Source organism: Candidatus Accumulibacter cognatus (assembly GCF_000584975.1).
In the GTDB taxonomy this organism is placed as follows: Bacteria; Pseudomonadota; Gammaproteobacteria; order Burkholderiales; family Rhodocyclaceae; genus Accumulibacter; species Accumulibacter cognatus.
Map to the genome: position 1 here is coordinate 57672 of NZ_JDST02000056.1, position 42258 is coordinate 99929.

A 42258-nucleotide genomic window follows, 5' to 3' on the forward strand; every position below is an offset into this window, starting at 1 on the left:
GCTCAACTTCGACGACCCGGCGCTCCTCGATGCGCTGGCCACCCGCGTCGACGCGGCCAGCGCGCTGCTGCACGAGATCGCCAACGACTTCTCGCCGGCTGCTTTCGCCAGCAGTCTCGGCGCCGAAGACATGGTACTGACCGATCTGATCGTCCGCGAAGTCCCCGAAATCGAGATCTTCTCGCTCGATACCGGTCGCCTGCCGGTCGAAACCTACGATCTGATCGCACAGGTCAGAAAGCATTACGGCCTGGCGCTTCACCTCTACTATCCGCGTCATGATCTCGTCGAGGCCTACACTTACGCGAACGGGATCAACGCCTTTTATGAGTCGGTCGAACTGCGCAAGGGTTGCTGTATGGTACGCAAGGTCGAGCCTCTGCAGCGCGCGCTGACTGACCGGAAAGCCTGGATCACCGGACTGCGCGCGCAGCAGGCTCCAACCCGTGAGGGCTTGTCGATCCGCAGCGTCGACACCGCCAACGGTGGCCTGACCAAGTTCAACCCACTCGTCGACTGGAGCGAACGCGAGGTATGGGCTTACCTCAAGCTCAACGAGGTCCCCTATAATGCCCTGCACGACCGTTTCTACCCGAGCATTGGCTGCGCGCCTTGTACACGACCGATCACGCCTGGAGAGGATATCCGCGCCGGCCGCTGGTGGTGGGAAAACCCGGAATCCAGGGAATGCGGCCTACACGTCAAGCGCACCCAGCTTCCCGAAAGGCAATCATGAGCACAGCAACGCTCTCGCAACTCACTCAGGTCAAGCTATCCCATCTCGACTGGCTGGAATCCGAGGCCATTCACATCATGCGCGAGGTTGCCGGCCAGTGCAGCAATCCGGTGCTGCTCTTCTCCGGCGGCAAGGACTCGATCTGCATGCTGCGTATCGCTGAAAAGGCTTTCCGCCCAGGCCGCTTTCCATTTCCGCTGCTACACATCGACACTGGACACAACTACCGGGAGGTCACCGACTTCCGCGACTGGCGCGCGCGCGAACTCGGCGAGCGGCTGATCGTCCGCTCGGTCGAGGACTCGATGGCACGTGGCACAGTGCTCCTCAAGTCGCCCGATGAACCGCGCAACAAGCATCAGTCGGTGACGCTGCTTGAAGCGATCGAGGAATTCGGCTTCGACGCCTGTATCGGTGGCGCGCGTCGCGACGAGGAAAAAGCCCGTGCCAAGGAGCGCATCTTTTCGTTCCGGGACGAATTTGGTCAGTGGGATCCCAAGAACCAACGACCCGAACTCTGGGATCTGTACAACGCTCGTAGCTTCAAGGGTGAGAACATGCGCGTCTTCCCGATCTCGAACTGGACCGAGATCGACGTCTGGCAGTACATCGAACGTGAGCAGCTCGCGCTGCCGTCGATCTACTTCGCGCATTGCCGCCCGCTGGTGCGCCGCGGCAGTGGCCTGCTGCCGGTCACCGAAGTGACGCCAGCGAGACCCGGCGAAACGATCGAAAACCTGATGGTGCGCTTTCGAACCGTCGGCGACATCACCTGCACCTCGCCGGTGGAATCCGACGCCGACAGCGTCGCCAGGATCATTGCCGAAACGGCCATCACGACGATCACCGAGCGCGGCGCGACCCGCCTCGACGACCAGACTTCGGACGCATCCATGGAACAACGCAAGAGGGAAGGATATTTCTGATGTCTGCGATGGAGAGACTGCCCACTGCCGCCGTTCCCGACAACGGCCTGCTGCGCTTTCTGACCTGCGGCAGCGTTGACGATGGCAAGAGTACACTGATCGGCCGCCTGCTGTTCGACAGCAAGACCATTCTCGCCGACACCCTGCATGCCATCCAGCGGACATCGGCAAAACGCGGGCTCGATGTCGTCGACCTGTCGCTGCTGACTGACGGCCTGCAGGCTGAACGCGAACAGGGAATCACCATCGACGTGGCCTATCGCTACTTCACCACAGGTACGCGCAAGTACATCATCGCCGATGCCCCCGGCCACGAGCAATACACGCGCAACATGGTCACCGCCGCATCGACTGCCGACCTGGCCATCATTCTCATCGACGCCCGCAAGGGAGTGTTGACGCAAACCCGCCGCCACTCCTATCTGGCGCATCTGCTCGGCATTCCACATATCGTCGTGGCGGTCAACAAAATGGATCTCGTCGACTACTCACCCGCAACCTTCGCGCAGATCCGAAGCGACTATCAAGGATTTGCTGCGGGGCTGGGTCTGACCGACGTACGCTTCATCCCGATGTCGGCACTGCAGGGCGACATGATCGTCGAGCGCGGCAAGCGTCTCGACTGGTACGACGGCCCAACGCTGCTCGAGATTCTCGAGAGTGCGCCGGCCATCCACAGCGCCCACGCCGAGAAATTCCGCTTCCCGGTGCAATACGTCTGCCGCCCACAGGATTCCACCAACCCGGAACTGCACGATTATCGTGGCTTCATGGGCCGTGTCGAATCAGGCGAACTGGTCGTTGGTGATGCGGTTACGGTGCTGCCTTCAGGGCGGGAAACGCGTGTCAAGGACATCCAGGTGCTCGGCGCATCGCTTGACAGGGCCGTGACCGAACAGTCGGTAACGATTCTGCTCGAAGACGAGATCGACATCTCGCGTGGCGACATGATCGTCAAAAGCGGTGAATTGCCAAAGGTCACCAAGCAGATCGACGCGATGCTCTGCTGGCTGTCGGAGTCGCCGCTCGACCCGCGCCGCAAGTACCTGCTCCGCCACACCACCCGCGACAGCAAGGCCATCCTCGCCGGCATCGTCTTCCGCGTGGACATCAACAGCATGCAGCACGAGACGGCCGAGCGACTGGTGATGAACGACATCGCGCGCGTCAGCTTCAAGCTGGCGCAACCGATTTTCGCCGACCCCTACGCTGAAAGCCGGGGAACCGGTGCTTTCATCGTCATCGACGAGTCATCGAACAACACCATCGGCGCCGGCATGATCGTCTGACCGCGCGTATCGACCATGGATATTCACGGCAAACCGATCGCGGAACGCATCGACTGGCTGTTCGGCCTCGCCGACCGCCACAGCACGATTTTTCGCAGCCCGGAAGCCTGGCTGGCTCGCGAACGCTATCTGGCCGAGCACCCAACCGCGATCGCCGTTCTCAAGTGCATGGACGGCCGCATCAACATTCCGGTAGCCACCAACACCCCGGTCGGAATCCTGATGCCCTTCCGCAACCTCGGAGGCATTTTCGACCTTGGTTGGCCACATCTCGGGGAGGTCCTTGCACACCACGTGCAACGCGTCGTCAGTGCCGGCCGGCATGTCGTGGTCCTGGTCACCTACCACTACTCGCAAGGCGACCCCAAGCGCGGCTGTGCCGGTTTCCAGTACGACACGGCAGCGGCGATCGCACACACCTATGAGATTCGCCGCCAGGTCGAACACATTTTCGGGAGCGACCACGGCACTGTCTATCCGCTGGTTTGTGGTTTCGAAACCGACGAGGATGCGCTGGTCATTCACGGCACCGCCGGCGACAAACTCGACCTGGCAACCTTGACTTCGAGTGACCGTGCAACCCTCGAACTGCGCCTGGCCGCCCTGCTGCCGGATATGCCTGCGCGCATGCGCGCCGACCTGCTGCCGCTGCTGTACGGCAACCTGGCACATATCGAAGACGTACGCGCACAAATTCGCCGTAACGAGCGTCTGCTCGACATCGAGCACCGCGAGTGGATGATCTGTCTCGGCCGAGGCTTCGACTTCCTGCACACGCCCAACATCGCCCTGATCATCGGCCCCTATAGCCCGAATCTGGATGTCCCGATCCGCCGCGCGGCCGGCATCATTGAAGCCAATATGCGGGCCGGTCGCATCCCGGACGACGGTTTTCTGCTGCTGGCCTCGGTGCCTTACGATGAAATCGGTGTGGACCGCGCACGCGCCGAACTCAAGTCGAGATTCCTCTCGACTTTTGCCGCCGATGTCATTCGTGCCGAGTTTCCCCACCTCAGCGAGCAGATGACCATCCGCACCGCCGTCCTCGATTGGCGCTCACGAACTCTGGAGACGATCGCATAAGGGAGATTCAAGGCCCCAGAATACCTCATCGTATTCCGCCGACTCCCTTCTGCCTGAACCCTTGCCATGTCCCTCCACACCCATCTGATTTTCGGCTTTCATTCGGTTCTTGCCAAACTGCGCCACGATCCAGGTGCGGTGCGCGAGATCTATGTCGATGCGGGTCGCCGCGACGCACGTCTTCGCGATCTGCTTGGCCACGCCGAGTTCGCCAAGGTACGGATACTACCGGTGGAATCTGCCCGCCTTGCGGCGATTGCGCCCGGCGCCAGGCACCAGGGGGTCATCGCCAGCGTCGATGCGATTCAGCGCCAGGTAGCGCTGGACGATGTGCTCGATACCCTCGAAGAGCCGGCTTTCCTGCTGGTCCTCGACAGCATTCAGGATCCGCACAATCTCGGGGCCTGCCTGCGCGTCGCTGATGCCGTCGGTGCGCACGCAGTGATCGCGCCCAAGGACCGTGCTGTCGGCCTGACCCAAACAGCCGTCAAAGTGGCCAGCGGGGCTGCCGAAACCGTACCGTACATCACGGTTACCAATCTGGCTCGCACCCTGCGTGAACTCAAGGAACGCGAAATCTGGGTGATCGGTACCGATGACGAGGCGAAAGAAGATCTCTATGGCGCGCAGTGGCCAACCGCCTGCGCCTGGGTACTGGGTGCCGAAGGCGACGGCCTGCGCCGCCTGACCCGGGAAACCTGCGACCAGCGGGTACGCATCCCGATGTTCGGATCAGTGGCCAGTCTCAATGTCTCGGTGGCCACCAGCGTCTGCCTTTACGAGGCGCGGCGGCGAGCCAACCAGCAAACAGGCAGGAAGTAGCCCGCTGCCGCTCCTGTATTTCAGGTCTTGTACGAGTAACGGTAGACATAGCCCTTGTAGCCATAACGGTAATTCTGGCGGCTGACATTGAGGTCATTGAAAACGAAACCCTTGACCTGTACACCCGCCTGATTGAGCCGTTTGACCGCTTGTTCGAGTTCGCGAATCGGGTGTTTTCCTGCTCGGGCGATCATCAGCGTCGCTCCGACATGACGTCCGATGATCGCTGCGTCGGAGACGGCTAGCACCGGCGGCGCATCGACGATCACCGTGTCGAAGTTCGCCGCGAGTTCTGCCAGCAGTACCTCAAAACGCGGATGCATCAGCAACTCGGAGGGATTGGGCGGAATCTGCCCGGTCGCGACCACCCGCAGCGTTGGCAACACCGTGGGCTTGAGGATTTCTTCAAGCGAGGCCTGTCCGGCAACATACTCGGACAATCCAGGCGAACGCTCGATATCGAATTCCTTGTGGAGGTGCCCCCGGCGCAGGTCGGCGTCGACGATCACGACGCGTTTATCAAGCTGCGCAAGGACGGCGCCCAGGTTCTTGGAAACGAAGCTCTTGCCCAGACCTGGACTCGATCCAGTAATCAGCAAGGAGTTGCGCTGCGCGTCGAGGAGCGCGAAATGAAGCGTCGTGCGCAGTCCGCGCAGGCTCTCCACCGCGTCTTCCTCCGGATCGACGACCGCCAGCAGTCCGCCCGTGCCACCACGCCCGTGGCGATGCAATTCGACCTCGGCCTTACTGTGCGGCACTGTCGCGTACACCGGCAGACCCAGTTGTGATTCGATGATCTCAGGATCTTCGACGACCACGCGCAGCGAGCGCAACACCCAGATTACCAGCATACTGATCAGTAGGCCGAGCAGCAGTGCAATGCTCAGAATGGCGACCGGACCTGCGCCTACCGGTTTGCGGGCGACCGCCGCAACGTCGATGACACGCACGTCGCCAACGGTGCCGGCTTTGGAAACCCGTAACTGCTGAGCGGTGTTGAGCAACTCGGTATACAACCGATTGGAAACCTCGACATCACGAGCAAGACGCAGAACCGTCTGCTGGGTATCGGGCAAGCGCGCAACCTCGGCGTCGAACTGCTTGCGGCGTTCATCGAGCCGCTGCAGCTTGTTGTCCATCGCTTCGATCCGCGGGTGCTCCGGTTTGAAGTGCTGCCGCAGTTCGTCCCGCTCCTGTTTCAGCAGCACCGCAGCATTTTCGACGTCCACCAGCGACTTCAGGATCGCCTGGGTTTCGAGGTTCAGATCGAGAGAGCCGCGGCTCTGACGGTAATTGTTGTAAGCCGCTTCGGCGCTATCCAGTTGCGTTTTCAGCGCAGGAAGCTGGGTTTCGAGGAACTTCAGGGTTTTCTCGGCTTCTGCTGATCGTCGTTCGACATTCTGGCGAACATAGGTGTTCTGGATGTCGTCGAGGACCAGTCCGATCTCGGCCGGGTCTTGCCCGAGCAGGCTCAGTTCGAGGACTCCCGACTTCTTGCCGCGTTCCTTAACCGAGTAGTTGCGACGCAGATCGTCGATCGCCGATTCCGCCGAAAGCTTTCTGAGCCAAAACTGCGTACCCGGCCGTGCCTTCAGGTCCGCGACAAAAATCGCGTAGCCCTGATTACTGGCGCGTGTCCCGGCCTTGCCTTTGAGGACCAGTTGATCATCGTCGTCGAAGACTTCGAATGCCCCGCCCTCGCCGGCGATCAGGGTATGTAGCTGGTCAAGTTGCACCTGCGGGACGTCGAGCGAATCGACTTGAATACGCTCCCCCCCCCAGGCGAAGCTGGAGAGGCCCAGCCATGGTGAATTGGGCTCGTCGCCCTCGTAACGCTTAGCAACCGCGCTGCCAAGCAGAGGTAACGTCCTCGGCTTGGCAATGATGTCGAGCTTGAGTTTGGTCACTACCCGTCCGAGGACCATCCGCGAACCAAGGATTTCGATCTCGGCAGAAACCGTCGTATCATCACCCAGCAGTGGTTGCAGTGCTTTCAGCGAGCCGACCCCGGAGCTTTTTTCCTCGACCTGCAACAAACCGTCTGCCCGGTACACCGGCTTGACCACCAGCAACCAGGCCAGACCAATCGCCAGAGCCAGCAGACTGATTGCCGCAATCAGCCAGCGGTAGTCGATCAGTACGGCAATGATCTCGCCAAGCGCCAGACCTTCATCCGCATCTTCGGAAGAAAGCGTTGGCAGCGCCTGCGTTGCGGCTGCATTCATGCCGGGAACAGTCTTCGCACTGGCAGCGGGTCTTGACCGGTCTTTATACATTTGTCATCCATAGTTGCAGCCGTCCGACAACGGTTCTGGTGGTTTAATGTGAAAGTCGCATCAGCGACTCACGAATCTCCCCCACTCGCTGGAAAGGGAACGGGGAGAAACGGTCATGACTTTCATGATCAAAGTTGCCTGAAAGAGTCATGACCGTTAAGCATGGTGAACCGGCAGGCCATCGCAATCGACGCGCCTGGCCAGACTGGGACCCGAAAATCGGCCCGCATCAGATTCAGCGCGACGGTTGTCGGCCACCGAAAAGTGGAAAATAGGTCTGGCTGGTCAGATTGAGCATCTGTGCCGTCGGCAGCATGTTGGCGATCACGCGCTGCCAGCGGACAATCGGTGCCGTGTCGACGTAAATGATGTCGCGAGGCCGCAGCGGGAAGCGGTCGGCGAGCAGCATCGCGTCAGGCAGGCTGGCATTGAGATGGAACAACTCCGGCGTATCGCTGTTGCCGCGCATGACATAGACCCAGCGTGGATCGGCGGTTGTCTGATTGATGTAGCCCGAATCGCTGAGCGCTTCAGCAAGCGTCGAACGTTTCTTGTTCATCACGAGCGAGCCTGGTCTGGCTACTTCGCCAAGCACAAACACCTTGTTATAGCTGCGGTCAGCGACGTTCACGATGTCGCCCTGCTCAAGCAGCGCATTCTGCTCGCTCATACCGTAGTCATACATTGCCTGAATATCTACCAGGTAAGTCGTCCCCCGCCGTGTCAGCAGCACACGACTGAAATCCGCATCGGGCGTGAAGCCCCCGGCTCGATTGACCGCATCGAGGACGGTCATCGGAATGTCGGTCACCTGTTGAATACCCGGTTTGACAACTTCGCCGACGACGTACACCTGCTGGCTGCGGAATGCCACCATGCGCACGTCAAGTTGGACCTTCTCGATGTACTTGGCCAGTTTGGTCGACAGAATCGACCTGACCTCGCTGGTCGTCTTGCCCTGAACCTTGATGACACCCACGTAGGGAAAGAAAATCGTCCCGTCTTCGGCGACTACGGTGCCCGCTTGCTCGGCGGTACGAAAGCTGCCGGCGGGAATGGTCAGTTCCGGATGGTCCCAGACGATGATCGAGATGATGTCACCGGGGCCGAGTCGGTATTCGGGCACGGGAGCAGGCTTATCGCTTGACAAGCGAGGATTGTTCTTCTCTGCGGCCTTGGCAGAGCTGGTTCCATCGCCGACTGGCGGCCGAGCCGCCTTGAACAGGTCGATGATCAGTTCAGCAGTGATTGGCTTGATCTTGACGTTGGCGGGAGCCAACGTATCCCCCTGCTGTATCGGTAGCCGTACATCCGACTCATCGCGGTGACTGTACGCATGGTTACCAGGAATGATCGTACAGCCCGCCAGTGTACCCACGGCGAGACACACCAGGATCTGGCGGCTCCTGGCAAGTGAAACCGGAGACACATTCATGCTGAAGCCCATAGCTTAATATCTTACACTTCCGCGAACGCACGGCCGATCAAACCGTTCAAACGAGCTTTCTGACCCAGGGCTCGAGTGCTTCCTCGATCAGTTGCAGCGCCTCGGCGTGTGCCTCCTCCCCCCGCCGATACGGGTCGGGAATCTCCGTTTTCGTCCAGTGCCCGAGCAGGAAAGTCTTGCCACGCGCCGTCGGGTCCATCGCTAGCACTGCGTCCCGGTGGTGTGTTTCCATCACCAGCACCAGTTCGGCCCAGCGGAGTCGCTCGCGAGTGAGCTGACTGGCGCGGTGAGCACTGAGATCAACGCCACGAGCGTTCATCATTGCGCAGGTCGCTTCTGCCGCTGGATGATTGACCAGTGCACCGATGCCTGCCGAACGTGCTTCAATCCGCTTGCCGGCCTTCTCGATGTGTTGACGCAGAAGGAACTCTGCCGCCGGACTGCGGCAGATGTTGCCGGTACAGACAGTGAGAATCCTGTTGAACATTTCAAGTCACCCACCCCCGGGCGGGACGCTGAATTCGAAGCCCGCGCCCTCGCTCCGGATCATGCGTTGGCCGTACTCTTTCGAGTATATCAAAGTGCTCTGCGCGCAGCGGCGATCGGCACGCCGGCTGCCTCTTCCGGTCATGGCAATGGAGACGGAACGAACGTCGTTCTCGGTATTACGAGAGATGAACAGCCTCACATCGATACCCCGCTGTTTGGCGAGACGTCTTTTGATGCGTAGAGCATCGCGCTGGATTCTGCCAATCAACTGATCATTTCCTTCGGTGGGAATGTGCACCACACAGTAGACTCGGCGTTCTTCGCTGCTCGATGCGGCCATCTGGTGAACAGTCACCTGGTAATCATAGTCGCTGCCAAGTTTTTCTGAAATCACTCCGAGAACCTCCCGACATTTCTCCTTGCGCAGATAGCCAATGAAGATGCCGCGCACCTTCACCGACGGCAGGCCGAGCCAGCCGTTGAGCGACCGTAGCCAGGGCACGATCCGACTTGGCCGCAGAATTCCCAGGAAATACGCACCGCATACGCCGATGAACAACCAGAACATCAGATACTCCGGTACGCCAAACAATAGACCAGCGATACCGATCAGTCCAAAGAGCAGCTGGATGGTAACAGCCAACGCAACGATGTCGCAAACGCGATAATCAGCGCACACAAAGAGGTGATGCAGATGATGGCGGTCAGGGCGAAACGGTGACTTACCCTGCCAGATACGGCGAATCATCACACCTACGGTATCCATCAGCGGCAATGCGAACAGCCACAAGGCAGTCACCGGGGTCATCACGGCCTCTTGGTCCTCTTCTCCCTGCGACAGCACAATGAACAACCAAGCAAACAGGAAGCCCAGCAGCATGCTCCCGTTGTCTCCGAGAAAGACTCGCGCCCGGTGGTTACCGGGGTAGCGCAAATTGTAATAGAGGAAACCGCCGATACCCCCCATCAGGGCAACGATGAAGAAGACATATCCAACACTGTCGGCACTATGGGCAAGCATGGCGACAAGCGCCAGACTGACCAAGCTCACCGAGCCCGACAAACCATCAATGCCATCGATCATGTTGAGGGCGTTGATCAAGCCGATGGTCGAGAAAATTGCCATGGGGATGGCCAGCCAACCCAGATCGACATGCCCTCCTGGCAAGATCTCTCCCAGTGACCTCAGTTCGACTCCGCCGATCAGAACCATCGATAGAGCAACCAGGGCTTGAATAATCAAACGTGGCTTGAAGCCGAGGCCCCAGATGTCGTCGGCAAGACCGGTCAGAAAGATGGCCACGGCACCGACAAGGAGCCCAGGCAGTCCGGGCAAGGGAGACCAGATGAAATCCACGAAAAGCCAGTTGCCTAGCAGTGGTACGCTGATGAGAACGGCCAGCACGCCAAAGCCACCAACGAACGGCGTGCTGGTTTCGTGCTGCTTATGCCCGCCGGGTCGATCCATGATCCCCAGACGACTGGCGAGCACAGCGCTCAGCCGGATTGCCACACCGGATATCAACAGACAGACGCCAAATAGAACGGCCCATTTCATGGCCACCTCCACAGTTTACGGCCAAGCTCCCACCGCCACCGCGGTGAATTACACGCTCATCATTTCACCAGTCTCTACACAAGCAGAACCCTTGCTGGTTCTGCTTGCGCATCGCTGGTGGCGCTGTCGCGCCAGGAAGCCTGGAATAAATCAGGTAAGGCGACGGCCGCCGAAGAGCAGACCAATGAGACCGATGCCCAAAAGTGCCAAGGAGGCAGGTTCGGGAATGGCATTGAGCTGGAGGTGCATTCTGAAGCTGACGTCGGCAGGAAGCCTCGATTGGCCTAATAAGGGTGCCAGCCAGTTCAAGTCCTGCTCGGACCACGCAGCGAAGGTTTCGTCCGCAGTATTCAACTTCCAGTGGATGGAGAACTCGTCCCCCGGTACGGATGGGTTCGGGTCGAACAAATAAGACCCAGGGTTACTCCCCATGACCGCGGCCAGAATCGACAGCCCCAGGCGCATGACCGGATCACTTGACAACGCGGTGTAGTTTGGCCACGACCCGGTCACATCGAAAATCATGGTGTCGGGGAGTAGCGCCGGATCGGCACCCGCTTCAAGTCTGGCAAATGCCTGGTAGCTATAGGGCTTCAACGAAAGAGGCCCCAGCCCAGCCGGCAAACCGCCTAACGGGGCGAGCAGGGTATCGACGAACTTGTACTTGCCAGTGGCGTACTCCTTGAAAGCTGTGTCTGGATTGGAACATCCTGGCGCACCGGCGGCTCCGTAAGAGAAGCACCCCTCGGTCAGATCCAGAATCATCTGTCCCTTTATGCCAGCCGTCGCCGGCGCAGCAACCAAGAGCCCGGCGGTGAGACCGGCAATAGAAAGCGCCGGGCCAATAATCGATTTCAGATTCATCATGGTAGCTCCTAGAAAAACTCGTGACGCGACTATTGCCTGACACTCTGCCAGACAACCGTAATGTGAAACATTTCCTTTTTATATCATTGATAACTTGCCATAATAGCAAAGCAACATTGATGCCATGTATGGTCATTAAATCAAATACTTCTTATAAACAGCCCGTTAGCGACCACTTGTCATTTTTATTGCCCTGTTTTCGCTCACCGCAAGCGGCCATGTGTAAAAAATGTCGACACCTCTCGGCACCCAGCGGCGCATTCCCGGGGAACAAGATTCGCTGTGGTAGCTTGCGGTTGCAGCACTCACCGCGCTATAGTGGCAGCGCGAATGGGAGAGTGCGGAATACCGCCGCCGAAGGCGCAATCCACCCGGAAACGCTCAGGCACAAGGACCGTTCGTGAATTGAACTCTGGAGAGCGGCGCTCGCATCTGGCAAAGCGCCCACCGATGGGGCAGGTTGCTACTCACCGATGCACGGTGGCAGCCGGACAATCTCTCAGGTACATGGACAGGGGGGTGAACTCGAGACGAGTTCGCCCCTTTTTTGTTGTCGCCATGCCCTTCGATCAATCTTTGCGATCACTGAATACGATGAAGAAAACGGTTCTCAACGAAAATCACCGCCGTAGCGGTGCAAGAATGGTCGATTTTGGCGGTTGGGAGATGCCCCTCCACTACGGTTCACAAATCGAGGAACACCACGCCGTCCGCCGTGATGCCGGCATGTTTGACGTCTCGCACATGTGCGCCGTCGATGTCGAGGGCCCTGATGCCGGCCTATTCCTGCGACGTCTGATCGCCAACAACGTCGACCGCCTGAAGACCCCCGGCAAGGCCCTGTACAGCGCCATGCTCAACGAAACCGGCGGGGTCATCGACGACCTGATCGTCTACTTCCTCGACGTCGGCCGTTTCCGTGTCGTGATCAACGCCGGCACAGCCGAAAAGGATCTCGCATGGATGCATGCTCGCCTCGACGACTGGCAGTTGGCAGTCACCCTCACGCCGCGTCGTGAGGGCAGCCACGCGCTGGCGATGGTTGCCGTCCAGGGACCGAATGCCCGCCAGAGAGTCTGGCAGGTGCTACCGGAATGCCGCGCAGCCTGTGCAGCCCTGAAACCGTTCTTTGCCACCAGCATCGGCGACTATTTCATCGCCAGCACCGGCTATACCGGAGAAGACGGCTACGAGATCACCCTCCCCGCCGAGCAGGCCGAGAGTCTCTGGAACCTGCTTGCCGAGGCCGGTGTACGGCCGTGTGGTCTGGGTGCCCGCGATACCCTGCGCCTCGAAGCCGGCATGAACCTCTACGGTCAGGACATGGACGAAACCGTGTCTCCTCTCGACGCCGGCCTGGCCTGGACAGTCGACCTCGTCTCTGCACGCGACTTCGTCGGCAAGGCTGCCCTCCTCGCAAGGCCGCAGCAATATCAGTTTCTTGGCCTCGTGCTGCTTGATCGCGGTGTCCTGCGAGCCCACCAGAAGGTCCATACGGCGCACGGTGATGGTGAAATCACCAGCGGCAGTTTCTCCCCGACGATGCAGCAATCAATCGCCCTGGCCCGGATGCCGCTCGCCGTGGCGATCGCTGACACGGTTCAGGTCGCGGTTCGCGATAAACAGCTCAGCGCCCGGATAGTCAAACCCTGTTTCGTCAGAAATGGCAATATTCTGATTTGATCGCTGATCGCCGACAGCAAGACTTCAACCCCTCAGGAGAACAGATGGACATCCCCGCCGACCTCAAGTACACCAGAAGCCATGAATGGATCCGCAGCGAAACCGACGGTACCATCAGCGTCGGCATTACCGAGCATGCACAGGAACTGCTCGGCGACCTGGTATTCATCGAATTGCCCTTGGTTGGTAGCGATCTCGCCGCCGGACAGGAAGCTGCGGTCGTTGAATCGGTGAAGGCAGCCGCCGACGTCTACGCGCCGCTGGCGGGAACCATCGTCGACGTCAACCAGGCGGTGGTAGACGCACCCGAAACGGTCAATCAGGACGCCTACGCGGTCTGGCTGTTCAGGATGCAACCGGCGGCGGACAGCAACGTCGAAACCCTGCTCGATGCCGCAGCCTACCAGCAGATCGTCGACGCCACTTAGGCCCAGGACCGCTACCCCATGGACACCTGTTCTCTTTCCCCGACGCTCGCAGCACTCGGACAGCACGACGACTTCATCAGCCGCCACATCGGCCCCAGCGCGAGCGACATCGCCGCCATGCTGGCCAGCATCGGTGCCAGCAGCATGGAACAGTTGGTCGAACAGACCATCCCGGCGACGATTCGACTGGCAGAGCCACTGGCGCTCGCCGAACCGCGCCCGGAAAGCGAAGCGCTGGCAGCCCTGCGCGCCATTGCCCGCGGTAATCGCGTGCAACATTCGCTGATCGGCATGGGGTACGCCGACACGCTGACTCCGGCGGTGGTGCTGCGCAACGTGCTTGAGAACCCGGGTTGGTACACCGCCTATACACCCTATCAGGCAGAAGTCGCGCAGGGACGCCTCGAAGCACTACTCAACTACCAGCAGGTGGTGATCGACCTCACCGGCCTCGAACTCGCCAACGCCTCCTTGCTCGACGAAGCGACCGCGGCTGCCGAAGCGATGAGCATGACTCGCCGGGCCAGCAAATCGAAATCGAACCTCTTCTTTGTTGACGCGGCCTGCTTCCCGCAGACCATCGATGTACTGCAGACACGCGCCCACTTCTTTGGCTTTGAACTGGTCTTTGGTCCGCCTGACGAGGCGGCGCAACAGGAGGTCTTCGGCGCGCTGTTTCAATACCCGAACGACCACGGTGAAGTCAGCGACCTGAGTGGCCCGATTGCTGCCGTCAAATCGCGTGGAGGCCTCGTTGCCGTCGCCTCCGACCTGATGGCCCTGGTCCTTCTTCGCTCACCGGGCGAAATGGGTGCCGACATCGCCCTCGGTTCGTCACAGCGATTCGGGATCCCGCCCGGATTCGGTGGTCCGCACGCGGCCTTCTTTGCGACCAGGGATGAATACAAGCGTGCAGTGGCCGGTCGGATCATCGGGGTGTCCGTTGACACCCGTGGCCGGCGGGCGCTGCGGATGGCGCTGCAGACCCGTGAACAGCACATCCGCCGGGAAAAGGCCAACTCGAACATCTGCACAGCCCAAGTTCTGCTCGCCAACATGGCCGGGATGTACGCGGTCTATCATGGTCCGGATCGCCTGCGGAGCATCGCCGCGCGCATCCATCGTCTCGCTACCATTCTCGCCGAAGGACTGCGGCGTGCCGGGATCACTGTCCTCACCAAGCACTTCTTCGATACCCTGCGCGTCGACCTGGGCAGCCGAGCGCTGCTCGTCTACAAGGTCGCCAGCGAACAAGGTTACAACCTTCGCCAGGTGTCCCCGGGCATCCTCGGCATCGCCATCAACGAAAAAACCTCGGCGACTGACATTGCCCGGCTGATCAAGCTGATGACCGGCGTCAACGCCGACCTCAAGCCTTTCGACGAGCAACTGCGACAAGCCGACCCGTCCTTGCCGGCAAGCCTGCTGCGCCGGGACGCGATCCTCACGCATCCGGTTTTCAATACCTATCATACCGAACACGCGATGCTGCGCTACCTCAAGAAGCTGCAGAACCGGGATCTGGCGCTCGATCACTCGATGATCCCACTCGGGTCCTGCACCATGAAGCTCAACGCCAGCAGCGAGATGATTCCAATCAGTTGGCCGGAATTCGCCGACATCCACCCCTTTGCCCCACTCGATCAGGCGCAGGGTTATCTACAGATGATCAGCGAGCTGGAATCCTGGCTCAAGGCGATCACCGGTTTCGACGCCATCTGCATGCAGCCGAACTCGGGGGCGCAGGGAGAATACGCCGGCCTGGTTGCCATCGCACGTTATCACGCCAGCCGTGGCGAAGCCCAGCGCAAAGTCTGCCTGATCCCGAAATCGGCGCACGGCACCAATCCCGCTACCGCGCAGATGTGTGGCATGCGCGTGCTGGCGGTCGATTGCGACGATGCCGGTAACATCGACGTCGCCGACCTCGCGGCCAAGGCAGCGCAGAACGCGGCCAACCTGGCCTGCCTGATGATCACCTACCCGTCGACGCATGGCGTCTTCGAGGAAGCGGTCAAGGACATCTGCGCCATCGTTCACGAACATGGCGGCCAGGTATACATGGATGGCGCCAACCTCAACGCACAGGTCGGCCTGACCTCGCCGGCACGGATCGGCGCCGATGTCAGCCACATGAATCTGCACAAGACTTTCTGCATCCCGCATGGCGGCGGCGGACCGGGAATGGGACCGATCGGGCTGAAAGCACATCTCGCGCCGTTCATGGCCAACCACCGCGTACAGCCGATCAGCGGCCCGCATGCGGGTCAGGGAGCGGTCGCCGCGGCCCCCTGGGGATCAGCCTCGATCCTGCCGATTGCGTGGATGTATATCGCCATGATGGGCGGCCACGGACTGACCCGCGCCACCGAGGTGGCCATCCTCAATGCCAACTACATCGCCAGCCGCCTGCAGGCACACTACCCGGTTCTGTACACCGGCAAAAATGGACGGGTGGCACACGAATGCATCCTCGACATCCGCCCGCTCAAGGCGATCACCGGGATCTCCGAGATCGACATCGCCAAACGGCTGATGGACTACGGCTTTCACGCTCCGACAGTCAGCTTCCCGGTCGCCGGGACGATGATGATCGAGCCGACCGAATCCGAAACCAAAGCCGAACTCGACCGCTTCATCGCCGCAATGGTCAGCATCCGCAACGAGATCCGCCAGGTCGAACGGGGTCACTGGCCGGCCGATGACAATCCGCTGAAGCATGCCCCCCATACCCAGGCCGACCTTGTCGACAGCCACTGGAACCGGCCATACAGCCGTCAGGAGGCCGTTTTCCCGCTGCCCGAGTTGGCTGAAAACAAATTCTGGCCGAGTGTCAATCGCGTCGACGACGTTTATGGTGACCGTCATCTGTTCTGTGCCTGTGTTCCGATCGACGAGATCGGCGAGCACACCAACCCACTCCCGGAGATATGAGCATGCGCCCCCCCATCCATGAATTCAGCGCCGAGCGCCTTGCCGGAGGCAGCCAGTCGATGGCCGACTATGCCGGCAAGATTCTGCTGATCGTCAATACCGCCAGCCATTGTGGCTTCACACCACAGTACGCAGATCTCGAAGCGCTGTACCAGCGCTATCGGGAACAAGGCCTGGTGGTTCTTGGTTTTCCCTGCAACCAGTTTGGATCGCAGGAGCCTGGAGACGCTGAAGAAATTGCCAGTTTCTGCCAAAAGAACTATGGCGTCAGCTTCCCGATGTTCGCCAAAATCGACGTCAACGGCAACGATGCCCACCCGCTCTACCAGTATCTGAAGAAAGCCGCGCCTGGCTTGCTGGGCAGTGAAGGAATCAAGTGGAATTTCACCAAGTTTCTAGTCGATCGCCAGGGAGCTGTGATCGGACGCTATGCGCCGGCGACCGCCCCGGAGTCCATCGCCGGTGACATCGAGAAACTGCTATGAAGCCTGGAGGCGTGCAGAATCTGGATGATCGGCGGCTGCAGCGAGCATTGCCAATGCATCGCCAGGCGTGGACCGATGCCCGCGCCTGACTTCAGCGCCATGCTGCGCTGGCCGAACGTGCCAGCCTGCTACGGCTGGCTGTCACTGGACCGGCGTGGCCACTGGCGGCTGCGCGGTGAGGTGCTTGGCCATGCCGGCCTCAATGAATTTCTGAACCGTCAGTACGCGCATGACGCGGACGGTTGCTACTTAGTGCAGAACGGCCCGCAACGGGTGTTTGTCGAACTCGAATACACGCCGTGGGTGCTCCGCCTGGGTGCAACAGGCTGCCTCGAAACGCATACCGGCGAGGATGTCAACGAAATTCGTGGCGCCACCCTCGACAATGAAGGCAATCTGCTGATCGAGATCCCCGAGGGAATCGCCCTGCTCTGCGACCGTGATCTGCCTGCCCTTCGCGACTGCCTGCGCTTGCCGGATGGCGAACCCGCTGATGATGCGAGCGTACTCGAAATCATTGCGCAGCCAGTTCCTGGCCTGACCGTACTGACCCTCGACTGGGCAGGCCAGCACGTGCCGGTGGCCTCGATACCCCGATCCGAGGTACCCGGACGCTATGGCTTCGTTCCCTCACCGCGACCGGCGACGGGGTGAGCCGCGACCGCCGAAGTCCCTGGCGGGATGGACTATTGATTCATGTTGGCGAATAATTACATGCTGTCAACCGACAGTGGGTCCGACGTTTCGGTGTCGGAACGTGTTTTAGCCGAGGTTTGTGATGCGCTACCAGGTTTTCGTGGAAGAAGAGGAAGGCTCCGACGCTGGAGGGGATCTGGGCAATTTCGATCAACTGGATGAGGTTTGGGCATTCATCCAAAGCCGTCTGCCCACCGGAGTATTCAGTGATCGCCGCCTGGTTTGGGTGAAGGATCGGGAAGCCAAAGGCGACGTTTCCTTTTCCATGACCAGCGCGCTATGGGCCGAGCATTGCGAAACACCGCTGGCCTTTGCTCGCTGCTTCAAGATGTTTCTTGCCTTCAAACACGAGTAGGCCTGCGCCGGACTCAATGAGTCCGCCAAGCCCGTCTTCCGATCTCGCGGCCCTGCAGACGACGCGGGTCGCTCGCGGATCACTATCGCCTGACCGGTGTCTGCCAGCGCTGCGGACTCTCGAATCAGTTTGTCGATCCCGGGGTACGCCTTGCTAGCCAGAGAAACCACGCCCAGCGCGATCGTGCGGTATCTCGATCAGTACGTCATTGGCCAGGATCAAGCCAAGAAGGTTCTGGCTGTAGCCGTCTACTCGCATTACCGGAAAATCGCCACCTTCGCCCACGACCAGGGATCGTTCGCCAAAAGCAATGTGTTGCTCGTCGGACCTTCAGGAACCGGCAAGACCCTGCTCTGCGACACTCTGTCGAGGATGCTGGATGTACCGTTCGTGACCGCCGACGCGACTTCGCTGGCGCAGACAAAGTATGTCAATGAAGAAATTGAGGCGGCCTTGCAACGACTGCTGGAAAAGGCCGACGGGAACGTCGAGAATGCCCAGCACGGGATCATCTTCATCGATGAAATCGACAAGCTGAAAACGGCACCCGCTGAATCACGGGCTACGTCAGGCGAGAGCGTACAGCACGCATTGTTGAAAATCATGGAAGGTTCGCCGGTCAAACTGAAGAACAATCAGTACATCGACACCAGCAATGTCCTCTTCATCTGCGGTGGAGCCTTCGTCGGTCTTGAAAAGATCATGTCCAAGACGCATGGTTTCGGGTTTATCGCCACCTCGGCTGACGACAACCAGAATATTCTCGATCGGCTGAACCAGCGGGTGAAACCGACCGACCTGTTCGAGTTCGGGCTGATTCCCGAATTCACCGGCCGCCTGCCGGTGATCGCCAACCTGCACCCGCTGACCAAGGCGATGCTGGTGAGCATCATGAGCGTCCCGAAGAATTCGATCTACCGGCAGTACATCGAGATCTTCCGGGGCGAAGGCGTCGAGTTGAGCATCGGCCAGCGGGTCTTCGAGCAGATTGCCGAAATCGCCATCGAATACAAAACCGGCGCGCGCAGCCTGCGCGGCATCTTCGAGGAACTGATCACCCCGATTCTCTATGTCGTACCGGACAAACCAGAAATCTGCAAGGTTGAAATCCGATCACTCTTCGAAGATGCCCGTTATTTCAGACGAAAGTAAGCACGGCAGCCGGCCGGCGCCGGCCGGCCGGCGCACAACGATTGTTCCCGGGTCGCGGCTGCGGCCCTGTTGCTGGCCGGTTCTGAAGCTCGCGGTGTTCGGCGTGCTCGCTTTCTATCTGATTGAACTCATGGGAATCAGCATGTTTCAGGATAATCTGCTCTACTACCCGGACCGGGCCAGGGTTGCGGAAATGGTTTCGAGCGGGCTCTCACCCTGGCCGACGGATCAGGATTTCCGCGGCCTGCTGGCTGAACCCCAAACGCCGGCGCGTGCCACGGCAATTGTTTTTCATGGCAACGCAGGCCATGCCGGGGATCGTCAGTTCTACGCCAGCGTGCTCGGCCGGCTCGGTCTGCGCGTCATCCTCGCCGAATACCCGGCTTATGGACCACGCAGCGGCGAACTCGGCGAGAAGAGTCTGGTCGCCGACGCCCAACAGACGATTGCTCTCGCGCATGTTCGTTACCGGGAGCCGCTGCTGATCATCGGGGAATCGCTGGGTGCCGGGGTCGCGGCGGCGGCCAGCGCAGACCAGCGCGAGAGGGTTGCCGGCCTGCTGCTGATCACGCCCTGGGACCGGCTTGAACATGTCGCCAGCCACCACTATCCCTTGCTCCCGGTGAAGTGGCTGTTGCGCGACCGCTACGACAGCGTGACCCATTTGGCGGCGTTCGGCCGGCCGGTACTGGTGGCCATTGCCGAGCACGACACGATCATTCCGGCACGCTTCGGCAAGGCGCTCTACGATTCGCTGGCCGAACCCAAGCGCCTTTCGGTCATCGCAGGGGCCGACCACAACGACTGGTTCTTCCGACTCGACGACGTCTGGTGGCGACAGGCGATCGACTTCCTGCTCCCAGGAACCCGCTGATCGAAGTACCTACCGTGTTTTCCTCGCAGCCATCCGCTCGTGCCTCTCGCCGTGGTCGATGGCGGCCATCCGATCCTCGCCTCGCGCCTAAAGGCCACTTTGGCTCCTACGGCACGAGTTGCAGGCCGTTTTCCTCACAGCATTCCCGCAGTGCCGCCTCGGTTGCCTTGGTCTCGTAGTCGTACCAGGCTTGCAGACAAGCTCTCCGTTCGAGGAAATCCTTGAAGCGCGCATACGCGCCGCGACGGTGGAAGAATGCGACGATGGTGTCCGACGATCCGGGGAGCACTTCGTCCGCGAAGCGCCGAACCAAGTCCTTCCCGAGGTCGAGGTCGTACTTGTGCGGGACGGCGACGTACAGTGAGGCGTCGTCGATGTCCTCGGGCAGTTCCTCTTCGAGGTCGTGGCTGGACGAAGCCCAGTGCAGGCGTCCTGTCTGGCGCGAGACGAACGCGGAGTGCTCGGATGGCGCGGCGGCGCTGACCCACTCGAAGGCGGAGAGGAGATCGTCGTAACGGATGCGGGTACGAGATTTCGGTTCGGCATGCGGTGACTGATTCATGATCGGTCAGCGCCTTTCTCTAACCGCCATCTGCTCGTGCAAGGTCCGCTTTGCCGGCTTGAGCGGCGTGCGGCTGACCGTCCAGCCGGACTGCAGCGGCGGCGTCAGCGCGCGGAAGCGCGTCGCCAGCCAGCCGAAAGCGCGATACAGCGCCGGGCGAGTATACAGCGCCGCCCAGCCTGACCAGACGGCGTCCGCCAGTCCGCTCTTTGCTGCGCCCTGGCCGAGCATCGGCGTGTGACCGGGGCGCGCGTCGTGCTGCGCCTCGCCGCGCAGGCGGATGAGCAGGTCGGGAATCGGGATTTTGACCGGGCAGACCTCACCACAAGCACCGCAGAGACTCGAAGCGGTCGGCAGGACGTGCGTCGCCGCCAGGCCCAGCAGGTGCGGCGAGATGATCTCGCCGATCGGACCGGGATAGGTGGTGCCGTAAGCGTGGCCGCCGATACGGGTGTAGACCGGGCAGTGATTCATGCACGCGCCGCAACGGATGCACTGCAGCGTCGAGCGTAACTGCTCGTCGCTGTACGCCTGGGTGCGGCCATTGTCGACCAGCACCAGGTGCATTTCGCGCGGCCCATCCTTTTCACCCGGCTTACGCGGACCGCTAATCAGGTTGAAATAGGTGGTGATCGCCTGGCCGGTCGCCGAGCGCGTCAACAACCCAAACAACGGTGGCACGTGTTCGAGTTTCTCGACCACCTTTTCGATGCCGGTAATCGCGATATGCACGTCGGGAACGGTGGTGCACATGCGGCCGTTGCCCTCGTTCTCGACCAGGCACAGGGTGCCGGTTTCGGCAACGGCAAAGTTCACTCCCGAGAGGCCGATCTCGGCAGTCATGAACTTCTCGCGCAAGACGGCACGGCCGATGCCGATCAGTTCATCGACCGAATCGGTGTAAGTGGCGCCGGGCACTTTCGCGGCGAACAGGCGGGCGATCTCTTCCTTCGTCTTGTGGATCGCCGGCATGATGATGTGCGAGGGTTTTTCGCCATCCAGCTGGACGATGTATTCGCCCATGTCGCTCTCGAGTGCTTCCATGCCGGCATCTGCCATCGCGTGATTGAGCTCGATCTCTTCACTGACCATCGACTTGCCCTTGACCATCAGCTTCGTCGAATGTCGCCGGGCGATGTCGATGATGATCGCGTTGGCCTGTTCTGCGTTCTCGGCCCAATGCACCTGCACACTGTTCTCGGTCAGCTTGCGCTCGAGTTGTTCGAGCAAGTCGGGTAGCCGCGCCAGGCTGTACTTGCGGATGTGTTCGGCAAGCGCGCGCTGGCGTTCGAACAGCGCAGCGTCGGGGAATTGCGCTGCGCGTTTGCCGATCAGAAAATCCATGGCACCGCGGAAGCTGCGGCGCAGATGCTGGTTGGCGACCGCCATCGCGGCGCGCTGCTTGAATTCGCTGGCGGGGACGAACTGTAGCGGCCTGGTATTCATTGCAGAACCTCCATTTTGCCCTCTTCGAGCAGCAACAGGACGATCAACTCTTTCGGGCCATGCGCACCATAAGCGAGCGTCACCTGGATGTCGGCGGTCTTCGACGGGCCCGAAACGAGCAGCGCATTGGTCGGCAGGTGCTCACTCCAGCCCTGATCGGTCATTGCCGTAAAAAAATTGTCGTAAAGCTGCCTCGCATCCAGCAGCGCAAAATGGATCGGTGGCACCAGCGACATCAAGCGCGGTTCGCTGGCGTCCGGCCAGATGATCAGCGTGCCGGTCTCGGCAATGCCGCCGCGCGTCGAGGTCAGGCTGGCGTCGGTATCCTGGAAGAGTTCCTTTTTCCACCCCTCGACCGGTCGATCATAAGGTTTCAGCCCGCCGATCCCGGCGGCCTGCAGCGCCGCTGCATGTGGCTCGGCGTGCAGCAACGAACGGACTCCTTTGGCCACACAGAGTTCGCGCAGCTTATGCGGCCAGTTGGCGTGCGTCGCCGGCACCACTTCGCCATGCCAGAAAGCCATCTTTTCGCAGAACAGTTCGATGCGCGCCGCGTGGCTGCTGGCCGGTTGCTCAGCGTCGCTGGCGGCGTGAAAGGCATGCACGTCGGGCAGTATTGGAGTGATGCCCGGTGCTGCCGCGCGCAGGCGTTGCAGGATACGGTCACGCGCGCTCATCGCTGCCCCCTTTCGCCACCGCTGCGTTGCCACAGGAAAGTGGCCAGATGCTGGCCCTGCAAGTCATCCCCACGTTTCTGCAGCGTGTGGTTGAGGTTGAGCATGCAGCCACAGTCTGCGGACACGAAGGTCTGTGCACCGGTTTCCTTGATCGCCTCGACCTTGTCACAGGCCATCGCCGACGAGATCGCCGGGTGTTTGAGCGAGAATGTCCCACCGAAACCACAACATTCGGATTCGTGTCCATGTAGGGCGACCTCGACTCCCGGCAATTGGCCCAGCAGTGCGCGCGCATGCAGGTGCGTACTCATCTCTCGACGGGCAGCGCAGGAAGTATGTAGCGCCACCCGCGCTGGTGTGCCCTGATCAATCAGCCGGATCTTGACGACATGCAGAAGAAACTCGGAGAGTTCGAAAATCCGCTCGGCAAACGCCTTGGCTTCGGACAAGAGGCGCGCATCGTCAGCGAAAATCTTGGGGTAATGGTGGCGCATCATGCCGGCGCACGAACCGGAAGGAACGATCACCGGCCACGGTTCGGGAAACAGGCGCAACTGCGACAGCGCCACCGCACGGGTCTGCTCGGGAAAGCCGCTGCTGTGTGCCGGTTGCCCACAGCATGTCTGATCGGCGGGAAAATGAACCTCGATTCCCTCGCGTTCGAGCAGGCGAACCGTATCGATGCCAGCCTCCGGACAGAACAAATCGATCAGACAAGTCCCAAAAAGATAGACTCTGGCCGGCTTTTCAGGGTATTGGCGGCTGCCTGTTTGTTCCATGTAGACTCCTCTCTTCGTGGCGAAAAAATGGTAAGACCAATAAGTGGTAAGACCAATTTTTCCCACTCTAAGACTGCCCGTGCATTTTGTCAATCTCCGCGCAGCTCTCGGCGCTGGAAAATCGCCCAACGAGACCGGCCAGGCCGATCGGCCGTCCTGGCCGAGGATAACTGGTCAGACCACTGGATTCCTGCCATAATTCCAAGCAGATCAACCCTATCGACCCACCCGCATGAATTACAGTAAGCTCAACCTGCCCCGCATCCCCGACATCATCGCCCACCAACTCGAGACGCGCATTCTGGAGGGCTCGCTGAAACCAGGCGACCGCCTGCCAGCCGAACGCGAACTGGCGGTGGAACTGGGAGTCTCCCGCCCGTCACTGCGGGAAGCGATCAAGCAACTGGTCTCGCGCGAGCTGCTGGTCAGTCGCCACGGCGGCGGTACCTACGTTACCGACCGGCTCAACACCAGTTTCATGGATCCCTGGCAACAATTGGTCGATCAACACCCGTCGCTGCAGCATGACATGCTCGAGTTCCGGCATTTGCTCGAGGCGTCGGCAGCCGAGCTGGCCGCACAGCGGGCCACCGACGCTGATCTGCAACGTCTCGATGCGGCTTACGCCCGCCTTGATGCCGCCTATCTGGGCACGGACCGGAGTGCCCAGGTCGCTGCCGATGTCGCTTTTCATCTGACGGTTGCCGAGTCGGCACACAATGCCTTGTACGGACACCTTCTGGCCAGCGTCTTGCGCCTGCTGCACGAACATGTCCGGCGCAGCCTCCGGGAGATGGCAGTCAATCCCGACACCGGGAGGCAACTGATGGAGCAGCATCAGGCCATCCACAATGCGATCGTCGAGCGCAGACCCGAGGCCGCGCGGCAAGCCGCGCAAACCCATATTCACTATGTCCGTCAACGCATCAGTGAGAGTTGATCAACCTTTCTCGCGCATCAGCCGGGCCTTCTCTCGCACCCAGTCGCGTTCTTTTTCGGCTTCCCGCTTGTCGTATTGCTTCTTGCCCTTGGCCAGACCGATCTCGACCTTGATGCGGCCACGCTGGAAATGCAGGTCGAGCGGCAGCAGGGTGTAGCCAGCGCGTTCGACCTGACCGATCAGCTTGCCAATTTGCCGGTTGTGCAGAAGCAATTTGCGGGTGCGCACCGGGTCCGGCCTGACATGCGACGACGCCGCCAGCAGTGGCGTGATATGCATACCGAAAAGAAACACTTCGCCGTTACGGATGACGACATACGATTCCTTGATGCTCGCCCGCCCACCCCTAATCGCCTTGACCTCCCAGCCCTCCAGGGCGATTCCGGCTTCCAGTTTCTCTTCGATGAAGTAGTCATGAAAAGCCTTCTTGTTGGCGACGATGCTCATGGTGCCGTTTCTCGGGTAGTCAGGGTTCGGGAGTGCTAGAATCCGGGATTCTACAGGATTCACGAGGTATGGCAGCAGATGGCCATGGTCAAGAAATCGGTGCTGATCGAGCATTCGTCGCAACAGATGTTCGACCTGGTCGACCGCGTCGAGGACTACCCTCAGTTTCTGCCCTGGTGCAGCCTGACACGCTGCATCTTCCGCGACGACACGAGAACGATCGCTACCCTGCATATCAACTACCGCAGCGTCAAATCCCACTTCACCACCGAGAACAACAAGGATTCACCATTCTCGATGAACATGAACCTGGTCGATGGCCCGTTTCGCCGGCTGGACGGGGTGTGGCATTTCAAACCACTCGCCGCGGATGCTTGCAAGATCGAGTTCCAGCTTTCCTACGAGTTCTCCAGCAAGATGTTCGAAAAGGTCATCGGGCCGGTCTTCAGCCAGATTGCCAACACTTTCGTCGACGCCTTCGTGAAGCGTGCGTACGATGTCCATGGTGTGCCGAATGCCTGAGATGCTGATGATCGAAGTGGTCTATGCCTTGCCGACCAAGCAGCATCTGGCCAGCCTTCAGCTACCCGCGGGCAGCACCGTGCGGCAGGCGATCGAGGCTTCGGGACTGCTTCAGAAGTATCCGGAAATTGATCTGACGAAAAACAAGGTGGGTATTTTCGCGAAGCTCAGCAAGCTCGACGCCACGCTGCGTGATTACGACCGCGTCGAGATCTACCGACCGTTGCTCGCTGATCCGAAGGAAGTGCGCAAGCAACGGGCTGCTGAAGGCAAGGTCATGAAAAAAAGGGCCGGCGACAGCGAGGTTGAGTAGCTGGCCAAGTGCTCACTTGCAGTTCACCTGTATAGCCTCGCGGACTTTGGCGATCTCCTGCGCGCGCTGCGCATCATCGATAAAGTAACGTTCGCCCTTGCTGTCGCGCAGCGCCAGGCGCTCGCCGGACTCCAGAACCTGCAAGGAACGGCGTGAAGCCTCGCAATCTTCCTTCCTTTGCACGTTCATGCGCTGTTCCTTTTCGGCCTTCTCGGCAGCTTCTCGCGAGTCCTTCTGACGCTTGCGGAATTCCATCTCGCGATCCGCCATCGTCTTGCCGGTAGAGGCATTTGCTGCCGGCGTTTCCGTCTCGATCTTGCGTTGCTGCCGGACCTGGCCGCTGGGCGGCAGGTCGGAAATCACGGTACGGTTGTTTTCATCCTGCCATTGGTAGATCTGGGCCTGCGCTGCAAGGGCAAAGAGCACGCTGGCAGCAGTCAATAGGAATTGCTTCATGTCCATTCAAAGTAAAAAATCACGTCAGCGACTGACGAATCTCCCCTCGTCTGCAAGCGTGAGGAAGGGGTTGGGAGTGAAGGAGACGGTCATCGTTTTCATGGTCTGGATTGGGCATGGCCATGACCGTCAGCGGTCAGGGAGCATGCTGTATAATACGTTTTTGTGACCTCGGATCAAAGGCCATGCGTTTAATCCAAAAGGCGCTCACTTTCGACGACGTTCTGCTCGTTCCCGCCCACTCGTCGATCATGCCGCGCGACGTCACCCTCAGGGCACGTCTGACCCGCAACATCAGCCTCAATCTGCCACTGGTTTCCTCGGCCATGGATACCGTCACCGAAAGTCGCCTGGCGATCGCACTGGCGCAGGAAGGGGGCATCGGAATCGTGCACAAGAACCTCAGCCCCAAGGCACAGGCCGCAGAAGTTGCCAGGGTCAAGCGTTTTGAATCCGGCATTCTGAAGGATCCGATCACCGTCCCGCCGAACATGTCGGTCCGTGACGTGCTGGCCCTGACCCATCTGCACAAGATCTCCGGTGTGCCGGTGCTCGATGGCCAGACTGTCGTCGGCATCGTCACCAACCGCGACCTGCGCTTCGAAACTCGGCTCGATCAGCCTGTCCGGAACATCATGACCCCGCGCGATCGCCTGGTTACGGTACGCGAGGGGGCCACCGTCGAGGAAGGCAAGGCACTGATCCATAAACACCGGCTGGAGCGTGTGCTGGTGGTCAATGACGCATTCGAATTGCGCGGCCTGATCACCGTCAAGGACATCATCAAGACCACTGAGCACCCGGACGCCAGCAAGGATGCGTCCGGCCGCCTGCGGGTCGGCGCAGCCGTCGGCGTGGGCCCTGGCACAGAGGAACGCGCCGAACTTCTGGCCGAGGCAGGTGTGGACGTACTGGTCGTCGACACCGCACACGGGCATTCGCAAGGTGTTCTCGACCGCGTCCGCTGGATCAAGAAAAATTTCCCGATGGTCGAAGTGATCGGCGGCAACATCGCCACCGCCGACGCCGCACTGGCGATGCTTGCGCACGGTGCCGACGGCGTCAAGGTGGGCATCGGTCCGGGCTCGATCTGTACCACGCGCATCGTCGCCGGCGTAGGTGTCCCACAAATCACTGCCATCCAGATGGTCTTCGATGCCCTGCAGGGAAGTGGCGTACCGGTGATCGCCGACGGAGGCATACGCTACTCGGGTGACATCTCGAAGGCGATTGCCGCGGGTGGGGATGCGGTCATGCTTGGCGGCCTGTTTGCCGGAACCGAAGAAGCACCCGGCGAAGTGGAACTTTTTCAGGGACGTTCGTACAAGTCGTATCGTGGCATGGGCTCGATCGGTGCCATGGCCGCTGGTGCCGCCGACCGTTATTTCCAGGACGCCGCTGCCAATGTCGACAAACTGGTGCCCGAAGGCATCGAAGGTCGGGTTCCTTACAAGGGACCGGTGCTCGCCGTCATTCATCAGTTGATGGGCGGCCTGCGCTCGTCGATGGGCTATCTCGGCTGCCGGACGATTGACGAAATGCATACCAAGGCCACTTTTGTCGAAATCACTTCCGCGGGTGTCCGGGAATCACATGTCCATGATGTACAGATCACCAAGGAAGCACCGAATTACCACATCGAATGAGCGGCATTCGACCATCGGCGGGCGGCAGAAAGCCGCCCGTGTCACTTGAGGACCGATGATGTCCCATCAAAAAATCCTGATTCTCGATTTCGGTTCGCAGGTCGCCCAACTGATTGCTCGCCGCGTCCGCGAGCAGCAGGTGTATTGCGAGCTGCATCCTTACGATGTCACGGCAGAGTTCATTCGCGACTTTAAACCGCGGGGCATCATTCTCTCCGGAGGTCCGAATTCGGTCTATGAGGTTGCGGACTTCAAGGTCCCGTCGCAGGTGTTCAAGCTTGGCATTCCCGTGCTGGGCATCTGCTACGGCATGCAAAGCATGGCCGAGCAGTTGGGCGGCAAGGTCGAAAGTTCGAACAGACGTGAATTCGGCTATGCCGAAATGCGCGCGCATGGCCACAGTGCCCTATTCAAGGGCATCGAGGATCGCCGCAATGCCGAGGGTCACGGCCTGCTCGACGTCTGGATGAGCCATGGTGACAAGGTCACCGAATTGCCGCCTGGCTTCCGGATCATCGGCAGCAACGAATCGACACCGATCGCAGCGATGGCCGACGAGGAACGCAATTTCTACGCCGTGCAGTTTCACCCGGAAGTCACGCACACGCTCAAGGGCAGGGAAATCATCGGCCGTTTCGTGCACGACATCTGCGGTTGTGGAAACGACTGGAACATGCCCGATTACGTTGCCGAGGCAGTCGACAGGGTACGTTCACAGGTCGGCACTGAAGAGGTGATTCTTGGTCTCTCGGGGGGTGTCGACTCGTCGGTCGCGGCGGCGCTGATTCACCGCGCGGTCGGCGACCGGCTGACCTGCGTCTTCGTCGATAACGGCCTGCTGCGCCTCAACGAAGCCGCCCAGGTAATGCGCACCTTTGCCCGCAATCTCGGCGTCAAGGTGGTGCATGTCGACGCCACGGCGCAATTCATGGGCCACCTGCAGGGCGTGTGCGATCCGGAGCAGAAGCGCAAGATCATCGGTCGCGAATTTGTCGAGGTTTTCCAGACCGAGGCCGGCAAACTCGGAAACGCCCGCTGGCTGGCGCAGGGAACGATCTACCCCGACGTGATCGAATCCGCCGGAGCGAAAACCAGGAAGGCACACACCATCAAGAGTCATCACAATGTCGGCGGCCTGCCCGAGCAGCTGAACCTGAAGCTCCTCGAACCGCTGCGCGAACTGTTCAAGGATGAAGTGCGCGAACTCGGCGTCGCGCTCGGGCTGCCGCACGACATGGTCTACCGCCATCCCTTCCCCGGTCCCGGTCTGGGCGTGCGCATTCTGGGCGAGGTGAAGCCCGAATTCACCGACCTGCTGCGCCGTGCCGACGCCATTTTCATTGATGAGTTGCGCGCCGCCGGATGGTACGAGAAGACCAGTCAGGCTTTCGCCGTGTTCCTGCCAGTCAAATCCGTGGGAGTCATGGGAGATGGTCGAACCTACGAATACGTGATCGCCCTGCGCGCCGTCGAAACCCAGGATTTCATGACCGCACAGTGGGCAGAGCTGCCACACCGCCTGCTGGGAAAGGTCTCGAACCGGATCATCAACGAGGTGCGTGGCATCAACCGGGTGGTCTACGACATCTCGGGCAAGCCGCCTGCAACGATCGAGTGGGAATGATTCTGCGTCAATCGGGCACGCGCAACCAAAGCTGGAAAACGCCACGAAAGCCTTGAGAAATCAGGGATATTTGCTGATTTGTCTTTCACATCAGCGGGGCGGTCGCTCGGTCGCGTGCCGGGAAGTCACTACCGGACAGAAAACCCTCGAACGCTGCGGCGGTTAGCGGCTGGCTGAACAGAAAACCCTGCATGTCGTCGCATTCCAGGCCGCTGAGCATTTGCCTCTGGGCTTCGGATTCAACGCCTTCGGCCAGTATGCGCAAGTCGAAGCTGCGAGCGATGCAGGCAATGGCGTGAATGATCGAGGTAGAACTTTGCTTGTCGGGGTTCAGGTCGCGGACGAAAGACTGGTCGATCTTGATGCTGTTGATCGGGAAACGGCGTAGATAGTTGAGCGATGAGTAGCGGGTCCCGAAATCATCGATGGAAACCTTCAGCCCGCAGTTGCGCAGTTGCTTGACCGTGCTGATATTTTTCTCGGCGTCTTGCATCAGCAGGGTCTCGGTAATCTCGATGTCGAGTACCTCCGCAGGAATCGCGTAGGTATCGAGACGCCGCATGATCCGCTCAGGCAAATCACCGCGTTCCAGTTCTTTCGGCGAGAGGTTGATCGCCAGTTGTAGACGGGTGAATCCCTTGCTACGCCAGGACGCCAACTGGCAAAGTGCGCGGTCGATGACCCATTCGCCGAGGGCGACGATCATTCCGGTATCTTCGGCCAGAGGAATGAAGGTATCCGGCATCATCAGGCCATAGCGCGGGTGATGCCAGCGGATCAAGGCCTCCATCCCGATCGTTCGCCGTTGGCTGAAACTGATCTGAGGTTGATAATACAGTTCGAATTGGTCGCCGATTTCCAGCGCCTGCCGCAGGTCGCCCTCCAGTGTGAGGCGCATGCTATGACCACTGTGCATATCGGGCGCATAGTGAAGATAGCCGTTCTTGCCGCGTCCCTTGATCTGGTACATTGCAATATCCGCATTGCGCAAAAGCACTTCCGGAGTTTCGCCGTTGTCGGGGTAGAGCGCGATGCCAATGCTGACGGTGGTAAAGAAATCCAGACCGGCCACCTTGAAGGGTCGCTTGAGTTCGGCCAGCATCTTGGCAGCAATGACCGTGGCATCATCACCGTTCCCCAGATCAGGCAACAGTACGGTGAATTCGTCGCCCCCCTGGCGAGCCAGGGTGTCTCCCGAGCGCAGGCAACTACGACTGCGCTCGGCAAAACACTTGAGCAACTCGTCGCCTTCGTGATGGCCATAGGTGTCATTGACCAGCTTGAAACGGTCGATGTCAATGAACATCACCCCCACCCGCTTGTTTTTCCGTTTTGCCTGCTTCAGGGCAACCCCCAGTCGATCCTTGAACAGGATCCGGTTGGGAAGACCGGTCAACAGATCGTGAAAGGCCTGAAAAGCGATCGTTTCCTCGGCTTTCTTGCGATCGGTGATGTCCCGTGCAACGCCCGAGGTCCCCATGAATTGCCGGTCGGTCGGCTGCCCATTGGCAGCATAGATGCCCTGCGCGCTGAGGATGGTCACGATGGTCCGGTTTTCGAAATGGCGCACTCCCCGGGTTCTCGTCTGCAGCCGGATTTCGACGTTGTTACTTGCGCGCTCACCGATTCGCCGTTCGTTGAAAACAAAGCGGGCATGTTCCAGATCGTCCGGATACACGATCATCGAGTAATGCTTTCCCAGGAGTTCTTCGCGGGTGTAGCCGAGCATGGCCTGCACGCGGCCGTTGACGAAGATGAAGAGGCCGTCCTTGTCGAGCGTGTAGATGAAATCCGGCGACTGCTCCACCAGAAAGCGATGCAGACGTTCGGACTGTTCGAGGCGAACCGTCATCAGGGCGTATTCCCGCTCGATCCGACGGCGATGCAGGACGCGGTCTACGGTATCGATGAGTTCCTGAGGATCGCCATGCTTGCGGATGAATTCAAAAGCGCCGTGGCGCAGGGCACGGATGGCCGAGTCGATCGATTCGTCTCCACTGAAGACGACCACCGCCGTCGGCACATGCTGGTGCACCATCCATTCCATGATATCCAGCCCATGGATGTCGGGCAGATTGAGATCGAGGATCAAGACATCGACGTCGCGATCCTCAAGGCGATGGCGGGCTTCGCTGCCACTGCCGCATTCCTCGATGATGCGCCCCTCGCCAGCAAGCAGGTGCCGGTAGGCCGCCCGAATCCGCTCCTCGTCGTCGACGATCAGGATTTTGCAGGGGGTCTCCTGAATGTCCAGGCTTTGTGGCGAAAATTCGAACTCCGCGATGGCCTTCATGATTGCTCCCGAGAAGTGTCCGGCGACAAGACCGTCTTCTGCTGTGGCTGGCCACTGCCCAGGGACGGCGTGCGCTCCGGGATGGGCAACAGCAAGGCGATCATGGTCCCGAAACCTGGCTTGCTGCGGCAGATCACCGGGATTCCCAGGCGCTGTGCCAGTGCCCCGACGATCGACAGCCCGATACCGCGGTTTCCTCTGCTACGGATGTCGGCTGGGTGATGCAGCGGGCGCATCGCATCTTCACTGATGCCAGGCCCGTTGTCCTCGATTTTCAGCTCGGCAAAGTGCCGCCCCTGATGCAGGATGTCGTCAGTCAACGAAATTCTGCAGCGTTGTCCCCGGGCAAGAGCTTCGGAGGCATTTTTCCACAGGTTGAGGAGGATCTGCTTGAGGCTGTTGCGATCGCAGGCAATCCGGACGGTCTGTGCCGGCAGGAGCGTTTCGACGACAATGCCCCGTGAATCGAAAAGCACCTCGCGATAGAGCAGCAACAGTTCGCGCAGCAACTTGCCGAGGTCGACCGTGTGCTCATCAGCCTGCACCTCGGGGGTATCGCGCATGCGTCGCACAATGCTGGCCACTCGTTCGATTTCTTCGTTCAGGATGTTCAGTTCGTGGCGAACCTCGGCCGCCTGCGGCAGCTTTGCGCTCAGTATCTTGAGATAGCTCTTGATGATGGTCAGCGGGTTGCCCGCTTCGTGCACGATGTGCCTGGCCTGGCGAGTAAAACGCTCCACAACCGCGTCCTCGATCTGGACACGGACTTCCTGGGCTGCGCGCCAACTTTCCAGACTGTTGCCGGCAATTCGTCCGAAGTTCGCCAGACCCGGCAAACGGCGACCAAGCCGGGCAAACTGGCCTGCACTCAGGCCGGCAACCATGACCCCGACCGTTCCTCTACGCCCAATCATCGGAATACACAACAGGCCGTTGCTCGCAAAAGCCCTGGCAAACTGCAGGTCCATCAGGGACTTCGCCGCTGGCGGATCACGGTCGTACGAAGATCGGATCTGCTTGCTGAGCGCCGCCGCTGCCACCAGGCTTCGCTGCTCCTCGGGAAGGATGCTGACCTGACTGAACACAGGGGCCTGTTCGGCGATGCCCTGGCCTGTCAGCCGGCCGTCCAGCGGATCGCACAGCAGGAACGCGAGATGGTTCAGGTCAAACAGGATGCGCGCCGATGCACGCAGACCGGAAAACACTTCGGCAGCGGAATCGAGCGCAAACAGATCATCTTGCAAGGGTTGCATCAGGGCCTGGTTGCCGATGAGGTGAGCAATCTGGCTATGGGTGTCGGGCACGGGGCGGGGGTCCATGCCGAGTACGCGCGGCAGGCCGGTGCTCCTGCCACCGGCCTGCCGTTCCTGGAGCGTCATGCCGAGAGCCTCGGCAAGCATGCACATTCGTTGTGCGGCCTGAGCACGCAACGCACTCAGGAGGCTGCTGTTGGCGTTGCCAAACATCTGCTCGGCGAGTTGCCCGAGTTCCTCGCTCACCTCATCGTCGCAAGCCAGCGCGTGTGCCAGCCACACCACCTGGGTCAGATGCGTGCCGGTCAGCATCTGCTCGGCCGGCTGGTGGTGGAAGAGGATGCCATCGGCAAACGACGAATCAAGATGCCACTGATCGGCAAGCCAGGTACCGATTTCGCCATGGTCAACACCGAAGCTTTCCTTTTCCATTGCCGACAAAGCGCTTTCATCGGGACAGGCAGCGATGAGCTTCAGATAGGGCTCGCCCAGGGCCGAGAGCAGAATGAGTTCCCCGACATCATGCAGCAGGCCCGCCAGATAAGCTTCATCCGGTTGCTGATAGCTGGTAGCCGCCGCCAGGCTGCGGGACAGCTCGGCGACCAGCAGCGAGTGTGTCCAGAAGCCTGACAGATCGACCACCCGCGTAGCGGTCCGTTCGTCAAACAGACTCTGGACCGACAGACAGGTCGCGATCGAACGAACCAGGCGGGTACCGAGTGCCAGCAGGCAACTTTCGATACTGCGCAGGGGATTGCCACGCCGGAGCGCGGATGAGTTGGCAGCGGTCAGGACGCGGGTGCACAAGCCCGGATCCTGCTCGACCAGGCTGGCCAGCTCGGCCATGGTCGTACAGTCATCGTCGACCATTTGCAGGAGTCGCAACAGTATCTGTGGCGGCGATGGCGCACGCCCCGACTCCATGGCATGGCGAATCGGTTCCGGCAAGCTATACATCGTGGTAACAGAGGATCACTAATCGAGCTTCTTGAGATAGTCCTTGGTAAACACCTTGTCCGGCAGGTCCCGAAGCTTCATACTCCCATACTCGAGGACGGACTGTTCGCCACCGCGCAGAGCGTCTTCCATGACCAGTCGGGTGGGTCGTTTCCTCCCCTCCATGGCCTTGAAGTTCTCGTATTTGCAGGTCTTCAGGAGACGGTTGGAAAGTGAATAAAACTCCGCCTTGAAAGGCCAGAAGTCCTTATCCCGGACCCAGTAGAGTACCCGCTGGTAGGTGACGCTGCGGTCGACGCCGGTCAGTTCGAGAACGTGATATTCCTCGTTGCCGATTTTTTCTCGCCGTAACAGCTTCGGGTTGTAGTCGGCAGCGAAGTTGGCACGCGCCAGATCGCCGTTGGCAACCTGACCAGTCAGCCTTTGCGAGAGGGAGAGCCGAATCGGTTGCGAAACGTCGGGCATGAATACCCAGAGGTCCCGACCTTTCATCAACAGGATCTGGCCACGCTCGGACGCCGGCTCGGTGACCATCACGACGCTGTTGGTGTTGCCCTTGGAAAGCACGCGGTACTTGCGTACCTCGGGACCCTGTCCGCTGCTGGTTGTCGTGATGTTGACGTCCACCTGGAAGCCTTCGGTCGGGAAACGAACCTGATCGGCCTTTTCAACGATCAGCCGAGCCTCGGCATCGTCGCCTGCGGCCTGCGAAACCGGCTCCGCTGCCCGCGCCGGCATGGCGCTGGCCAGGACAGCGGCAAACAGGAGGGCCAGGGCAGTGTTGACACCGAGATGGCGGATAGTCATGATTTCCATAGTATTCAACCCATTGTGCTGGCCGTCGACGCGGTTGGCAGGAAGTGCCACCGATGAGCATGCTTGAACCCATTGTCCGCATAGAACATGTATACAAGGATTATCTACTGGGCGAACAGAAAGTCCAAGCCCTGAAGGACATTCATTTCAATATCGAACCCGGTGTTTTCCTTGCGATTGCAGGTCCTTCGGGCAGTGGCAAGACCACCCTGTTGAACCTGATCGGCTGTATCGACACGCCGAGCAGCGGCAAGATCTACATCCATGGTGAGGATGTGAGTGGGCGGACACCCGATCAGCTGGCCGATCTTCGCGCACGCAAGATCGGTTTCATTTTTCAGACCTTCAATCTGTTACCGGTGTTGTCAGCGGCCGAAAATGTCGAGTATCCCCTGCTGCACCGCAAGGATCTTTCGAGCGCCGAGCGCCGGAAGCGCGTCGCCTATTTCCTGGATGTCGTCGGCCTGTCGAAATACGCGGCGAATCGCCCGAATCAGTTGAGTGGCGGTCAGCGTCAGCGGGTGGCGATTGCCAGGGCACTGGCGATCCACCCGGCGATTGTGCTGGCGGACGAACCGACGGCGAACCTCGATCGTCAGACCAGCAAGGAAATCCTCTTTCTGATGAAAGACATCAACCGGAGACAGGGCACGGCTTTCATATTTTCGACCCACGATGATCGGGTGATCAACAATGCTCGCCGCCAGATCCGCATTGAGGATGGCGAAGTCGTCACGCTCGGCAAGCGCCCCTCCGGCGGAAAGTGGATTTTCTTGCCCGATCGCAAACCCGGTACTCCTCTCAACAATGACAACGATGAATGGTTCAGCCAGTCCACCGAAAATTCGGATGCCTCCATGGAACATAGCGATGAAGACAGCGATGCAGTTCAGAAGACTTAACCGGCACTGCATTTGTCTGGCCGTCACGGCTCTCCTGAGTGGGCCGATGGCCGCGGTCGGTGACACGGGCATGACCGATCACTCCGTCGTCGATGCGTCCGACCGATCCGAGAGCAGGCCAACGCGCATCATGCTCGCCGCCAAACCGGCCGACGCCCTGCCGACGAGCAGGGATAGTCTGTTTGGCGACGACGAGCCCGAGGCAGCTGCAAACCAGCCCGCCCGTCGGGAATCCTTGTTCGATGACGATCAGCCTTCATCACCGCCGGAAACAGGCGCTGCCAAACAGTCGTCGGCGCGTGCAGCGGGCGTTAAGGGGTTCATCCAGAACGTGATGGCCTATGACTGGCCCAAACCACGACACTGGTCGGAAATGATGACCCGCGTCGATCTGAGCACGCAGGGCGATCTCGGCAACCAGGTCAAATGGAAACTTGGAGCGCGTGTCGACTATGACGCGACCTATACCTTCACCGATTTTTATCCGCAGGCGGTGGCGGATAATCAACGTTTCAATGTTCTCCTGCGCGAAAACTATCTCGATATTGGCGCAGGGGACTGGGACTTCCGCCTTGGCCGGCAGCAGATCGTCTGGGGTGAAATGGTCGGGCTGCTGTTTGGCGACGTGGTTTCCGCCAAGGACATGCGGCAGTTCATCCTGCCGACCTTCGATATCCTGCGTATTCCGCAGTGGGCGGCCAGGGCAGAGTATTTCAAGAACGATTTCCACGCCGAACTGGTCTGGATCCCGGTCGCCAGTTACGACAACATCGGCAAACCGGGTTCCGAGTTTTTCGTCTACACACCGCCGCCCCCTCCGGGTGTCGCCACGGTGTTTCGCAACGAAAAATTTCCGGCGCGCGGTCTTGATCATACCAATTACGGACTGCGGCTGTCGGTGTTGCGTGATGGCTGGGATGTGGCAGGCTTTGCCTACAGCAGCATGAGCGTCGCGCCGACCTTCTACCGGGCAATCGTTGCCGACCCCCTGCCGACCGCGATTTATCAGGCCAGGCATGACCGTATCAATCAGTTGGGCGGCACGCTAGGCAAGGATTTCGGTTCGCTGGTCCTGAAGGGCGAGGTGGTATATACGCGCGGCCGTAAATATGAGGTCACCAATGCCACCGATGCCGACGGGGTCGTGCCGCAGAACACGCTGCTCTGGGTCCTTGGCCTGGATTTCAACCAGTTCGCCGATACCCGGATCAACGCCCAGATTTTCCAGAACCATTTCTTCAATCATGATCCGGACATCATTCCCCTGGCCAAGGAATACGGTTACAGCCTGTTGCTCAACCACAAGTTCAGCGACAAGTTCGAGGCACAGGCGCTGTGGATCGCCAGCCTGAACCGTACCGACTGGCTGCTGCGACCCCGAATGAACTGGCATTTCGAAAAGAACTGGAGCCTGGCGATGGGTGTCGATATCTTCAAGGGGTCCCCGACAGGGTATTTCGGCCGCTACGACGCCAAGGACCGCGTTTATACCGAGATCCTCTACAACTTCTGACGCCACCGTGAACGCTGGCAGGTCGAGCAGCACTGCCGGCATGCAGGTCTGCAATCCGGATCAGGAGCGACCGGAGCGCGCGCTCGCGCTGTTCGGAAGCGTGACCGACGATTTGCAGGGCCGCCTCGTCGGTACCGAGTCGACGTTGGAACGGCCAGATCTGGGCCGGCAGTTGGCGGCCCTGTTCGAACGCCAGCAGAAATTTCGATAGGCGGTGGCGTTCATGGCATCGGCGCAGGAAGTCGTCGCCCGCCAGGGCGATGAACTGAATGCCGGACAGTCGGCGCAAAGCACCAGGGAAGATGCGCCTTTAGCGTAAAACGAGATTGCCTGCTCCAAAATGAGCCATTCCACCAAGATGTGGGCTGTTTCAGCCTAAGTCCGACAGGCTGCTAGCGGCGAACCGCCTCGATTCGGCAGGGTCATGCGTCAGCGCTGACCTTGACATTCACCGATTGACGCCCCTTGATGGAGGCTCATATACTCTCGATGGTGCCGTTGGCTTTCCCATCCTTTAACAAGAACAAAGAAGACCCCCCATGTCGCCACAAGAGGAGGTGGGGCATCCCGAAGTCCTCTGGCTTCTGGGCAGCCTCAGTACGTTCCATCGCCTGCCGTTCGATGCCTCGCTGATCGAGCAGGAATTTCCCCCGCCGTACACGCTCGCCACTTTCCACGAGGCCGCGCGTTCGCTCGGGCTGAATACCGGCAAGGTCGCGCTCGCAGGCGTCGACTGGCAGAAACTCCCGCTCCCCGCCATCGCCTTCCTGCGCCCGCAACCCGTCACCCCGGAACCAATCAAGCGCCCTCCCCTCCTCATCCTCATCCTCAAGGCTGACGCCGACAAGCTCCTCTACTTCCGCACCGGCAGCCAGACCCCCGAAACCCTCCCCATCGCCGAAGCCACCCAATGGCTCGAACCCGAACTCATCCTCGTCGCGAAGATGCGCCGGGCCACCGGCGAGGAACACATCGCCGGCTTCACCACCGAGAAGAAAGCGTTCGGTTTCAAATGGTTCATCCCCGAACTCCTCAAACACAAGAGCCTCTGGCGCGACGTCCTCACCGCCAGCCTCGCCATCCAGCTCGTCGGGCTGGCCACACCGCTCTTTACCCAGGTGATCATCGACAAGGTCATCGTTCACCAGACCCAAAGCACCCTCATCGTGCTCGGCATCGCCCTCGTCATGTTCATGCTCTTCACCAGCGGCATGACCTGGCTACGCCAGTACCTTGTGCTGCACACCGGCAACCGCATCGACGCCGTCCTCGGCAGCCAGGTTTTCCGCCACCTGCTGCGCCTGCCGCTGCCGTACTTCGAACAGCGCCCTACCGGCACCCTTGTCGCGCGGCTGCAGGGGGTCGAAACCATTCGGGAGTTCGTATCCGGCGCCGCCGTCACACTCCTCCTCGATCTGCCCTTCCTGTTCATCTTCCTGGCGGTGATGTTCGCCTACAGCGGGCAGCTCTCGCTGATTGCCGTCGGCCTGCTCGGCGCCATCGCCTTCATCAGCTTCCTCGTCGCGCCCCTGTTCAAGGAGAAGCTCGACCAGCAGTTCATGCTCGGCGCAAGGAACCAGGCCTTCCTCACCGAATACGTCTCGGGCATGGCCACGTTCAAATCCCTGCAGATGGAACCGGACATCGACAAAAAGTACGGCGACTACCTCGCCCAGTACCTCGCCGCCGGCTTCTCGACCAAACAGGTGGGCAACACCTACCACGTCATCGCCAACGGGCTGGAACAGGGGATGACACTCGCCATCCTCATCGCGGGCGCCCTGCTGGTCATGGAGAACGAAGGCTTCACCATCGGCATGCTGGTCGCCTTCCAGATGTTCGCCGGCCGAATGAGCCAGCCGCTCCTCAGGATCGCGGGCCTGTGGCAGGAATTCCAGCAGGCCAATATCGCGGTGAAGCGCCTCGGCGACATCCTCGACATGCCGCGGGAACCGTACACGCTCACCCCGCACCGCGAACAGGCGGGAGTCAACAAGCGCTCGTGCCTCCTCACCATCGACCAACTCAGCTTCCGCTACTCCGGGCATCACCCCTGGCTCTTCCAGAAACTCGAACTCGCCTTCAAGCCCGGCCACCTGACCGTGGTCACGGGCCCCTCGGGTTGCGGCAAGAGCACGCTCGCCAAACTCATGCTCGGCTTCTACCCACCCACCGAAGGCCATATCGCGCTGGACGGCAAGGACATCCGGCATCTGGCCGCCAACGAACTCCGGGCCACCTTCGGCGTCGTGCCGCAGGAAACGGTGCTCTTCTCCGGCACGCTCTACGACAACCTGGTCATGGCCCACCCGCATGCCCGCTTCGAGGACGTCATCCTCGCCTGCAAGGCCGCCGAGATCCACGAGGTGATCGAGCAACTGCCGAACGGCTATCAGACGGAGATCGGGGAACGGGGGACCGGGCTGTCGGGCGGGCAGCGGCAACGCCTCGCCATTGCCAGAGCGCTGCTCAAGCGGCCGCAGATTCTGATCTTCGACGAGGCCGTGTCCAACCTCGACCAGCAGACGGCGGAGCACTTCGCGAAGACGATCAACCGGCTGAAGGGGATGGTGACGATGATCTTCATCACGCATCAAATCCCGAGAGGGTTGGCGGTGGATGAGGTGTTCAGCTTCAGCGCCGAACGGCAACAGGCGACGCGAATGGGGGTGGTGGAGGAGGAGAGGAAGTGAGGCGAAGAGACCCCAAGGCAGACGCGGCGTCGCAGGCCGACACGGCCTGGGATGAAGTCGACATGGCGCCGCTGGCCGAGGGCCTGATCGGGTTGACCTTCAGTGTCACCCGTCATACCTGAACCATCGGTCGAGACTCAATAGAGGAATCTAGGATGAACAATATTCATGGTCTGTTCTTGGGTGGGTTGCTGATGCCTCTCCTGACGGGAGGATCAAGTGGCGCTTATGCGGAATCATTGCCCACAGAAATAAAACCTGGGCAGCCTATTTTCTCTTTAGAACAACGCACCAAGCGCTCACTAACAAATCAATATCAGGAATACCGAATTGAAATATATAATGATCAAACCATCGTGTTCCACGGTATCTGGAATACACGTCTAATTGGTGAGGTGCAAGGAAAAATATCTCCTAAACAATTTTCTCAAATTTATGCCGCCTTTGTCGACATTGGTTTCTTTGACTTGAAATCGCGTTATGGCTCAGAACTAAGAGATAAAAGAATTCCACTTGAAGCGGAGAGTGAGTACACCATCACTTTCCACAATAAAGATGTTCAGAAAACTGTAGTCTTTAGTAACGCTGTTCCCCCAGGCATTCCTCCTGGCATGCGACTCTTAATCGACAAATTCAAACACATGTCTGGCGCACGACAATGGGCGTGTCCAGCAGTTGCGCAAGCCTTCCCGCCTCATGGCGAATTTTCGGATGTCTGTGATTTTTCTGAGTAATGCCGGTATCACTACACGAGGTTTTATGTTTGCCAAATTCAATCTAGGAGCAATACAAGCACTCTATGGAGCAAATGACTCGTACAACTCTGATGCGAGAGCGGTGATGACACCCTGGATGAGGGCGACAACATTGGCACAATCAAGACGAGCGACAACGATTTTGAATGGAGGAAGGCGGTATGAACATGATTTCTGTGAGGGAACTGATGCAGAGGGTCAACCTGCGTGAGGTTGACCAGGATGAATCGAACAGGAAGCCGACCCCTTTGGCTTGGCGTGGCATGAGGTCCGGACAACCGCTGTGGGGGGGGTGCATCGCAACGACTCGTCTGGAGAGACACTGAAAATGGACTCTCCGATTCTTGTTGCCCGGTGTTTGATCGCCGCTCTCGCCATTGTCGCTGCGCCCAGGGCGTTTGCGTCGGACTTGCGGATTGGGTCGATGTGCCAAGCGGCGTGGGGCGACGGATATATGAAGCCCATGCCACCGGAACGGACCGAAAAGCAGCGGGCGTTGGCCGAAAAGGGTGATCCGCAAGCCCAGTACTTCATGGGCGTGGTCACGGAGGAGAAGGAAGAAAGCAACCGATGGCTGCAAAAAGCCATTGCCAACGGTTCGAAAGGTGCGGCGGCTTACTACGCGTATCGACGCGATCCTCGCCTGGAATACTTCAACAACCCCGAACGCTGGGATGAAGACCCGGACGAAACCCATCGCTGTTGGTGGCCCCGGAGCGGCCTGGGCGAAGCCGACCAAACCGAAATACTCGGCACGATCATCGCGGCGGCGGAAGCGGGCGAACCGCAACCGGCGACCTGGCTCTGGCAGATGGTGACTGGCGGCACGCGCTTGGGCAGCTTCCTCGTGAACTGCAAAGTGACCCACCCTTTACTGAACAGTTCTGACGCGCCCAAGTGGGCGGAAATCGCGGCACGCGGCGGTAACCCGTGGGCGCAGGAAAAACTGTGCTCGGCCTACACCGGAGCGACGATGCCACAGCGGGTGCATGCGCCGAAGGTGGAATGGGGTTTCCAGGCCAATCCGGCAAAGGCGTTTCAATGGTGTTCGATTGCAGCTCAAAATAATTGTGCCAGAGGCGCCAATCTTCACCTCGCAAAATTGTATGAAATGGGAATAGGTGTTGAAAAATCTCCTGCACTAGCCAGTTATTGGCGGCAGAGATGGAACGTCGTTTCGCCACCAAATTATGGAATTACCTCAGTTAATCGCCCGGTCTGTAGCGCAGAACAATAGTCAGAAAAAATCGAGGAAATGCAATGACCACAGAATTTGAGATTGAACCACGTGCAGAAATTGAACGCAACATCACTCAGCTTGGCCCTTTGCGCAACCGTCAGACCTTGGTGGTATGCATCTTGGCCAACGCCCAGCCGGGCATTCCGCTGTATGACGTCAGTTCGCTACAAGCTTTTCGGGATAAATATTGGCCAAGCAGCACCCCGCTGACCGATCAAGTTCTAGATAAAGATTTTAGAGAGGCAACGCTCTATAACCAGAGGGCTTTCGGCATTCCTGAGGAGGTCGATCGTCAAGCTCTCTGGAATAAGGTGATTTCCTCAT

40 protein-coding genes and 2 riboswitches (1 of these 42 cut by a window edge) are annotated in these 42258 nt (G+C 59.8%); of the genes, 26 read left to right on the plus strand and 14 right to left on the minus strand.

The genetic code is table 11. The annotated features are described in order from the left end of the window. The 5 genes from AW06_RS11050 to rlmB all read left to right on the plus strand — a co-directional run. A protein-coding gene (locus AW06_RS11050; protein WP_034949784.1) for a phosphoadenylyl-sulfate reductase crosses the window boundary here: on the plus strand, positions 1-736 show its 3' portion. Its footprint begins 11 nt before the window's first position; only the last 736 of its 747 coding nucleotides appear in the window; the start codon falls outside the window, past its left edge; it ends in the stop codon at positions 734-736. Beyond that, positions 733-1662, plus strand: a complete 930-nt coding sequence (gene cysD / locus AW06_RS11055) for a sulfate adenylyltransferase subunit CysD (RefSeq protein ID WP_034949787.1) — start codon at positions 733-735, stop codon at positions 1660-1662. The genes AW06_RS11050 and cysD overlap by 4 nt, the downstream gene beginning before the upstream one ends. Further along, positions 1662-2951, plus strand: coding sequence for a GTP-binding protein (locus tag AW06_RS11060; RefSeq protein WP_034949790.1), 1290 nt, complete (start codon positions 1662-1664; stop codon positions 2949-2951). The genes cysD and AW06_RS11060 overlap by 1 nt, the downstream gene beginning before the upstream one ends. Positions 2952-2966: 15 nt before the next feature. Next, complete coding sequence (locus AW06_RS11065; RefSeq protein WP_034949793.1) at positions 2967-4034, plus strand: carboxysome shell carbonic anhydrase domain-containg protein; 1068 nt, start codon at positions 2967-2969, stop codon at positions 4032-4034. Between the two features lie 66 nt (positions 4035-4100). Next, positions 4101-4856 carry a 23S rRNA (guanosine(2251)-2'-O)-methyltransferase RlmB gene (rlmB, locus tag AW06_RS11070; protein WP_034949795.1) on the plus strand — a complete coding sequence of 252 codons (756 nt, stop codon included), beginning with the start codon at positions 4101-4103 and terminating at the stop codon, positions 4854-4856. Positions 4857-4876: 20 nt separating this feature from the next. Here the strand turns inward: rlmB and AW06_RS11075 are convergent, their stop codons facing one another. The 5 genes from AW06_RS11075 to AW06_RS11095 form a co-directional block, all read right to left on the minus strand. Continuing rightward, positions 4877-7081 carry a polysaccharide biosynthesis tyrosine autokinase gene (locus AW06_RS11075; protein WP_046535360.1) on the minus strand — a complete coding sequence of 735 codons (2205 nt, stop codon included), beginning with the start codon at positions 7079-7081 and terminating at the stop codon, positions 4877-4879. Between the two features lie 286 nt (positions 7082-7367). Further along, positions 7368-8567 (minus strand): polysaccharide export protein, encoded by a 1200-nt coding sequence (locus AW06_RS11080; protein WP_034949877.1) that lies wholly within the window; start codon positions 8565-8567, stop codon positions 7368-7370. A 58-nt stretch (positions 8568-8625) separates the two neighbouring features. Continuing rightward, positions 8626-9066 (minus strand): low molecular weight protein-tyrosine-phosphatase, encoded by a 441-nt coding sequence (locus tag AW06_RS11085; protein WP_034949797.1) that lies wholly within the window; start codon positions 9064-9066, stop codon positions 8626-8628. Positions 9067-9072: 6 nt separating this feature from the next. Next, positions 9073-10626 (minus strand): MraY family glycosyltransferase, encoded by a 1554-nt coding sequence (locus AW06_RS11090; protein WP_273704609.1) that lies wholly within the window; start codon positions 10624-10626, stop codon positions 9073-9075. A 150-nt stretch (positions 10627-10776) separates the two neighbouring features. Beyond that, entirely contained in the window at positions 10777-11493 is a 717-nt protein-coding gene (locus AW06_RS11095; protein ID WP_034949800.1) for a PEP-CTERM sorting domain-containing protein, read from the minus strand. Positions 11494-11814: 321 nt separating this feature from the next. Next, a riboswitch (glycine riboswitch) is annotated at positions 11815-11900 on the plus strand. Between the two features lie 3 nt (positions 11901-11903). Next, a riboswitch (glycine riboswitch) is annotated at positions 11904-12010 on the plus strand. Positions 12011-12087: 77 nt separating this feature from the next. Here AW06_RS11095 and gcvT point away from each other — a divergent pair. The 8 genes from gcvT (at position 12088) to AW06_RS11135 (ending at position 20100) form a co-directional block, all read left to right on the plus strand. Then, on the plus strand, positions 12088-13176 hold the full coding sequence (gcvT, locus tag AW06_RS11100) for a glycine cleavage system aminomethyltransferase GcvT (protein WP_034949802.1): 1089 nt from the start codon (positions 12088-12090) through the stop codon (positions 13174-13176). A gap of 44 nt (positions 13177-13220) precedes the next feature. Next, positions 13221-13604 (plus strand): glycine cleavage system protein GcvH, encoded by a 384-nt coding sequence (gene gcvH / locus AW06_RS11105; RefSeq protein ID WP_034949804.1) that lies wholly within the window; start codon positions 13221-13223, stop codon positions 13602-13604. An 18-nt stretch (positions 13605-13622) separates the two neighbouring features. Further along, positions 13623-16538, plus strand: a complete 2916-nt coding sequence (gene gcvP / locus AW06_RS11110; protein WP_034949805.1) for an aminomethyl-transferring glycine dehydrogenase — start codon at positions 13623-13625, stop codon at positions 16536-16538. Between the two features lie 2 nt (positions 16539-16540). Continuing rightward, positions 16541-17023 (plus strand): glutathione peroxidase, encoded by a 483-nt coding sequence (locus tag AW06_RS11115; RefSeq protein ID WP_034949807.1) that lies wholly within the window; start codon positions 16541-16543, stop codon positions 17021-17023. Positions 17024-17098: 75 nt separating this feature from the next. Further along, positions 17099-17677: a DUF2946 family protein gene (locus AW06_RS11120; protein ID WP_034949883.1), complete on the plus strand. Its 579-nt coding sequence runs from the start codon at positions 17099-17101 to the stop codon at positions 17675-17677. Between the two features lie 124 nt (positions 17678-17801). Beyond that, positions 17802-18074: a hypothetical protein gene (locus tag AW06_RS11125; protein WP_034949810.1), complete on the plus strand. Its 273-nt coding sequence runs from the start codon at positions 17802-17804 to the stop codon at positions 18072-18074. A gap of 150 nt (positions 18075-18224) precedes the next feature. Further along, positions 18225-19226 carry an ATP-dependent Clp protease ATP-binding subunit ClpX gene (clpX, locus tag AW06_RS11130; RefSeq protein ID WP_034927713.1) on the plus strand — a complete coding sequence of 334 codons (1002 nt, stop codon included), beginning with the start codon at positions 18225-18227 and terminating at the stop codon, positions 19224-19226. 130 nt (positions 19227-19356) lie between these two features. After that, positions 19357-20100, plus strand: a complete 744-nt coding sequence (locus AW06_RS11135; protein ID WP_046536349.1) for an alpha/beta hydrolase — start codon at positions 19357-19359, stop codon at positions 20098-20100. Between the two features lie 106 nt (positions 20101-20206). Here the strand turns inward: AW06_RS11135 and AW06_RS11140 are convergent, their stop codons facing one another. From AW06_RS11140 to AW06_RS11155, 4 genes are read right to left on the minus strand one after another with little or no spacing between them, the layout of a single operon-like run. Further along, positions 20207-20662 carry a hypothetical protein gene (locus AW06_RS11140; RefSeq protein WP_246148266.1) on the minus strand — a complete coding sequence of 152 codons (456 nt, stop codon included), beginning with the start codon at positions 20660-20662 and terminating at the stop codon, positions 20207-20209. A 6-nt stretch (positions 20663-20668) separates the two neighbouring features. Continuing rightward, on the minus strand, positions 20669-22108 hold the full coding sequence (locus AW06_RS11145) for a LutB/LldF family L-lactate oxidation iron-sulfur protein (RefSeq protein WP_034949813.1): 1440 nt from the start codon (positions 22106-22108) through the stop codon (positions 20669-20671). Next, positions 22105-22785 (minus strand): lactate utilization protein, encoded by a 681-nt coding sequence (locus AW06_RS11150; protein WP_034949816.1) that lies wholly within the window; start codon positions 22783-22785, stop codon positions 22105-22107. The genes AW06_RS11145 and AW06_RS11150 overlap by 4 nt, the downstream gene beginning before the upstream one ends. After that, positions 22782-23564, minus strand: a complete 783-nt coding sequence (locus tag AW06_RS11155; RefSeq protein WP_034949819.1) for a (Fe-S)-binding protein — start codon at positions 23562-23564, stop codon at positions 22782-22784. The genes AW06_RS11150 and AW06_RS11155 overlap by 4 nt, the downstream gene beginning before the upstream one ends. A 232-nt stretch (positions 23565-23796) precedes the next feature. Between AW06_RS11155 and AW06_RS11160 the strand changes: the two genes are divergently transcribed. Beyond that, entirely contained in the window at positions 23797-24504 is a 708-nt protein-coding gene (locus AW06_RS11160; protein WP_046535707.1) for an FCD domain-containing protein, read from the plus strand. On the opposite strand, the gene smpB is transcribed toward AW06_RS11160, so the two are convergent. Next, positions 24505-24951, minus strand: a complete 447-nt coding sequence (gene smpB / locus AW06_RS11165; RefSeq protein WP_034949821.1) for an SsrA-binding protein SmpB — start codon at positions 24949-24951, stop codon at positions 24505-24507. A 78-nt stretch (positions 24952-25029) separates the two neighbouring features. On the opposite strand from smpB, the gene AW06_RS11170 reads away from it, so the two are divergent. Both AW06_RS11170 and AW06_RS11175 read left to right on the plus strand, forming a co-directional pair. Further along, positions 25030-25473 carry a type II toxin-antitoxin system RatA family toxin gene (locus AW06_RS11170; RefSeq protein ID WP_034949824.1) on the plus strand — a complete coding sequence of 148 codons (444 nt, stop codon included), beginning with the start codon at positions 25030-25032 and terminating at the stop codon, positions 25471-25473. Next, positions 25466-25786 (plus strand): RnfH family protein, encoded by a 321-nt coding sequence (locus AW06_RS11175; protein WP_034949826.1) that lies wholly within the window; start codon positions 25466-25468, stop codon positions 25784-25786. The genes AW06_RS11170 and AW06_RS11175 overlap by 8 nt, the downstream gene beginning before the upstream one ends. A gap of 12 nt (positions 25787-25798) precedes the next feature. Here the strand turns inward: AW06_RS11175 and AW06_RS11180 are convergent, their stop codons facing one another. Next, complete coding sequence (locus tag AW06_RS11180) at positions 25799-26242, minus strand: DUF4124 domain-containing protein (RefSeq protein ID WP_034949829.1); 444 nt, start codon at positions 26240-26242, stop codon at positions 25799-25801. A 185-nt stretch (positions 26243-26427) separates the two neighbouring features. Between AW06_RS11180 and guaB the strand changes: the two genes are divergently transcribed. Both guaB and guaA read left to right on the plus strand, forming a co-directional pair. Then, positions 26428-27888, plus strand: coding sequence for an IMP dehydrogenase (gene guaB / locus AW06_RS11185; RefSeq protein ID WP_034949832.1), 1461 nt, complete (start codon positions 26428-26430; stop codon positions 27886-27888). 58 nt (positions 27889-27946) lie between these two features. Then, a complete protein-coding gene (gene guaA / locus AW06_RS11190; RefSeq protein ID WP_034949890.1) occupies positions 27947-29512 on the plus strand; it encodes a glutamine-hydrolyzing GMP synthase in 1566 nt (521 codons plus the stop codon). An 85-nt stretch (positions 29513-29597) separates the two neighbouring features. Here the strand turns inward: guaA and AW06_RS11195 are convergent, their stop codons facing one another. The 3 genes from AW06_RS11195 to AW06_RS11205 are packed head-to-tail and all read right to left on the minus strand — an operon-like array spanning position 29598 to position 34831. Next, entirely contained in the window at positions 29598-31805 is a 2208-nt protein-coding gene (locus tag AW06_RS11195; protein WP_034949834.1) for an EAL domain-containing protein, read from the minus strand. Beyond that, complete coding sequence (locus AW06_RS11200; RefSeq protein WP_034949835.1) at positions 31802-34015, minus strand: HDOD domain-containing protein; 2214 nt, start codon at positions 34013-34015, stop codon at positions 31802-31804. Before AW06_RS11200 ends, AW06_RS11195 begins: the two co-directional genes overlap by 4 nt. Positions 34016-34033: 18 nt before the next feature. After that, entirely contained in the window at positions 34034-34831 is a 798-nt protein-coding gene (locus AW06_RS11205) for an outer membrane lipoprotein-sorting protein (protein ID WP_034949838.1), read from the minus strand. 59 nt (positions 34832-34890) lie between these two features. Here AW06_RS11205 and AW06_RS11210 point away from each other — a divergent pair, with 59 nt between their 5' ends. The 8 genes from AW06_RS11210 to AW06_RS11230 form a co-directional block, all read left to right on the plus strand. Continuing rightward, the gene (locus AW06_RS11210; protein ID WP_138677289.1) at positions 34891-35733 is read left to right on the plus strand and encodes an ABC transporter ATP-binding protein; all 843 of its coding nucleotides are present in this window, start codon (positions 34891-34893) and stop codon (positions 35731-35733) included. Between the two features lie 70 nt (positions 35734-35803). Continuing rightward, entirely contained in the window at positions 35804-37246 is a 1443-nt protein-coding gene (locus AW06_RS11215) for a DUF1302 family protein (protein ID WP_212761112.1), read from the plus strand. Between the two features lie 40 nt (positions 37247-37286). After that, entirely contained in the window at positions 37287-37457 is a 171-nt protein-coding gene (locus AW06_RS20430; protein WP_273704610.1) for a hypothetical protein, read from the plus strand. 328 nt (positions 37458-37785) lie between these two features. Beyond that, positions 37786-39939 (plus strand): peptidase domain-containing ABC transporter, encoded by a 2154-nt coding sequence (locus AW06_RS11220; protein ID WP_034949841.1) that lies wholly within the window; start codon positions 37786-37788, stop codon positions 39937-39939. Further along, positions 39936-40061 carry a hypothetical protein gene (locus tag AW06_RS20435; protein WP_273704611.1) on the plus strand — a complete coding sequence of 42 codons (126 nt, stop codon included), beginning with the start codon at positions 39936-39938 and terminating at the stop codon, positions 40059-40061. Before AW06_RS11220 ends, AW06_RS20435 begins: the two co-directional genes overlap by 4 nt. Positions 40062-40094: 33 nt before the next feature. Beyond that, positions 40095-40673 carry a DUF6438 domain-containing protein gene (locus AW06_RS20440; protein ID WP_273704612.1) on the plus strand — a complete coding sequence of 193 codons (579 nt, stop codon included), beginning with the start codon at positions 40095-40097 and terminating at the stop codon, positions 40671-40673. A 349-nt stretch (positions 40674-41022) separates the two neighbouring features. Then, the gene (locus AW06_RS11225; protein ID WP_034949843.1) at positions 41023-41931 is read left to right on the plus strand and encodes a sel1 repeat family protein; all 909 of its coding nucleotides are present in this window, start codon (positions 41023-41025) and stop codon (positions 41929-41931) included. A gap of 23 nt (positions 41932-41954) precedes the next feature. After that, the coding region (locus AW06_RS11230) for a hypothetical protein (RefSeq protein WP_034949845.1) at positions 41955-42258 on the plus strand (304 nt) is incomplete at its 3' end.

Excerpts from the sequence above, each read along its gene's own strand:
- AW06_RS11115 (WP_034949807.1), top strand. The coding sequence starts at position 16,541 with ATGCGCCCCCCCATCCATGAATTCAGCGCCGAGCGCCTTGCCGGAGGC.
- AW06_RS20440 (WP_273704612.1), top strand. The coding sequence starts at position 40,095 with ATGAACAATATTCATGGTCTGTTCTTGGGTGGGTTGCTGATGCCTCTC.
- AW06_RS11090 (WP_273704609.1), bottom strand. The coding sequence starts at position 10,626 with ATGAAATGGGCCGTTCTATTTGGCGTCTGTCTGTTGATATCCGGTGTG.
- AW06_RS11140 (WP_246148266.1), bottom strand. The coding sequence starts at position 20,662 with ATGAATCAGTCACCGCATGCCGAACCGAAATCTCGTACCCGCATCCGT.
- cysD (WP_034949787.1), top strand. The coding sequence starts at position 733 with ATGAGCACAGCAACGCTCTCGCAACTCACTCAGGTCAAGCTATCCCAT.
- AW06_RS11095 (WP_034949800.1), bottom strand. The coding sequence starts at position 11,493 with ATGATGAATCTGAAATCGATTATTGGCCCGGCGCTTTCTATTGCCGGT.
- gcvT (WP_034949802.1), top strand. The coding sequence starts at position 12,088 with ATGAAGAAAACGGTTCTCAACGAAAATCACCGCCGTAGCGGTGCAAGA.
- guaB (WP_034949832.1), top strand. The coding sequence starts at position 26,428 with ATGCGTTTAATCCAAAAGGCGCTCACTTTCGACGACGTTCTGCTCGTT.
- AW06_RS11075 (WP_046535360.1), bottom strand. The coding sequence starts at position 7,081 with ATGAATGCAGCCGCAACGCAGGCGCTGCCAACGCTTTCTTCCGAAGAT.
- AW06_RS11085 (WP_034949797.1), bottom strand. The coding sequence starts at position 9,066 with ATGTTCAACAGGATTCTCACTGTCTGTACCGGCAACATCTGCCGCAGT.
- AW06_RS11080 (WP_034949877.1), bottom strand. The coding sequence starts at position 8,567 with ATGAATGTGTCTCCGGTTTCACTTGCCAGGAGCCGCCAGATCCTGGTG.
- AW06_RS11220 (WP_034949841.1), top strand. The coding sequence starts at position 37,786 with ATGTCGCCACAAGAGGAGGTGGGGCATCCCGAAGTCCTCTGGCTTCTG.
- AW06_RS11195 (WP_034949834.1), bottom strand. The coding sequence starts at position 31,805 with ATGAAGGCCATCGCGGAGTTCGAATTTTCGCCACAAAGCCTGGACATT.
- AW06_RS11145 (WP_034949813.1), bottom strand. The coding sequence starts at position 22,108 with ATGAATACCAGGCCGCTACAGTTCGTCCCCGCCAGCGAATTCAAGCAG.
- guaA (WP_034949890.1), top strand. The coding sequence starts at position 27,947 with ATGTCCCATCAAAAAATCCTGATTCTCGATTTCGGTTCGCAGGTCGCC.
- rlmB (WP_034949795.1), top strand. The coding sequence starts at position 4,101 with ATGTCCCTCCACACCCATCTGATTTTCGGCTTTCATTCGGTTCTTGCC.
- AW06_RS11200 (WP_034949835.1), bottom strand. The coding sequence starts at position 34,015 with ATGTATAGCTTGCCGGAACCGATTCGCCATGCCATGGAGTCGGGGCGT.
- AW06_RS11065 (WP_034949793.1), top strand. The coding sequence starts at position 2,967 with ATGGATATTCACGGCAAACCGATCGCGGAACGCATCGACTGGCTGTTC.
- gcvP (WP_034949805.1), top strand. The coding sequence starts at position 13,623 with ATGGACACCTGTTCTCTTTCCCCGACGCTCGCAGCACTCGGACAGCAC.
- AW06_RS11205 (WP_034949838.1), bottom strand. The coding sequence starts at position 34,831 with ATGGAAATCATGACTATCCGCCATCTCGGTGTCAACACTGCCCTGGCC.
- AW06_RS11210 (WP_138677289.1), top strand. The coding sequence starts at position 34,891 with ATGCTTGAACCCATTGTCCGCATAGAACATGTATACAAGGATTATCTA.
- AW06_RS11155 (WP_034949819.1), bottom strand. The coding sequence starts at position 23,564 with ATGGAACAAACAGGCAGCCGCCAATACCCTGAAAAGCCGGCCAGAGTC.
- AW06_RS20430 (WP_273704610.1), top strand. The coding sequence starts at position 37,287 with ATGCAGGTCTGCAATCCGGATCAGGAGCGACCGGAGCGCGCGCTCGCG.
- AW06_RS11215 (WP_212761112.1), top strand. The coding sequence starts at position 35,804 with ATGACCGATCACTCCGTCGTCGATGCGTCCGACCGATCCGAGAGCAGG.
- AW06_RS11225 (WP_034949843.1), top strand. The coding sequence starts at position 41,023 with ATGGACTCTCCGATTCTTGTTGCCCGGTGTTTGATCGCCGCTCTCGCC.
- AW06_RS11060 (WP_034949790.1), top strand. The coding sequence starts at position 1,662 with ATGTCTGCGATGGAGAGACTGCCCACTGCCGCCGTTCCCGACAACGGC.
- AW06_RS11170 (WP_034949824.1), top strand. The coding sequence starts at position 25,030 with ATGGCCATGGTCAAGAAATCGGTGCTGATCGAGCATTCGTCGCAACAG.
- AW06_RS11175 (WP_034949826.1), top strand. The coding sequence starts at position 25,466 with ATGCCTGAGATGCTGATGATCGAAGTGGTCTATGCCTTGCCGACCAAG.
- AW06_RS11120 (WP_034949883.1), top strand. The coding sequence starts at position 17,099 with ATGCCCGCGCCTGACTTCAGCGCCATGCTGCGCTGGCCGAACGTGCCA.
- AW06_RS11160 (WP_046535707.1), top strand. The coding sequence starts at position 23,797 with ATGAATTACAGTAAGCTCAACCTGCCCCGCATCCCCGACATCATCGCC.
- AW06_RS11180 (WP_034949829.1), bottom strand. The coding sequence starts at position 26,242 with ATGAAGCAATTCCTATTGACTGCTGCCAGCGTGCTCTTTGCCCTTGCA.
- AW06_RS11150 (WP_034949816.1), bottom strand. The coding sequence starts at position 22,785 with ATGAGCGCGCGTGACCGTATCCTGCAACGCCTGCGCGCGGCAGCACCG.
- gcvH (WP_034949804.1), top strand. The coding sequence starts at position 13,221 with ATGGACATCCCCGCCGACCTCAAGTACACCAGAAGCCATGAATGGATC.
- AW06_RS11125 (WP_034949810.1), top strand. The coding sequence starts at position 17,802 with ATGCGCTACCAGGTTTTCGTGGAAGAAGAGGAAGGCTCCGACGCTGGA.
- AW06_RS11135 (WP_046536349.1), top strand. The coding sequence starts at position 19,357 with ATGGGAATCAGCATGTTTCAGGATAATCTGCTCTACTACCCGGACCGG.
- smpB (WP_034949821.1), bottom strand. The coding sequence starts at position 24,951 with ATGAGCATCGTCGCCAACAAGAAGGCTTTTCATGACTACTTCATCGAA.